The sequence below is a fragment of the Nocardia anaemiae NBRC 100462 genome, assembly GCF_001612725.1.
Taxonomy (GTDB): Bacteria; Actinomycetota; Actinomycetes; order Mycobacteriales; family Mycobacteriaceae; genus Nocardia; species Nocardia anaemiae.
Window position 1 is genome coordinate 1 of sequence record NZ_BDAZ01000070.1, and the last position, 57,671, is coordinate 57,671.

The 57,671-nt window shown below is 64.4% G+C and carries 41 protein-coding genes, 1 tRNA gene and 1 pseudogene (1 of these 43 running past the window's edge); 13 read left to right on the forward strand and 30 right to left on the reverse strand.

The window, feature by feature from the left end; all coding sequences use genetic code 11:
• Together NA5_RS41925 and NA5_RS32600 are read right to left on the reverse strand one after the other, a co-directional pair.
• Nucleotides 1-189 (reverse strand): hypothetical protein (locus tag NA5_RS41925; protein WP_218020207.1); only part of this gene is annotated, 189 nt, incomplete at its 3' end.
• Entirely contained in the window at nt 165-599 is a 435-nt protein-coding gene (locus NA5_RS32600) for a hypothetical protein (RefSeq protein ID WP_062992872.1), read from the reverse strand. The genes NA5_RS41925 and NA5_RS32600, both read right to left, overlap by 25 nt.
• Nucleotides 600-759: 160 nt before the next feature.
• Between NA5_RS32600 and NA5_RS32605 the strand changes: the two genes are divergently transcribed.
• From NA5_RS32605 to NA5_RS32615, 3 genes are all read left to right on the forward strand, one after another.
• Nucleotides 760-1,653: a helix-turn-helix domain-containing protein gene (locus tag NA5_RS32605; protein ID WP_062992873.1), complete on the forward strand. Its 894-nt coding sequence runs from the start codon at nt 760-762 to the stop codon at nt 1,651-1,653.
• On the forward strand, nt 1,650-1,853 hold the full coding sequence (locus NA5_RS32610; RefSeq protein WP_062992874.1) for a DUF397 domain-containing protein: 204 nt from the start codon (nt 1,650-1,652) through the stop codon (nt 1,851-1,853). The genes NA5_RS32605 and NA5_RS32610 overlap by 4 nt, the downstream gene beginning before the upstream one ends.
• 65 nt (nt 1,854-1,918) lie before the next feature.
• On the forward strand, nt 1,919-2,566 hold the full coding sequence (locus NA5_RS32615; protein WP_062992875.1) for a Uma2 family endonuclease: 648 nt from the start codon (nt 1,919-1,921) through the stop codon (nt 2,564-2,566).
• A 517-nt stretch (nt 2,567-3,083) separates the two neighbouring features.
• Here the strand turns inward: NA5_RS32615 and NA5_RS32620 are convergent.
• The 5 genes from NA5_RS32620 to NA5_RS32640 all read right to left on the reverse strand — a co-directional run bounded on the left by NA5_RS32620 (nt 3,084) and on the right by NA5_RS32640 (nt 28,389).
• Nucleotides 3,084-4,199 (reverse strand): hypothetical protein, encoded by a 1,116-nt coding sequence (locus NA5_RS32620; RefSeq protein WP_157110764.1) that lies wholly within the window; start codon nt 4,197-4,199, stop codon nt 3,084-3,086.
• A 360-nt stretch (nt 4,200-4,559) separates the two neighbouring features.
• Entirely contained in the window at nt 4,560-18,878 is a 14,319-nt protein-coding gene (locus tag NA5_RS32625; RefSeq protein ID WP_062992877.1) for a non-ribosomal peptide synthetase, read from the reverse strand.
• 128 nt (nt 18,879-19,006) lie between these two features.
• A complete protein-coding gene (locus NA5_RS32630) occupies nt 19,007-26,257 on the reverse strand; it encodes a non-ribosomal peptide synthetase (RefSeq protein WP_062992878.1) in 7,251 nt (2,416 codons plus the stop codon).
• Between the two features lie 247 nt (nt 26,258-26,504).
• Complete coding sequence (locus tag NA5_RS32635; RefSeq protein WP_062992879.1) at nt 26,505-27,488, reverse strand: helix-turn-helix domain-containing protein; 984 nt, start codon at nt 27,486-27,488, stop codon at nt 26,505-26,507.
• A gap of 73 nt (nt 27,489-27,561) precedes the next feature.
• Nucleotides 27,562-28,389: a M23 family metallopeptidase gene (locus NA5_RS32640; protein ID WP_062992880.1), complete on the reverse strand. Its 828-nt coding sequence runs from the start codon at nt 28,387-28,389 to the stop codon at nt 27,562-27,564.
• A 214-nt stretch (nt 28,390-28,603) separates the two neighbouring features.
• On the opposite strand from NA5_RS32640, the gene NA5_RS32645 reads away from it, so the two are divergent.
• The 3 genes from NA5_RS32645 (at nt 28,604) to NA5_RS32655 (ending at nt 30,814) form a co-directional block, all read left to right on the forward strand.
• Nucleotides 28,604-29,683 (forward strand): NAD(P)H-dependent flavin oxidoreductase, encoded by a 1,080-nt coding sequence (locus NA5_RS32645; RefSeq protein ID WP_174555300.1) that lies wholly within the window; start codon nt 28,604-28,606, stop codon nt 29,681-29,683.
• A gap of 60 nt (nt 29,684-29,743) precedes the next feature.
• A complete protein-coding gene (locus tag NA5_RS32650; protein WP_062992881.1) occupies nt 29,744-30,136 on the forward strand; it encodes an SCO5389 family protein in 393 nt (130 codons plus the stop codon).
• Between the two features lie 129 nt (nt 30,137-30,265).
• Nucleotides 30,266-30,814 carry a hypothetical protein gene (locus NA5_RS32655; protein WP_062992882.1) on the forward strand — a complete coding sequence of 183 codons (549 nt, stop codon included), beginning with the start codon at nt 30,266-30,268 and terminating at the stop codon, nt 30,812-30,814.
• Between the two features lie 16 nt (nt 30,815-30,830).
• Here NA5_RS32655 and NA5_RS32660 read toward each other — a convergent pair whose 3' ends face one another.
• Nucleotides 30,831-32,468, reverse strand: a complete 1,638-nt coding sequence (locus NA5_RS32660; protein ID WP_062992883.1) for a long-chain fatty acid--CoA ligase — start codon at nt 32,466-32,468, stop codon at nt 30,831-30,833.
• Nucleotides 32,469-32,666: 198 nt separating this feature from the next.
• Nucleotides 32,667-33,674, reverse strand: coding sequence for a cation diffusion facilitator family transporter (locus NA5_RS32665; protein ID WP_062992884.1), 1,008 nt, complete (start codon nt 33,672-33,674; stop codon nt 32,667-32,669).
• Here NA5_RS32665 and NA5_RS32670 point away from each other — a divergent pair.
• Complete coding sequence (locus NA5_RS32670; protein WP_169811399.1) at nt 33,564-34,337, forward strand: hypothetical protein; 774 nt, start codon at nt 33,564-33,566, stop codon at nt 34,335-34,337. The two genes, NA5_RS32665 and NA5_RS32670, sit on opposite strands and share 111 nt — an antisense overlap.
• On the opposite strand, the gene NA5_RS32675 is transcribed toward NA5_RS32670, so the two are convergent.
• From NA5_RS32675 to NA5_RS32690, 4 genes are all read right to left on the reverse strand, one after another.
• On the reverse strand, nt 34,319-34,714 hold the full coding sequence (locus tag NA5_RS32675) for an ArsR/SmtB family transcription factor (RefSeq protein WP_062992886.1): 396 nt from the start codon (nt 34,712-34,714) through the stop codon (nt 34,319-34,321). The two genes, NA5_RS32670 and NA5_RS32675, sit on opposite strands and share 19 nt — an antisense overlap.
• Before the next feature lie 118 nt (nt 34,715-34,832).
• The gene (locus NA5_RS39775) at nt 34,833-36,299 is read right to left on the reverse strand and encodes a C40 family peptidase (protein WP_245672504.1); all 1,467 of its coding nucleotides are present in this window, start codon (nt 36,297-36,299) and stop codon (nt 34,833-34,835) included.
• Between the two features lie 271 nt (nt 36,300-36,570).
• Entirely contained in the window at nt 36,571-37,419 is an 849-nt protein-coding gene (locus tag NA5_RS32685) for a hypothetical protein (RefSeq protein ID WP_062992887.1), read from the reverse strand.
• A complete protein-coding gene (locus NA5_RS32690; RefSeq protein ID WP_157110766.1) occupies nt 37,419-38,144 on the reverse strand; it encodes a ParA family protein in 726 nt (241 codons plus the stop codon). The genes NA5_RS32685 and NA5_RS32690 overlap by 1 nt, the downstream gene beginning before the upstream one ends.
• A 199-nt stretch (nt 38,145-38,343) precedes the next feature.
• Here NA5_RS32690 and NA5_RS32695 point away from each other — a divergent pair, with 199 nt between their 5' ends.
• The 3 genes from NA5_RS32695 (at nt 38,344) to NA5_RS32705 (ending at nt 40,931) form a co-directional block, all read left to right on the forward strand.
• Nucleotides 38,344-39,486: an acyl-CoA dehydrogenase family protein gene (locus tag NA5_RS32695; RefSeq protein ID WP_062992889.1), complete on the forward strand. Its 1,143-nt coding sequence runs from the start codon at nt 38,344-38,346 to the stop codon at nt 39,484-39,486.
• Nucleotides 39,487-39,584: 98 nt separating this feature from the next.
• A complete protein-coding gene (locus NA5_RS32700; RefSeq protein WP_371856474.1) occupies nt 39,585-40,397 on the forward strand; it encodes a glycosyltransferase family protein in 813 nt (270 codons plus the stop codon).
• Between the two features lie 458 nt (nt 40,398-40,855).
• Nucleotides 40,856-40,931: transfer RNA gene (locus tag NA5_RS32705), tRNA-Arg, on the forward strand.
• A 646-nt stretch (nt 40,932-41,577) separates the two neighbouring features.
• On the opposite strand, the pseudogene NA5_RS43345 reads toward NA5_RS32705, so the two are convergent.
• The 13 genes and pseudogenes from NA5_RS43345 to NA5_RS32755 all read right to left on the reverse strand — a co-directional run.
• Nucleotides 41,578-42,660, reverse strand: a pseudogene (locus NA5_RS43345) (recombinase family protein); the annotation flags it as partial.
• Complete coding sequence (locus NA5_RS39785; RefSeq protein ID WP_169811400.1) at nt 42,657-43,115, reverse strand: recombinase family protein; 459 nt, start codon at nt 43,113-43,115, stop codon at nt 42,657-42,659. The gene NA5_RS39785 and the pseudogene NA5_RS43345, both read right to left, overlap by 4 nt.
• Nucleotides 43,112-43,780, reverse strand: a complete 669-nt coding sequence (locus tag NA5_RS39790; protein WP_084484606.1) for an ImmA/IrrE family metallo-endopeptidase — start codon at nt 43,778-43,780, stop codon at nt 43,112-43,114. Before NA5_RS39790 ends, NA5_RS39785 begins: the two co-directional genes overlap by 4 nt.
• Nucleotides 43,781-43,925: 145 nt before the next feature.
• Nucleotides 43,926-44,339, reverse strand: coding sequence for a helix-turn-helix domain-containing protein (locus tag NA5_RS39795; protein ID WP_084484607.1), 414 nt, complete (start codon nt 44,337-44,339; stop codon nt 43,926-43,928).
• Nucleotides 44,340-44,546: 207 nt separating this feature from the next.
• On the reverse strand, nt 44,547-44,939 hold the full coding sequence (locus NA5_RS32720) for a hypothetical protein (RefSeq protein ID WP_062992892.1): 393 nt from the start codon (nt 44,937-44,939) through the stop codon (nt 44,547-44,549).
• Between the two features lie 82 nt (nt 44,940-45,021).
• Nucleotides 45,022-45,645 carry an MT-A70 family methyltransferase gene (locus NA5_RS32725; protein WP_062992893.1) on the reverse strand — a complete coding sequence of 208 codons (624 nt, stop codon included), beginning with the start codon at nt 45,643-45,645 and terminating at the stop codon, nt 45,022-45,024.
• Nucleotides 45,642-46,397 carry a replication-relaxation family protein gene (locus NA5_RS32730; protein WP_062992923.1) on the reverse strand — a complete coding sequence of 252 codons (756 nt, stop codon included), beginning with the start codon at nt 46,395-46,397 and terminating at the stop codon, nt 45,642-45,644. The genes NA5_RS32725 and NA5_RS32730 overlap by 4 nt, the downstream gene beginning before the upstream one ends.
• Nucleotides 46,398-46,651: 254 nt before the next feature.
• Complete coding sequence (locus NA5_RS32735) at nt 46,652-48,838, reverse strand: type IV secretory system conjugative DNA transfer family protein (RefSeq protein WP_062992894.1); 2,187 nt, start codon at nt 48,836-48,838, stop codon at nt 46,652-46,654.
• Nucleotides 48,825-49,064: a hypothetical protein gene (locus NA5_RS39800; RefSeq protein ID WP_084484608.1), complete on the reverse strand. Its 240-nt coding sequence runs from the start codon at nt 49,062-49,064 to the stop codon at nt 48,825-48,827. Before NA5_RS39800 ends, NA5_RS32735 begins: the two co-directional genes overlap by 14 nt.
• A 207-nt stretch (nt 49,065-49,271) precedes the next feature.
• Nucleotides 49,272-49,478, reverse strand: a complete 207-nt coding sequence (locus NA5_RS32740) for a hypothetical protein (RefSeq protein WP_062992895.1) — start codon at nt 49,476-49,478, stop codon at nt 49,272-49,274.
• 2 nt (nt 49,479-49,480) lie between these two features.
• Nucleotides 49,481-50,875, reverse strand: a complete 1,395-nt coding sequence (locus NA5_RS32745) for a hypothetical protein (protein WP_157110767.1) — start codon at nt 50,873-50,875, stop codon at nt 49,481-49,483.
• Nucleotides 50,876-50,924: 49 nt separating this feature from the next.
• Nucleotides 50,925-52,145, reverse strand: a complete 1,221-nt coding sequence (locus NA5_RS32750) for an OmpA family protein (RefSeq protein WP_062992897.1) — start codon at nt 52,143-52,145, stop codon at nt 50,925-50,927.
• Between the two features lie 101 nt (nt 52,146-52,246).
• Nucleotides 52,247-52,807 carry a hypothetical protein gene (locus tag NA5_RS32755; RefSeq protein ID WP_062992898.1) on the reverse strand — a complete coding sequence of 187 codons (561 nt, stop codon included), beginning with the start codon at nt 52,805-52,807 and terminating at the stop codon, nt 52,247-52,249.
• A 159-nt stretch (nt 52,808-52,966) separates the two neighbouring features.
• Between NA5_RS32755 and NA5_RS40885 the strand changes: the two genes are divergently transcribed.
• A complete protein-coding gene (locus NA5_RS40885) occupies nt 52,967-54,310 on the forward strand; it encodes a hypothetical protein (RefSeq protein WP_157110768.1) in 1,344 nt (447 codons plus the stop codon).
• 136 nt (nt 54,311-54,446) lie between these two features.
• Here NA5_RS40885 and NA5_RS32765 read toward each other — a convergent pair whose 3' ends face one another.
• The 3 genes from NA5_RS32765 to NA5_RS32780 form a co-directional block, all read right to left on the reverse strand.
• The gene (locus tag NA5_RS32765) at nt 54,447-55,031 is read right to left on the reverse strand and encodes a hypothetical protein (RefSeq protein WP_062992900.1); all 585 of its coding nucleotides are present in this window, start codon (nt 55,029-55,031) and stop codon (nt 54,447-54,449) included.
• Nucleotides 55,032-55,471: 440 nt separating this feature from the next.
• Entirely contained in the window at nt 55,472-55,624 is a 153-nt protein-coding gene (locus NA5_RS32775; RefSeq protein WP_245672506.1) for a hypothetical protein, read from the reverse strand.
• Between the two features lie 57 nt (nt 55,625-55,681).
• Nucleotides 55,682-55,870, reverse strand: a complete 189-nt coding sequence (locus NA5_RS32780) for a hypothetical protein (RefSeq protein ID WP_062992903.1) — start codon at nt 55,868-55,870, stop codon at nt 55,682-55,684.
• 217 nt (nt 55,871-56,087) lie between these two features.
• Here NA5_RS32780 and NA5_RS32785 point away from each other — a divergent pair, with 217 nt between their 5' ends.
• A complete protein-coding gene (locus NA5_RS32785; protein WP_062992904.1) occupies nt 56,088-56,555 on the forward strand; it encodes an NUDIX hydrolase in 468 nt (155 codons plus the stop codon).
• Nucleotides 56,556-56,598: 43 nt separating this feature from the next.
• Nucleotides 56,599-57,489 (forward strand): carbohydrate kinase family protein, encoded by an 891-nt coding sequence (locus NA5_RS32790; protein ID WP_218020208.1) that lies wholly within the window; start codon nt 56,599-56,601, stop codon nt 57,487-57,489.
• On the opposite strand, the gene NA5_RS32795 is transcribed toward NA5_RS32790, so the two are convergent.
• A protein-coding gene (locus NA5_RS32795) for a hypothetical protein (RefSeq protein ID WP_062992906.1) crosses the window boundary here: on the reverse strand, nt 57,486-57,671 show its final stretch. Its footprint extends 468 nt past the window's final position; the window shows 186 of its 654 coding nt (coding positions 469-654); its start codon lies off the right edge, out of view; the stop codon is at nt 57,486-57,488. The two genes, NA5_RS32790 and NA5_RS32795, sit on opposite strands and share 4 nt — an antisense overlap.

Below are 57,671 nucleotides of genomic sequence, written 5' to 3' on the forward strand. Positions count from 1 at the left end.
AATCGCATCCCACAACGCAGACAGCTCCGGAAACCGCTCTCGCATCTGCGCCAGATCCGGGGCCGAAGCCGCAGAGCACGAAAGCAAAGGTTGCTCGGACCCGTTGCGTACCAGCATCATTCGAATGTCGTGGTGGTCTATCCGCCACTCGGCCAGCCACCCGTCTACCTCGGTGCGACGCTCGCCCATGCCTCCCCCTGCCCGTACGGATCGCATGCCAGCGACTCGAGCCTGTCCAGCACCTCACGCAATGTCCCCACCGAGTGGCCGAAAGGCGGTAGCGCGTCGCTTTCGGGCGCTCTCGGGAAATCGATCCCTCTGGCGGCCGCGCGCTCACGCGGACTCATCGACTGCGGAATCAGCCGCCCGGCGAGTACCAGCGTCTGATACGCCGCCGATTTCCACACGCACCGATTGATTCGGCATGCGCGATGCCGCTGCCACAGCTCGTGCGCCAGCGCCACGTCCACGGCATCACACAGCGGTGGCACGGTGACGAGTACCGGGCGCGATTGCTTCGCACTCTCGATTTCCCGAGCTCGAATACCTTCGTAGCCAGGGCGTTTCGTGTTGTTGATGCTTCCGTGTCGCTCGACCATGTGGTTATGTTGCTCCCCTACACGGCACCGCCGAGTCTTGAACGGACAGTCCGATTGAAATCGTCCGTACCCGCAGTATCCGGACCGATTACATCTGGAGTTACGTCCGAACCGGACCGGAACCTGGGCCGTTTCGGACTAAGCAGGGGAAGGGGAACCAATGCCGAGGGATGATCAGCCGGACTCGACGCTGCCGCGTCGACAACTGGGGCGAGCACTTCGTGATGCGCGCGAGGGTGCCGGGTTCACGCTCGAGCAGGCCGCGCGCGAGATGGAGATGGGCAAGACCTCGGTAATCCGAATCGAGAAGGGACACAACGACAAAGTCAAGCAGCGTGACGTAGACGGATTCGGCCGCCTGTACGGCCTCAGCGATCAACGGATCGACGAATTGAAAACCCTTGCGCAGCAGATGGCGACGAAATCGTGGTGGCAAGCAGACCGCCATCTGATTCGGCCGGGGTATGGAACATATCTTGGACTCGAATCCGGTGCGTCACAACTGTTCTCGTATCAGCCGTTAATCGTGCCGGGACTGTTGCAGATCGCCGACTACGCGAGAGCTATCGAGCAACCATATCGCCCGACCGATACATCGGAAGATCTCGAACGTCGTGTCAGTGTGCGATTGAAACGGTCGGCTATTTTGACTCGGCAGCGCAACCCAATCCCGGCCGAGTTCATCATTCATGAGAGCGTCTTGCACACGCTTGTCGGATCGCGCACCGTCATGGCCAACGAATGCCGACACATGGCGGATATGAGCACTCGGAACAACGTCACATTGCGAATACTGCCGTCCACGGCCGGTTTTCCGGCTGCGGGGGTTCCTGTGCAGCCATATACCATCCTGGACTTCCCGGCATCCGGCCGAGGTTTTGACACGGAGCCACCCGTCGTCTATTGCGAAAACACCACCGGCTCAATGTGCTTCGAGGACGATGCCGACGTGCGGCAATTCCGGGACATTCACGAAGTGCTCAAGCGTGCCACACTGGACGAGCAAGCATCGAGGGACCTGCTCAGACAGGTAGCAAGGAGATACGACCCGTGACCATCAACCTGACCGGCGCCCAGTGGTTCAAGTCGTCGCGCAGCGGTTCGGCCGACAACTGCGTCGAAGTCGCCTGGCTCGAAGCCGGTCACGTCGGAATCCGCGACTCCAAAAACCCCACCGGCCCCGCACTCATCTTCACCCCAGCCGAGTGGGACGCCTTCACGACCGGAGTGCACTACGGCAAGTTCAACACATAACAGCTTCCGTCGAACGAAAGCCCTCGCTGAACGCGGGAACTACCGGCGACGGAAGGCTGACGACCATGGCGACACCAGACAGAAGCTGGCACTGGCTGCATGAGGCCGCCCGCATGCTGCCGGTGACGCTGGAGAGCTACCTCGATATCCCGGAGGAGTTGTCGAGGCGGATCGAGGTCATCGACGGCATGGTCGTGACCTGCGCATCGCCGACAGAGAATCATCAGGGTCTTGCACAAGCTTTTATCGCCGCCCTGCAGGAAGCCGCGAAGAAACATGACACTCGGCGCGGCAGCTGCCATCGCGTGCGAGGTCAACTCGACATGCTTCTCACCGAGGTTCCGTTCAGCTACCGCAGACCCGATGCCCTGGTTTACCGCTGGCTACCGGAAGATCGGCGCGGCAAGTGGCGCAACAAACCGTACGCGATGGACGTGGTGATCGCCGTGGAGATCGTCTCGCCCAACACTCGCACCGTCGATCGATCGACCAAACGGATCGAATATGCCGAGGCGGGCATCCCCCACTACTGGATCGTGGAGATGGCCCAGAACGACGGCCCCGCCTTCGCGGTCGAACGCCTGCGCCTGCAAGCCGAACGCCGTTACGGCAGTGAAGGAACCACGTACCGCGGCAAGGACCTCCTGGCCGTAGACGTAGCCGACCCCTTCGACATCAAGATCTCCTGGGACCAACTCGACGCCTGGATGTAGTTATCCCGCAACGCGCCATGACCCGTGCGCCTGGACAACTGATCACGTGGAAACCATGGCGGCAAACCGCGAGAAGCCCCGCCACCATGTCCACCTGATCTCGAGCCCAGCCGAGTGGGAGACCTCAACCACCGGCATAAGGCTGGCGAATTCAGGCCACCCGCATAGCCTCCTGGACAACCGATTGCCATGCATCCCTGCAAGCAAACGTCGAGAAGCCCTCTCCACCAATACATTCTCGAGAACGCAACCACAGCCAGTCGACCACGCTGGAAGCCGGAGGCCTGCCCACCTGACTGCGAAAGGTAAGCCGGGTACGGCACCCAACGCCCCCAGCACTACACCGGCCAAACCACCGACCGCCAAACCATCTGGGCACAGCGAACCCTGAAAGTCGATGCAGTACAACAGGACCCACCGCAGACCAACCAACCCGAACGCAACCCACACACCCCCGCGCAATCCGAAAGCGACGCATACGTGAAACTGATCGCCGCAGAGTTCCAGTACGCGGCGCTCAGGCTGTTGGTCGTCGCCGACGGGCGCCGACGGCGCGCGTTCGCGGCGGACCGTCCATCGCGCGCAGCGCTGCTTCGGCCCGGACCCGGTCGCGTTCACGCGGGTCTTCGATGCTGTTGATCATCTCCAACTGGATGGCGAGGCTCAGCGCGTCTTTGGTGCGGTTGGACACGATCAACGACACGCCGCCCAGGGCGCCGCCGGTGAGCGCGGTGTAGATGGTGCCGACTTCCGGCACCAGACCGAAGGCGCCCAGCACCACCGAGACCACGAACGTCGTCACCGAGAGCAAGGCCAGCAATTGCCCCGCCCACAGGGTGCGGCGCAGGTTGGTGTTGGCGATCTCGACGAGTTCGGAACGCGACACCGTCGACATCGCCGCGCCGATGGCGGGTACCGCAGCGGCAGCGACAGCGGCAATTTGCACGCCGGGTTCGTTGCCTCCTGCACTGGCCGTGGCCAGCAGGATCATGCTCACACTCATACCAATTCCCATCAGGACAACTCGTGCGTCAACGGAGGGTTCGGGATGCGGCAGCCGCATCGGCCGCGAATCGCGTTCGGGGCTTGTCGGATTCGTATGCGACGCGGCGATCGGCGTAGCAACGGAGTCGTCCGCGAGGTGCCGGGCCGTTATCCGTGCGATCGCGGCGTCCCGAGCCGACGCCTGTATCTGCGCGATCGTTGCGTCGTAGTCGGAGAATGCAGCCTCGATCGCTGCTCCCAAGGCAGTCCCCGGTGCCCGCGTTTCGGCGTTCCGCAGCCGTGATTCCAGCACGGCGAAGATGGTGATTCGCCGCCCCGACAGCCGGACGGTGTGCTCGGCCGTACTCCTGGCCACCTCGAGGGTCTGCAACGTCTGCTCGAGGCTCTCGATCTCGACGCGAATCGGTAGCGACTGGCGCATGAAACCCTCATGCGCTTGGCGGTATTGGCCCGCCTCGTCCTTGTCGCCTCGCGTGACCGCCGCTTCGGCCTGTTCGTTCGCGATGCGGATACATGCGGCGAGCTTGTCCGCCTCGTCCCGCTTCAGGTCGAGCCAGCCCTCGATGTGACATTGATCTTCGATGAGCATCGAGGTCTGTTGGCTTAACACCTCGGCCTGACGTCGCAACTCCGCGATCGCCTCCTGGATCCCGACGATCGGGTCGTCGGAATGGTCTGCCGACCGGCGGCCGAAGCGCAGAGCACTCGCCAGGCGAGCGTGGACTCCACTCGGCGAACCCCCGCCGTCATTGCGTGCCGATCGCTGTCGAATATTCGCGCCCCCTCGTCGACATCATTGTTCCCGAGATGTGTTGCCGTCTCCCATATATGGTAACGAAGCGAAATTCATCGGTAGCTGCGTTGTCGAGCCACACATCGTCAAAATCTGCTCGAAAATCGCGCCAGGATTCATCAGGAAAGCCAGCGTCCGGCGTGACCCGGACCTCGCAGATCCACGCCGCGGACTGAGCAGTCTCAATGAAATCTTTCAGTCATCAGTCTCCGGTGGAGTTTCGTGCCACACCTCCGTCAACACCTTGCCGATTTCGGCGAGTCCGGGGGCGGCGGTCATCTGCCAGTGGGTGGTCGGTACGGCACGGTTGTCGACCGTGCCGTCGACCACCGAGGCCCAGATCGACGCACCGATCGACCCGGTGGGGTCGTCCGAAGCCGCGGTGAAGTAGATGACGTCGCCGTGGAATCGAACCGGCTGATAGGAATTGCGCAGCACCACCGAATGCACGGCCGTATCGAGCACCCGGGTGAACCGGTCGGAGCCGAAGGAGGCGAACGGCTCCGGCAGCTCGACCAGTCGCTCAGCGAGTTGGGCCAAGTCCAGATCCTCGGCGAAGCCCAGGTCACCGGCCTGTTCACCGAGCAGGCCACCAATCAGCTCGGCGACCGGCACGGGTGAGCCACCGCCCTGCGCGCGTTCGTCGGGCGGATCGGCCATATAACTGTCCATCACCGCGAGTGTGGCCACCCGCTGTCCGGCCCGCTGCAACTGCACCGCGATCTCATGCGCGAAGACACCGCCCATCGACCAGCCGATCAGGTGATACGGCCCCTTCGGCTGGACCGAGCGGATCGCGTCGACATAGATCGCGGCCCACTCCTCGATCGTGTCCGGCAGCACCGCCGGTGCGGCCAGGGTCGGCGCTTGGATGCCGTAGATCGGCCGGTCGGAATCGAGGTAGGCCGCCAGACCCGCGAACGACCATGCGATCCCGGACACCGGATGGATGCAGAACAGCGGATCGGCGGTACCCGTCGCACGCAGCGGCAGCACCACATCGAAGGCCGCCTCGCCCTCGACCTGCCCACCCGCCCGGCGGGCCAGCTCGGCCAAGAAGTCCGCCGGGGTCGGCGCGGTGAAGATCCGCATCACCGGAATCTTCTCGCCGAGAAGCGAACTCAGCCGCGCGGTCAGCTTCGTGGCGATCAGCGAATTGCCGCCGCGCTCGAAGAAGTTGTCATCCATACCGAATCGGTCGAGATCGAGCACCTCCGCGAAGGCGGCGGCTACGGTCTCCTCGATCGGCGTCGCCGGTGCCCGGTACTGCCGTGCCTCGTATGCGGGTTCGGGCAGTGCGCGCCGGTCCAGCTTGCCGTTCGGCGTCAGCGGCATGACATCGAGCACCACGATGGCGGCGGGAACCATATAGCCGGTGAGGAATTCGGCCACCTGGACGCGCAATTCATCCGGATCGATGCTGGCACCGGCCGCGGGCACCACATAACCCACGAGCTGATCACCGAGACGTTCGCTCGAGCGGACCAGCACCACCGCCTGACTCACGCCGGGACAGCGCAGTAGCGCCGATTCGATCTCACCGAGTTCGATTCGGAAGCCGCGCAACTGAACTTGCTGATCACTGCGCCCGGCGTAGGCGAGTCCGGAATGGCCCCAACGTCCGAGGTCACCGGTGCGGTACATGCGAGATCCGGGCGCGCCGAAGGGGTTCGCGACGAAACGCGCCGCCGCCAGTCCAGGCCTGCCGAGGTAACCCCTGGACAGCTGAGCTCCGGCCACATAGATCTCACCTGGTGTCCCGACCGGCACCGGATGCAAGCGCTCGTCGAGCACATAGCCGTCCAGGCCGGGCAGCGCACGCCCGATCAGGCTGTCCGGACTGTCCGCGATCTGCTTGTCCAGCGCCAGGAACGACACGTGCACCGTAGTTTCGGTGATCCCGTACATATTCACCAGCCGCGGCGCATCCACGTCATGACGCTCGTACCAGCGCCGCAACTGCCGCAGGTCCAATGCCTCGCCACCGAATACGACATGCCGCAGCGCGAATTCGCGGTCCCCATTCGCCGCCCGATCGGCCTCGATGAGCTGATAGAACGCCGACGGAGTCTGGTTCAGCACCGTCACCTGTTCGCGAATCAGCAGCTCGCGGAACAATTCCGGTGCCCGTGAGGTCGCATAGTCGACAACGACCACCGCACCACCGGTCGCCAACGCACACCACAGCTCCCAAACCGAGAAGTCGAAGGCGAAGGAGTGGAACAGCGTCCACACATCGGTCTCGTCGAAACCGAACAGCGGCTGGGTATTCGCGCACAACTCGACCACATTGCGATGCGCCACACCAACGCCCTTCGGCACACCCGTCGACCCCGAGGTGTAGATGACGTAGGCGAGATGGTCGGGCAAAAGCGGTGCGATGCGATCGGCATCGCTGACCGGGCGATCGTCGAATTCCGTTGTCGCTTCGAGCAATATCACCGGCAACTCACCGACCGGCACGTCAGCTCGCTGTTCCGCCGTGGTGAGCACACAGACCGGCACGGCATCCGACAGCACGAAGGCCAGCCGCTGCGCCGGATAGGTGATATCGATCGGCAGATACGCCGCCCCCGCGGTGAGCACACCCAGCAACGCGACCGGCAGCTCTTCGGTACGCGGAACCGCAACGGCCACCAGCGACTCCGGACCGGCGCCTGCGGCGATCAGCGCCCTGGCCACCCGATTCGCCCGCCGCCGCAGCTCCGCGAAGCTCAGTGCGGTATCGCCGAAGCGGACCGCCACCGCATCCGGCCTGCGCCGAGCCTGATCGGCGATCAGTTCGGGCAGTGTCGCGGCGGGCACCCACGCACCGCGCGAATTCCACTCGCGCAGCACCCTGGTGCGTTCGTTCGATCCGAGCAATTCGATATCGCCGACGATCACCGCGGCATCGGCGACGACCGCGCTGAGAATGCGGGCGAACCGATCGGCGAAGCCCTGTACCGTCACCGCGTCGAACAGGTCTGTCGCATAGGTGAATTCGGCCTGCACGCCCTGGGTCTCACCGCGCGGACCGATCCGCTCGTTCAGCGAAAGCCGCAGGTCAATCGTGAACGGATCTGTTGTGTGGTGACCCATGGCGACCTGGAACAGCGGATGCCTGCCGGTCATCTGAACCGGATCGAGTAGCTCGACGAGTTGTGCGAACGGCACATCGGCGTGCGCGAATGCGGCGGCATCGGCCGCTACGACCGAGGCGAGCAGGTCATCGAAGGTCACACCCGGGCTGTATTCGGTGCGCAGAACCACGGTGTTGTCGAATGTTGTCCCGGAGATCCCGGCCGCGTCGGTCGGACCGACCGCGGCGACCAGTTCACCGAAGGTCGCCCCCGAGGCCGGTGCGCCGATGGCTATATCGGTCGTGCCGGACAACCGCGCCAACAGCACCGCGAATGCCGCATGCGCCACCACGAATATCGAAGTATTCCTGGTCTCGGCAAGCCGACGCAGTTCGTGGTGCAGGTGCACACCGATCTTCAGCTCGACCTGCCCGCGCTCATAAGAGGGCACGGTCGAGCGCGGACGATCCATGGGCAGCGTCAACTCATCCGGCAGTCCCGCCAGCGTGGTGCGCCAGTATCGAACCTGGGTGAGTACGTCGGACTCCGCACTATCACGCACGGCCGCAACCGAATCCCCGTTGACGAAGGCACCGAGGACAGTGCGCAACCGCTGAGTCAGCGCCCGCGCCGCCGAATCCGCGACGGCATCGCCGCGATACAGCAACTCCACCCGCAGCTCGGCCCCGAGTTCGGCCCGGACGGTCACCGGATAGTGGGTGTAGTCGACCGAATTCACGCCGCCGACCACCAGCCCGTCGACGGCGCTGCCCGCCTGCCGCAGGCCATCGGCATCGATCGGATACGACTCGTAGGCGACCAGCGTGTCGAACAACTCGCTTCCGCCCGCGATCGCTTGGACATCGGCCAGCCCGAGATAGTGATGCTCCAGCAATGCGGCCTGTTCGGCCTGCAACTCGGTGAGCAACTGCGGAACCGTTGTCCGCGAATCGAATCGGACGCGCACCGGGATGGTGTTCACGAACAGGCCGACCATCGCGTCGACGCCGTCGAGCTGCGGTGGACGTCCCGAAACGGTGACGCCGAAGACGACATCGTCGCGCTCGGTGATACCGGCGACCACCACGCCCCACGCCGCCTGCAACACCGTATTGACGGTGACCTCGGTGGCCGCCGCGAACGACGTCAGCGCGGCCGTCTCGGTCGCCGACAGTTCGAATACCGATCTGCCGAATCCATTGTCCGCCACCGTGGGTCGCACCAGCGCGGGCGCGAGCAGGGTCGGCGCGACCTCGGCCAACGCGGTTTGCCACGCGCGCAGAGTGGCTTCGCGGTCCTGGCGCGACAGCCACGCCAGATAGTCGCGATACGGCCGCGCGGCGGGCAGCAGCGCGGTATCGCTCCTGGTCGCGTACAGGATCAGCAGATCCTTCATCAGCAGCGGCATGGACCAGCCGTCGAGCAGGATGTGATGCGCGGTCAGCACCAGGTGCGTGCCACCGGATACGGTGCGGTACACCGTGAATCGCAGCAGCGGCGCGAGCGCGGCGTCGAATCCGGTGCGCTGGTCGGCGGTGAGCAGTTCGGGCAGGTCGGCATCGGGCACCTCGCTGACAACACGCCACGGCACATGAACACCGTCGGCGATGAGCTGCACCGGTTTGCCGTTCGCGCCGAAAGTGAAGGCGCTGCGCAGATTCGCATGCCGGTCCAGCACCGCCTGTGCGGCGCGGCGCAGGCGGTCGAGTTCGAATTCCCCGGAGAGTTCGACAGCGACCTGAATGACGTAGGGATCGACCGACTCCGCCAGCATTTCCATCAGGAACAGCAGGCCGGTTTGCAGCGGCGACAGCGGCAGTACGTCGACCAGGCCCGGGTAGTTCGCGCGCCAGGTGTCGAGTTCGTGCTGGGTGGTCGACACGAGCGGCACGTCCGACGGGGTGAGGCCACCGGCGTTCGGGTCGGCCACGTGCCGTGCCACCGCTGTCAGCGCGGTGAGCCAGTCGTCGGCCAGTTCCCGCACCGACGCCGCGTCCAGGATTTCACCGGCGTACTTGAACACCACGTCCATGCGCGGTCCGGTATCGGTATCGACGACGATCGCATTGATATCGACCACGGCCGATGCGGGCAGTGCCGGATCCTGGCCGTCCTCGAGGTCACCAAGATCGCCGGACGGGAGCCAGGCCGGATCGGTCAGCTCCGCTGCACCGCCAGTAGACACCCGGCCCAGATAGTTGAAGCCGATCTGTCCGATATCACCGGTCAGATCCGAATTCCGTTGGCGCAGTAGCCCGAAGCCGATCCCCCGATCCGGAACCGCGAGCAATTGCTCCTTCACCGACCGCAGCACCGCCGCGGTCTCATCGGCAACGCCGGTCAGATCGAGCGCCACGGGGTACACGCTGGTGAACCAGCCGACAGTGCGGGTCAGATCGGCGCCGGGCACGGTCGCTTCCTCGCGACCGTGGCCCTCGAGTCGAATCCTGGTGACCGGCAGGTCGATACCGCGCCGCGTCCGCCAGGTGCGCACCGCCATGGCCAGCGCCGCGAGCAGACCGTCGTTGACGCCGCCCCGGTACAGCGCGGGCACCGTGGTCAGTACCGCATCGGCGACATCGACCGGTACCTCGACCGTCAACTGTCGCACCGTCGCGTGGGTATCGACGGCCGGATCGAGCGCACGCGAACCGAGCAAGGGATCGGGTGTGGCCAGCACAGTGCGCCAGTAGTCGAGTTCGGCCATCCGCGACGGCGAACCAGCCGCCTCGACAAGACCGTGCGCCCAACGCCGGAACGACGTTCCGACCGGCGGCAAGGCAATGGCCATCCCGGCGCAACGCTGCGCCCATGCGGTGATGAGGTCCGGGATCAGAATCCGCCACGACACCCCGTCGATCACATAGTGATGCGCCGCGACAATGAGCAGATCGCGTGCGTTCGACCTGCGCAGCCAACTGAACGCGACCATCCGGCCGGTAGCCGGATCCAATGTCGCAAGCGCGGAAGCCACAGCGGCATTGCCGATCCGGTTGAGCTCGGCCTCGTCGGGCACATCGACCTCGGACAACAACACGTCCAGGGTGCCGGGCGCGGCCACCTGCTGCCACCACCGGCCGTCGACCTGCCATACCCGCGCCCGCAACATGTCGTGGTGGTCGAGTATCGCGGTCAGCGTCGCGGCCAATCCGCTGCGATCGATATCCTCCGGCAGCGCGAGCACCAGGGTCTGCGCGAATCGGCCGAACGACCCGTTCTCGAGGAAACCAGCCAGCACCGGCGTGAGCGGGACATCGCCGACCCCGCCACCGGGCAACTCGGCCAGCACGACCGGCGCGGGATCCGTACCGAGCACCGCGACCCGCGCCAATCCCGCGACGGTCTTCTGCTCGAAGACATCGCGCGGGGTGAAGCCGATTCCGGCCGCCTTGGCCCGCGAAACCAACTGGATCGAGACGATGCTGTCGCCGCCGATGGCGAAGAAGGAGTCATCGGCTCCGACCTGCCGTACGCCGAGCACCTGCGCGAACAGCTCCGCGATCCGGGATTCCAGCGGGCTGGACGGTGCCCGCGAGACCGTGGCGGTGAACTGCGGTTCGGGCAGCGCCTTGCGGTCGAGCTTGCCGTTGCTGGTCAGCGGCACCGCATCGAGGATGACGACGGCCGAGGGCACCATATGCGAAGGCAGTACCCGCGCCGCGAATTCGGTGAGTCGGTCCGGGTCGACGATGCGGTCGGCCACCGGAAGCACATACGACACCAGTACCGTTGCGCCAGCGGCGGTTTCGCGACCGAGCGTGACCGCGAATGCGACATCCTCGTGGCCGCCCAGCACCGTGTCGATCTCCCCGAGTTCGACACGGAAGCCACGCACCTTCACCTGGAAGTCGCTGCGCCCCAGATAATCCAGCTCCCACTGCCCCGCCGGAGTCGCGTACCAGCGGACCAGGTCACCGGTGCGGTACATCCGGGCACCCGGCGCACCCCACGGGTTGGCGACGAAACGTTCCGCGGACAGTCCGGCTCGATTGCGATAGCCGCGGGCGAGTGCGCCGCCCGCCAGATAGAGCTCACCCATCACCCCTGGCGGTACCGGGTTCAGCCTGGTGTCCAGCACCAAGGCGGACATGCCACGTACCGGACTGCCGATCGTAATGCGCTGTCCCGCAGTCAATTCCGCATAGGACGAGATAATGGTGGTCTCGGTCGGGCCGTAGCCGTTGTAATACCTGCGGCCGGGCTGCCACTTGGCCAGCAGTTCCGGTGTGGTGACATCGCCACCGACGGAGAGCATTTCGAGGTGTTCGAGTCCGGTCGGATCGACCGTGCCCAGGACCGCCGGTGTGATGATCGCGTGCGTCACCTGCTCGTTGCGCAGCAGGTCACCCAGTTCGTGCCCGCCCGCAACCGTTGACGGCACGATCACCAGCGTCGCGCCGACCGAGAAGGCGCACAGCCATTCCAGCACCGACGGGTCGAAGCTCGGCGCGCAGATATGCAGGAAGCGGCGGTTGGGCGCCAAACGGTAGAGCTCGATCGCGTGTTCCAGTAGGCCGCCGAGTCCGGCGTGGGTCACCGTGACACCCTTGGGCATACCGGTCGAACCCGAGGTGTAGATGACGTAGGCCGGATTGTGCAGGCGCAGTGGGGTGATCCGGTCCACGTCGGTGATCGGTGCGGCGGATCGGTTGGCGCACAATGCCTCCGTCGCGCGATCGCCGAGCGCGAGCCACGGCACGTCATCGGGGAGGGCACCGAGGTGTTCGACCGAGGTCAGTCCGATGACCGCGGCCGAGTCGGTCAGCAGGTACCGGATCCGTTCCAGCGGATGGGTTGGATCGATCGGCACATGTGCGCCACCGGCCTTCGCGACGGCCAGCACGGCGGCAACCATCTCGTAGGAGCGCGGAAATGCCAGCGCGACAAGCGTTTCCGGGCCGACGCCGCGCTCGATCAGCACCCTGGCCAACCGCGACGAGTACCGATCGAGTTCGCGGTAGCTGATCGAGCGGCCCGCGTACCGGATCGCGACCCGGTCCGCCCCCAGGCGCAACCCGCGCAACAGCAGATCGGGCAGCAGCCCACCCGCCATCACATGATCCGGCTGCACCCTGGTCAGGAATTCGACCTCGGATTCGGCCATCAGCGGCAGATCACCCACCGGTGTCTGCGCGTTCGCGACGATCGCGGTGAGCAGCCGCACGAACCGATCCGCGAATACCCGCACCGTTTCGCCGTCGAAGAGGTCCCGCGCATAGGTGAACGCGGCGAACATGCCCGAACTCGACTCGCGAACCGCCAGCGACAGATCGAATTTCTCTATAACGAGATCGAAATCCACTGGGGCGACCCGCAACCCGGGCAGCTCGAAGGAATTGTCCGGCAGATTCTCGAACGTAAGCGCCACCTGGAACAGCGGATGCCGTGCCGTGGACCGTTCCGGTTCGAGTAGATCCACCAAGCGCTCGAACGGAATATCCGCGTGCGCGAAGGCCTGTAGATCCACATCCTTGGCATGAGCAAGCAGGTCGGCGAAGGTGCTGGCGCCGGATACCTCGGTGCGCAGCACGAGCGTATTCACGAACATGCCGATGACATCGTCGAGTTCGGCCTCACCACGCCCGGCGACCGGCGTGCCGATGGCGATATCGTCGGTGCCCGACAGGCGCGCCAGCAGTACCGCGAGCGCGGCGTGCAGCACCATGAACAGGGTGGCATTGTGCTCGCGGGCCAATCGCACCAGCGCCGCGTGCAACTGCGCATCGATCGGAATATCGCACCGGCCGCCGACGAACGAGGGGACCGCGGGCCGAATCCGATCCGAGGGCAGGTTCAGCTCATCCGGCAGCTCGGCCAGGGCCTGCCGCCAATACGATACCTGTTGTCCAGCAAGCGAATCCGGATCCGATTCCGAGCCGAGAACGGCCCGCTGCCACAGCGCGAAGTCGGCGTACTGCACTGGCAATGGCGTCCACGTGGGAGTGGATCCGCCGGTGCGCGCGATATAGGCCTGCATCAGATCGCGGGTCAGCGGACCCATGGACCAGCCGTCGGCGCTGATGTGATGGGCCACCAGCACCAGCACGTATTCGCCTTCGCAGCGCAGCAATTCCGCGCGTACCGGCACTTCGGCGGTGACATCGAAACCCGCACCGACCAGCTCCACGATTCGATCCCGCAGCTCATCGGCAGCGACATCCACCGCGATCAGATCCGGAACCGCCTGTCCCACAGGCAGAATCACCTGGTACGCGATACCGCCGCGAGACGGATACACGGTGCGCAGCACCTCATGCCTGGCCACCACATCGGCGACCGCCGACCGCAGCGCATCGATATCCAGCGCACCGGTCAGTCGCACCGCGACCGGCACGTTGTAAGCGGCCGATTCGGTATCGAACTGGTTCAGGAACCACATTCGCTGCTGTGCCAGCGACAACGGCACCCGGTCCGGCCGCATCCCCGCGGTCAATCGCAGCCGTCGACCGGAGCCGACCCGCTGCTCCACTCGAACCGCCAGTGCCGCGACGGTGGTCGCCTCGAACAACACCCGCACCGGCACCTGCGTATCGAGCGCGGCCCCCAGCCGCGCCGCCACCTGGGTGGCGATCAGCGAATTGCCGCCGAGTGCGAAGAAGTCGTCATCGATCCCGACCCGATCCACCCCGAGCACATCGGCGAACACCCCGGCGACGATCTCCTCGATCGGCGTCGAGGGCGCACGGAAGACCTGGGTCTCGAACTCCGGTGCGGGCAGAGCCTTTCGATCCAGCTTGCCGTTGGCATTGCGCGGCAGCGCGGGCAGCACCACGTAGGCGTCGGGCACCATATAGGAGGGCAGCACGTGGGCCAGCGCCGACTTCACCTGTGCCGCATCGATATCGACGCCCACCAGATACGCGACGATCCGATCACCGGTGCGCTGATCGACATCGGCGATTACCGCGGCCTGCGCGACCTCCGGCAGCGCGACCAAGGCCGCCTCGATCTCCCCCAGCTCGATCCGGAACCCACGGATCTTCACCTGGAAGTCGGTGCGACCGCGATACTCCAACTCACCCGCGGCATTCCAGGCCACCAGATCACCCGTGCGGTACATCCGAGCACCCGACTCGAACGGATTCGCGACGAACCGCTCCGCCGTCAGATCGACCCGCCCGAAGTAGCCGCGCGCCAATTGCGCACCGGCCAAATACAATTCACCGGAAACACCCACCGGCACCGGACGCAACCGCGAATCCAGCACATAGACGCGGCTGTTCCACTCCGGAGCGCCGATCGATACCGAGGCCGTATCCGCGTCGGTCACCCGATGGTTGGTGACCGAGACCGCCGCCTCGGTCGGCCCGTAGAGATTGAACAGTTCCTTCTGCGGATAGATCTCCCGGAAGCGCTGTGCCAGTCCCGCGGGCAGCGCCTCACCGATCACCAGCACCCGCCGCAAGGTGAACGGCAGCCGACCGGTCAACAGCGCGTCCAGCATCGACGGCACCACATGCAGCGTCGTCACCGACTCGCGTGCCATCAGATCGTTCAGGTAGGCCGGATCGCGATGCCCGTCCGGGTGGGCCAGTATCAATCGCCCGCCGAATACGGCCGCCGACCAGAACTCCCACACCGAAAGATCGAAGGTCGCGGCGGTCTTCAACAACACCGCATCGCCTGGTCCGAGCGCGAATTCGATTGTCTTCCACAGTAATTGGTTGACAATCGCGGCATGCGATACCGCGACGCCCTTGGGTCGACCCGTCGAACCCGACGTGAAGATCACATACGCGGTATTCGCCGCACGCAGCGGCCGCACCCGCTCATCATCGCGGATCGGCCCCTCTGGAAGCCGCCCGAGATCGAGCCGGTCCAGTCGTACCACCGGTGCCAGCTCGGTTTCGAAACCCGCTGCCGCATTGGTCAATACGCAGACCGGTGCCGCGGTACCCAGAATGTAGTCGGTCCGCGCCGCGGCCTGGTCCGGATCCACCGGCACATACGCGGCACCGGCCTTGGCCACCGCGTACATCGCGACAACCAGATCCACCGACCTCCGGAAGGCGAGCACCACCCGCGCCTCCGGCCCCACACCCCGCGAAATCAGGTGCCGTGCCAGCCGGTTCACCCGGGCATCGAGCTCGGCATAGGTCACCGGTTCGCCGTCCGCGCCCATCAGCGCCACCCCGCCCGGTGTCGCGGCCACGGTCGCATCCAAAAGCGATACCAGCGTTGCCGTCGCATCCACCGCATGGTCGGTCGCATTGCGGCCGGATACCAGCTCGGCCCGTTCGGCGGCGTCGAGCAATCGCAGGTCACCGACGATGGTGCCCGGTGCGGCGGCGATCTCGCCGAGCAGGCGCGCGAACCGAGCTACGAAGCCCCGCACTGTCGAATCGTCGAACAGGTCGTGCGCATAGGTGACGGCACCGTGGATACCCGCGGGCCGACCCGTCTGGTCGTACTGATCGCCGATGATCCAGTGCAGATCGAACTGCGAGACCGCGGCATCGAAGTCGACAGCCGATACGGTCAGTCCGGGCAGCTCCAGAGTCGTCGCGGCCAGATTCTGGAACGACAATCCCACCTGGAACAACGGGTGCCGTGCGGTCGAGCGAACCGGATTCAGCACCTCGACGAGTCGTTCGAACGGCACATCGGCGTTGGCGAAGGCCCCGAGATCCGTCTCGCGCTGCCGCGCGAGCAATTCGGTGAACGGCGCGGATTCATCGACCCGGGTCCGGAACACCAGGGTATTGACGAACATGCCGATCAGTTCGTCCAGCGCCGCCTCACCACGACCGGCCATGGGTGTGCCGACGGCTAGGTCATCGGTGCCCGCCAACCGGGCCAGCAGTACGGCCAAGGCCGCGTGCACGACCATGAACAGCGTCGCACCCTCGGCACGCGCCAATTCCACCAGCGCCCGATGGGTTTCGGCATCGATATGCACCGCAACCTTGCCACCGGCGAAGGACTGCACCGGCGGCCGCGGCCGATCCGTCGGCAGCTCCAGCTGGTCGGGCAGTTCGGCGAGTGCGTCGCGCCAGTAGGCGATCTGTCCGGCCGCCAACGACTGCGGATCGTCCTCACTGCCCAGCAGCTCACGCTGCCAGATGCTGTAGTCCGCGTACTGCACCGGCAGCGGTGCCCAGCCCGGCGCGGAACCGGCCGACCGAGCGGCGTAGGCGGTCATCAGATCACGTGTCAACGGACCCATCGAGGTGCCGTCACCGGCGATATGGTGTACCACCAACGCCAATACGAATTCGGCAGGCTCGTCCTCGACCTCGAACAAGCCGACTCGCAGCGGCACCTCGGCGGTGACATCGAATGTGGTCGAAAGCAGTTCGCGCACAGCGGATTCGAGCTGATCGGCCGCGACCGTCTCGACCGTCAGCTCGGGCGCCGATTCATCCGCGGGCAATATCAGCTGCACCGGACCGGCGTCGGTGTCGGGATACACCGTGCGCAGAACCTCGTGTCGCGCAACCAGATCCGCGACCGCCGCCCGCAGCGCGGCCACATCCAGCGCACCGCTCAACCGCACCGCGGCCGGAATGTTGTAGGCCGCCGATGCGGGATCGAACCGGTTCAGGAACCACATCCGCTGCTGGGCAAGCGACAGCGGAATCGCCTCCGGGCGCGGACCGGCAACCAATGCCTTGCGGTCACCCGCCCCCGCATGTTGCGCCACCGCGGCGGCCAGTCCGGCGACGGTCGGCGTCTCGAAGAGCAGACGCACCGGAATTCTGGCATCGAGCACCGCACCGAGGCGCGCCATCAGCTGGGTGCCGATAAGCGAATTGCCACCGAGTGCGAAGAAGTCGTCATCGGCGCCGACCGGCACCTCGAGGGCGAGGACCTCGGCGAAGAGTTCGGCGACTACCGGCTCGATGGCACCCGATGGGGGGCGGAAAGTCTTGGTGCGCAACTGCGGCGCGGGCAGTGCCCGCCGATCCAACTTGCCGACCGGGGTCAGCGGGATCTCGTCGAGCACCATAATCGCGCTGGGCACCATATGGGCTGGCAGTTTGCTCGCGGCCAACTCGGTCAGTTCCGCCGTATCGATGGTGACACCATCGACTGCACGCACATACGACACCAGAATCGTTGCGCCACTGACCTGTTCGTGACCGATGGTGACCACGAAATCGACGCCGTCATGTGCGGCGAGCACCGCATCGATCTCGCCGAGTTCGATGCGGAAACCACGGATCTTCACCTGGAAATCATTGCGCCCCAGGTATTCCAGCTCTCGCTCGGCCGTCCAGCGCACCAGATCGCCGGTGCGGTAGAGCCGCGAACCGGGCTCGCCGAACGGATCGGCCACGAACCGAGCGGCGGTCAGTCCCGGCCGGTCGTGATAGCCGCGCGCCACCTGCGCGCCGGAAATATAGAGTTCGCCGACGACCCGGCCCGGCACCGGCGCGAGCTCCTCATCCAGCACATATTCGGTGATCCCGCGGATCGGCCCACCGATGGTCACCGGTTCGCCCGGTACCAGCGGTGCGCTGATATTCGTCATGATCGTGGTCTCGGTCGGGCCGTAGCCATTGAAGAATTCCCGGGTCCGGCCATCAGCGATCGGCGATACCCAGCGCCGCACCAACTCCGGCGGGCAGGCCTCACCGCCCGCGACCACGACGCGCAGCTCGTCCAGCCCGTCGGTGGGCAGCGAGGCGAGCGCGGCCGGGGTGATGAATGCGTGCGTCACCCGCTCCCGGCGCAGCAGTGCGGCCAGTTCCGCGCCGCCGTACACCGTCGGCGCGGCGACGACCATGGTCGCGCCCCGACTCAGCGCGAGCAGCAATTCCAATACCGACGCGTCGAACGAGGGCGAGGCGAAATGCAATGTGCGCGAATCGGAGCTGAGTGTGTAGCGTTCGCGCTGCTCATCACAGAAATTCGAGAGCCCGGCCTGGGTGACGACCACACCCTTGGGCGCTCCGGTCGATCCGGAGGTGTAGATGACATAGGCCGGATGCTCGGCACGCAATTGCCGGGTCCGATCCGCGTAGGTGATCGGTTCCGCCGAATATGCCGCGATATCCGGGTTATCGATGGCGAGCCAGTCCGGACCGTCGGGCAGATCCACCGCCGCGACGCCAAGGCCCAGCTCCGCAACGGTAAGACCCAATGCCGCACCGGAATCCGACAGCATGTGGGCGATGCGACCGGCGGGATAGTTCGGATCGACGGGCACGAATCCGGCACCGGCCTTGGCGATCGCCCACACCGCGACAACCGATTCCACCGATCGCGGAATACCGACCGCGACCAAATCCTCCGGGCCGATACCGCGTTCGATCAGCAAGCGCGCCAAGCGGTTCGACCGATCATCGAGCTCGGCATAACTCAGCTGCGCCAATGTCATCGTCGCATCCGCCAACACGACCGCGGATCCGGCCGGATTGGCCTCCACGGCCGTGGTGAGCAATTGCGGCAGGGTCTTGATCCGCGGGCCTCGAGTCCGGTTGGGCCGCTCGCGATTCGGGCGCGTCATGCGCCGAGCCCCTGTCGCGCACCGCGCGCGAACGCCAACACACCTTCGAACAAGCCGAGCATTTCCGGGACTACTTCCTAGCGTTTGTCGTTACATCTCAACCACCCCCCCCATGCACCGTCATCTACTCAGCTCGACACCACCGGCAGCAGTTCATCCAAGGGCACGATTTCGGCCGATTCCGGCACCGCGACCTCGGCGGAGCCGACCTGCTCGAGCACCACCGCGCGCAGATCCGCCAGCTGGGCGGTATCGATGGCGGCCAATGCGGCCCGATCGACGATCAGATGCGTCACCCATTCCTCGGCGAGCGAGGCACTCAGGTCTTCAATGTTCGGCACCACGATCATTCCGGCCCCGGTCGCACCGGCGCTCACCAACTCCAGCAATCTCGCCGCCGAATCGGACCGGCCGTGCTCGAAGGTGCGCGATTCGAAGGTCAGGCCGGTGCGAACGCGCAGCCGATCGGCCGCGACGGCCAACTCGTCGTAGCTCATCCGCACCCCGGCCGCGGCGATGACGAGCGCCGGATCGGACCCGCTGAGCACCCCGGTCCGATTCGCGTGGTTGACCGGTCGCAGTGATTGCGCGGAGATTTCGGCGCTGGTCGCCGCATCGTCGAGGCGCAGCCATTCGACGCCGTCACCGATCGGATTCGCACCGGTGGTCAACCCGACCCGCACCGATGGCTCATCCGGTATCGAGGACTCGTCCGCGGGTAGCAATACCAGCGCAGCACCCGTCTTGAGCACCGCCCATGCGGCCACCGCCCAATCGACGCCGCGGTCCAGCCGGACCGCCACCCCCGTCCCCGGACCGCAACCACGCCCGATCAGCACCCTGGCCAGCTGAGACGACTTGGCATCGAGTTTCCGGTAGGGCATTTCCTCATCGCCCCACACCAGCGCGGGCGCGTCCGGATCGTCCTCCACCGCGGCGGTCAGCAGGTGGGTCAGCTCGGTGCCGTCGGTGGCCGTCGTGGCATCGGTCGCGGTGCGAACTGGCTCCTGCTCGTCGACAATATCGATGCCGCCGATGCGTACGCCCGGATCGGCGACGACCGCGGTCAGAATGCGTTCCAGCATGCGGCCGAGCCCACGCACCGTCGAATCCTCGAAAAGGTCTGTGGCGTAAGTGAATACCATGGCAAGCTCATCTGGCGTTCCATCCGCCCGCAGGCGTGGCTCGACGACCACCTGCAAATCGAACTTCGCGACGACATCGCCCGCATCCAATGCCGCGACGGTCAGGCCAGGCAGTTCCAGACTCGGCTGTTCGAGATTCTGGAAGACGAGCATCACCTGGAACAACGGCCGCCCCGGGGAGACCACTTCGACAACCCGCTCGAACGGCAGATCCGCATGGGCGAATGCCGCCAGATCAGTCGCCCGCGTCTGCTCGACCAATTCCTCGAATGTCATGCCGCGCTCGACCGATGTGCGCAGCGTCAGCGTATTGACGAACATGCCGACCAACTCGTCAAGCGCCCGCTGACCACGCCCGGCAATCGGCGTACCGATGGCGATATCCGAACCACCCGACAGTCGGGCGAGCAAGACGGCCAGCGCCGCGTGCACAACCATGAACACCGAGGACCGATGCTCGCGCGCGATCCGGATCAGCCCGTCGTGCACCTGCGCTGGCACGGTCCAGCCGACCGACGCGCCACGGCCCGACGCCACCACCGGACGTTGACGATCCAGCGGCAACACCGGCGCACTCGACAGACCGGCGAGCTGCCGCCGCCAGTACGCCAATTGTGCTGCGGCCACCGAGTTTTCCTCGTCGTCGGAGCCGATCACCTTGCGCTGCCAGAGTGCGAAATCCGCGTACTGCACCGGCAGCGGTGACCAGGCGGGAGCCGCACCGCCGACGCGGGCGAGATACGCGGTCACCAGATCCCGGGCCAGTGGCGCGAGCGAAGCACCGTCTGCCGAAATGTGGTGCACCACGACAACGAGCACATAGTCGTCCCCGTCGGCCAATAGTCGCGCCCGCACCGGAACCTCTTCGGTCACATCGAATCCGGCCGACACCAGCTCGACGACCCGCCCGAGCACATCGGTGCCGGTCTCGACCTCGAGCCCGTCGGGAAGTACCTCGGCGGCGGGCAGAATCTCCTGATACGCCTGCCCGCCGGTACCCGCCGTGGGGAACCGGGTGCGTAGCGCTTCGTGTCGCACCAACACGTCCTCGACGGCCTGGCGCAATGCCGCGACATCGAGCGCGCCGGTCAATCTGATCGCGAACGGCAGATTGTATGCCGGGGATTCTGGATCGATCCGGTTGAGCACCCACATCCGTTGCTGGGCAAGGGAAAGCGGCACCAGCTCGGGGCGCTCGGTTCGGGTGAGCGGTATGCGCGCGGCAGCGGAACGGCCCGCACCGGGGATGATTCCGGCGGCGAGTCCAGCGACGGTCGAGGTCTCGAACAGATCGCGCACGGCGACATTCGTATCCAGCGCTTCGTTGATACGCGCGACGACCCGAGTGGCCAGCAGTGAATTACCGCCGAGTTCGAAATAGTCGTCATCGAGGCCGACCCGCTCGATGCCGAGCACTTCGGCGAAGACGGCGGCGACGACCTCCTGCGTCGGGGTGATCGGGGCGCGGAACTCGCGTGCGCTGAAGGTCGGTGCTGGCAGTGCCTTGCGATCCAGCTTGCCGCTGGTGTTGAGCGGAAATGCGTCCAGCACCACGATGGCGGCCGGAATCATATATGCCGGAAGCACTTCAGCGACCGCGGTCCGCAATTGCTGCGGCTCCACCTGCTGTCCCGGTCGCGCCACCACGTACCCGACCAGCTGATCACCGGTCGCCGACCGTGCGACCGATGCCGCCGCCTGGCTGACCGCGGGCTGGGCGAGCAGCGCGGTCTCGATCTCGCCGAGTTCGATGCGCTGACCGCGGAACTTCACCTGAAAGTCGCTGCGGCCCAGGTACTCCAACCGACGCGGGGCTTCGCGCCACACAGCGAGATCACCGGTGCGGTACATTCGCGCCCCGGCGGTGAACGGGTCGGCGACGAAGCGATCCGCCGTCAGATCCGGCCGGGCGACGTACCCGCGCGCCAGCTGCGCCCCCGCCAGATACAGCTCACCGACCACACCGGCAGGCACCGGCCGCAATCGCGAATCCAGCACGTAGACCCGCGAATTCCACTGCGGCAGGCCGATCGGCACGGTGTTCTGCTCGATCGCGGACGCGCGCCATGCGGTAATCGAGACAGCCGCCTCGGTCGGCCCGTACAGGTTGTGCACCGCCGCATCCGATACCGCACGCAGCGCGGTCACCGTCTCCGGCGGTAATGCCTCGCCGATCACGAAGATGTCGCGCAGTGTCGGGCAGGACCCCGGAGTGAGATGCGCGGCGAACACCGTCAGCATGGACGGCACGAAGTCGGTAACGGTGACCCGTTGCGCGGCAATCGTTTCCGCGAGGTACGCCGGATCGCGGTGACCGTCGGGTGTGGCGACGACCAGCTTCGCGCCCGCACGCAGCGGCATGAAGTATCCCCACAGGGATACATCGAATGTGGTGGCGGTCTTCTGCAGATACACGTCATCGGGACCGAGCGGGTAGTGCGCGAGCATCCACTCGATCTGGTTATTGATGGCCGCGTGGGTGACCGCGACACCTTTCGGACGGCCGGTGGAACCAGAGGTGAAGATGACGTAGGCGGGATTGTCCCCGGAAAGCGGCCGCGGCAGTTCCGACGACAGCACCGGTGCGCCCGAGAACGCCGTCAGGTCAACGGTATCCAGGTAGATGAGCGGCGTATCCGATACCTCGATGACATCCGCCGTCGTGGTCAGCACACAGACGGGCGCGGCGGTATCAAGGATGTGCGCGATCCGCTCCCCCGGATGATCCGGATCCAGCGGCACATACGCACCACCGGCCGCGACGATCGCATACATGCCGACGACCAGGTCGATCGAACGCCGCACCGCCAGTCCCACCAGGGTTTCCGCACCGACGCCGCGCTGGATCAACAACCGCGCGAGCCGATTGACGCGCTCATCGAATTGCCGATACGTGAGCGTGGTGCCCTCGTAGACCACCGCGATCGCATCCGGATGTGCCGCAACGGCACGGCGATATCCGTCCAGCAGCAGTTCCGGGGCTACCGGGTGCGCGGTGTCGTTCCAATCCCGCAGTATCCGCTGCCGTTCCGCGGGCGTGAGCAATTCGAGCTCCCCGACCACCCGGTGCGGATCCGCGGCCACCGCGGCGAGCACCCGAGTCAGGCGCTGCGCGTAACCGGCCACCGTAGCCTCGTCGAAAAGGTCGGTGGCATAGGTGAACGATGCCGCGAGACCGTTGGCCGCACCATCGTGCTCGCGGGGCACGACGGTCAGCTCCAGATCGAACTTCGCCTGCACGACACCCAGATCGATACCGGAAACGGTGAGGCCGGGCAGCTCGAGTTCGGGGCGGTCCATGTTCTGGAAGGTCAGCATCACCTGGAACAGCGGGTGCCGCGCCATCGAACGCGCCGGATCGAGCAGCTCGACCAGTCGCTCGAACGGCACATCCGCATGTCCGAAGGCGGCCACATCGGCTCGCCGGAAGTTGCGCAGCAAGTCGTCGAACGATAGTTCGGGATCGACCTCGCCGCGCAGCACCAGCGTATTGACGAACATTCCGATCACATTGTCGAGTGCGGCATCCCCACGACCGGCAACAGGGGTGCCGACCGCGATATCTGTGGTTCCGGCCAGCCGGGACAGCAGCACCGCGAGCGCGGCGTGCACCACCATGAACAGCGTCGAATGATGTTCGCGAGCAATCCGCTCCAGTGCCGTATGCACCCCGGCATCGATCTCGAAGGCGAAGACGGCGCCGCGACTGGACAGCACCGCCGGACGCGGCCGATCGGTGGGCAGCGCCAATTGCTCGGGCAGTCCGGCCAATTCGGTGCGCCAGAAGGCGATCTGCTGAGCAAGCAGCGATTGCGCGTCGTCCTCCGCGCCGAGCATCGCCCGCTGCCAGATCGCGTAATCGGCGTACTGCACGTCGAGCGGCTGCCACTGCGGCAGCGCACCGCCCACCCGCATCGCATAGGCGGCCATCAGATCCCGCGCCAGTGGCCCCATGGAGAAGCCGTCGGCCGCGATGTGGTGCACCACGCACACCAGCACCTGCTCGGTCGCGCCGAGCCGTACCAAGCGCAGCCGGATCGGCGGCGCGACGGCGACATCGAAACCGGCGACGGCAGCGGCGATGACCAGGTCGGGCAACTCCTCCGCGCTCGCCGACACGATCTCGAGCTCCGGCACCGCACGAGCGTCATCGATCGGCAAGACGACCTGGATGCCCTCGCCATCGATCTCCGGATACACCGTCCGCAGCACCTCGTGCCGCGCCACCAGATCGCGGGCCGCCGCGCGCAATGCCTCGATGTCGAGCACCCCGGACAACCGCACCGCCAGCGGGATGTTGTTGACACCGCTGGTCGGATCGAAACGGTTGAGGAACCACATGCGCTGCTGCGCGTACGAGAGCGGAATCCGATCCGGGCGCGGTTGCGCGTGCAAAGCGTGTCCGGCCGCCGCAAGCACTGTCACCCGTTGCGCGAGTTCGGCAACTGCCGGTGCTTCGAATACCAACTGCACCGGCACCCGGGTGCCCAGCGCGGTACCGATGCGCGCGGCGGCCTGCGCGGCCAGCAGTGAGTTGCCGCCGAGTTCGAAGAAATCGTCGTCGACGCCGACTTCCACACCGTCGGCACGCAGTAGCGCCGCGTACACCTCGGCGACGATCCGCTCTTCCCGCGTTGTCGGCGCACGAAACTCCCGCGCCTCGAAGACCGGATCGGGCAGCGCGGCACGATCCAACTTGCCGACCGGCGTCAACGGCAGCTCGTCGAGCACCACAATGGCCGTTGGCACCATGTACCTGGGCAGTGATCGCTCCAGCGTGGCCACGAGTTCGGCGGTATCCACGACGGCATCGGCGCGTGGCAGCACATAGGAGACGAGCGCGGTGGTGCCCGAAGGCAATGTCTTGCCGAGCGTGGCCGCGAAATCCACATCCGGATGCGCGGTGAGCGCGTTATCGATCTCGCCGAGTTCGATGCGCAGTCCGCGGATCTTCACCTGGAAATCGGACCGGCCCAGATACTCGAGTACGCCGGTTTCGTTGCGCCGCACCAGATCTCCGGTCCGGTACAACCGCGCTCCCGGCGCACCGGCTTCCGCACCGAACGGACTGGCGACAAACCTTTCCGCGGTCAGCCCGCGGCGTCCGAGATAGCCCAGTGCCAGCGTGGGTCCGCCCAGATACAACTCGCCGACGACCCCCGATGGCACCGGCCGCAAACGCGAATCGAGCACAAAGGCCCCGACCCCGGCGACGGTGCCGCCGAGCGTGACCGGTGCGCCGGGTTCCATCTGACCGGTCGCGACCATGACCGTCACCTCGGTCGGGCCATAGGCATTGAAAACGGCCCGCCCGTCCCGCGCCCAGCGCTCGACGAGTTCGGCACCGAGCTTGTCGCCACCGGCCACCACGACCCGCAGTTCGTCCAGCCCGGCCGGATCGACCGATTCCAGCGCACCCGGAGTGATCAGCAGATGGGTAACCCGTTCCCGGCGCAGCAGATCCGCGAGCTCGGCACCGCCGAATACCGTCGGCGGCGCGATCACCAGCGTCGCACCCGCCGAGAACGTGAAAAGCAGCTCCATCAGCGAGAAGTCGAAGCTCGGCGAACTCAGATGCGTCACCCGCGAAGCATCGGTCAGCGCATACCGCTGACCGATCGCGGCCAACCCGGCCAGCCCGGCATGCGTCACCACCACGCCCTTCGGCCGCCCGGTGGAGCCGGAGGTGTAGATGACATAGGCCGGATGCCGCTCGTCCAGCCGTCGCACCCGATCGGCATAGGAGACCGGCCGCTCCGGCCGCGCGGCGATCTGTTGGGCAACCACCGGATCATCGAGCTCGACCCAATCGACCGATGTGCCCAACACCGCGCGATGCGTCGCGGTGGTCAGGCCGAGCACAGCGCCGGAGTCCGCGACCATATGCGCGATCCGCTCCGCGGGATAGGCCGGATCCACCGGGACATAGGCCGCGCCCGTCTTCGCGATCGCCCACACCGCGAGGACGGACTCGACCGAGCGGGCCAGCGCGGTAGCGACAATGTCTCCGGGTCCGATGCCCCGCGCGATCAATTCCCAGGCCAGCCGCGAGGAGGCCGCGTCGAATTCGCGATAAGTCAACTCGCGCTGGTCAGCCGGATCACCGGTCGGATTGAAGCGAACCGCCACCGCGTCGGCAGCGGATTCGACGGCGGCGGTGAGCAGTTGGCCGAACAGTGGGGCGCTGGCACGGCGCCGACGGTTGGTCCGAACAGATCGACTCGCTCTATCCATTCTCAACCACTCGCCTTTCACATCGAACATATAGCAGGGGCGAACCGCCACGCACGGAATTCCGCCGCCGCATTCGCTCCTGCGCAATGCAATCGGGTAATCGTCTCCAGGAGAGCTAACTATCCGCGAACACGGAGTGCACGGTGCTAGCTCCGAATCCGTTGTGACACAAGCCCTCAAACTTCCCGGGACACTGATCGTTCAGCATTCGTCCCATGTTGTCCACTCGAGCGTGCACTTGCCCGAGCTACAGCCATCCGCGCCTGGTCGCCTGCACACCCGCCTGGAACCGAGTGCTCGCGCCGAGCCGCTCCAGCAGCCGCGCGGTGCGCCGGACCACCGTTCGACGGGACATGCCGAGTCGGCGAGCGATGGTGTCATCGGTCGCACCCAGGCCCATCAGGGTCAGAATCGCCTTATCCCGCTCGTCGAGTTCGTCGGCGGCCGGATTCACCGAAATCGGCGCCGCCAGCGACCACAACACATCGAAAGTCTTCACCAGCAACCGCAATCCGGGCGATCCGGTAATGCGCAAACCCATCGGATCCGGGCGGCGCTCGTCCGCGTGCAGCACCAGGCTCGCGCGCTCGTCGTCGCTGATGATCAGCTTGAACGGCGGCTCGGGCAAGGTGCGCGCCTGTGCCCCACTGGCATTGGTGGACAGCGCGTGCCGCAACCTTTCAGCATCCTGGTAAATAGTGTCCTGATACAGCGTTTGGTAGCGGATGCCGTCACCGATCCGAGAGCGCTTGAGCAGGAACAGCTGTCGCTCGCGTTCCGGATCGCTGAGGTAGGGGCCGCGTTCGATCACCTTGACCGTGCTGCGGGCCGAGGTCTGCACCTCCTCGAAATCCGCGAGCATCTCCAGGCGTTCGAAAACCGGCACGATCGCGCCATTTGCGCGCGGTGAGCGGCGCACCGATCGGAATGTCTCGCTCAGTCGCGCGGCCGCGGCGTGCATCTGGTTGATCTCGTGCTGCCTGCGCCGCGCCTCGGCCTCGGATAGCGATTCGGGGGCGTGCGCGTCCCAGATGGCCTCGCCGTCGACGGACAGCTGACTGACCGCGGCCTGCAGTTCGGTCAATACCTGGAGCGATGCGGCTGCGGTCTCCTTCGAGACGCCGAGATATTCGGCGACCTCGCCCAGGCTCGATCGCGGATGATGCACCAGCACGGCGTAGGTGCGCCCATGCGGTGATCCAGGCTCGAAGATATCGCCCAGCGCAGTCACGAAACGAGCCTAACGACCGTACGGTCCCCACGGGGGCCTTGTGATCGTCGGAATATCAAGCCGGGCAAGAAAATCAGTGCGCCGACGGGCCCCACTGCAGCGGCACACCCTTCGCCGCGAGATACGGCATCGGGTCGACCTTGTTGCCGCCCTGATCCCAGATCTCCAGGTGCAGATGCGGTCCGGTCGAATTGCCGCGGTTGCCGACGGTGGCGATGACATCGCCCGCGTTCACATGCTGCCCGGCGTGCACGAACATCTCGTTGACGTGGCCGTAGACCGCGATGGTGCCGTCGTCCTGCTGGACCCGCACCCACAGGCCGAAGCCGGAGGCCGGGCCCGCCTCGATGACGGTGCCGCTGCTCACCGAGTGGATCGGCGCGCCGAGCTGATCGGCGAAGTCGAGGCCGTAGTGGAATTCACCCCAGCGAGAACCGAATCCGGAGCTGATCTCACCGGCGACCGGACGCACCGCCGGGGCAGGGGCGAACTGCTGCTGCGCGCCCTTGAGGATCTGTTCGACCTGGGCCAGCGGGGCCGCGATCTCCGGCGGCAGATTGCTGATGCCGAACGGATTGGCGACCGCGTCCGCGATCGGCGCGGCCACCGGAGTGGCCGCATCCGCCTGCGCGGCTTCGGCGACCGGGGCCGCGGCCTTGATCTCTTCGACAGGTAACTCCGCCGTGCCCCGGAACGTGATGGGCGCGGCTGCTTCCTCGTCCCCGTCGTGCGCACCCGGCAGGAGCGGGGCGGCAATGGCGGGCGCGACCTGGGCCGCGGTGCCGATGAGTGCACCGGTGGCGACGGCGACACCGGCCGCGATCTTCACCCGTTCGGTGGTCGACGGCTCGGCGCGATGCCGCGTCGGCCGACCCGTAACGCCGTCGCCGATGAGGCTCATGACGGTTATGGAACTGGGGCCTACCCGATGCTGCGACAAAGCTGGTCCTTGCGCTCGACCTACAGTGGCTGAACGGCCTCCGACGTTTGTAACGTTTCGGCATCCGTTGTGACGGGAACTCTACCGCGTCGTGACCATTCCGCAACCTTCTCGGCAAAAATCGCTGTTTAGGGCCTGGTCAGACGCGTGGGCCGGTATCACGGAGCCGTGACCGATGCGCCACACTGGACCGGTGATCCTCAATGAGTTGAGTGTTCCGATCGTGCTCGCGCCGATGGCGGGCGGGCCGTCCACGCCCGAATTGACGGCGGCGGTCTCCGCGGCGGGCGGGCTCGGCCTGCTGGCCGCCGGATATCTGACCGCGACCGATACCGCGGCGCGACTCGCGGCCACCCGCGAACTGACCACCGCGCCATTCGGCGTGAACCTCTTCACCCCGGGTCCCGCTACCGCACCCGAGGATTTCGCCGACTACCTCGCCCAGCTGGGAAACACCCACAAGGTCGGCACGCCGAAGTACGACACCGATGATTGGGACGCCAAGCTGGAGCTGCTCGTCAAGGCGCCGGTGCCGGTGGTCACCTTCACCTTCGGCTGCCCGAGCGCCGCCGAGATCGCGCGGTTGCACGAGGTCGGTTCCGAAGTGTGGGTGACGGTCACCTCGGCCGCCGAGGCTCGCATCGTGATCGAGGCCGGTGCCGATGTGCTGATCGCGCAGGGCGCGGAGGCCGGTGGACACCGGGCCACCTTCATCGATCGCGTCGCCGATGACGCCACCGATCCGCTCACCCTGCTCGCGCTGCTACAGATTCTGCGCGCGACCGTCGACCGGCCGATCGTGGCCACCGGCGGCATCACCACCGGCGCGGGGATCGCGGCGGCACTCGCGGCCGGTGCGACGGCCGTACAACTCGGCACCGTCTTCCTGCGCTCACCGGAGGCGGGCACCAATCCGGTGCATCGCGCCGCGCTGCAGCACGCCGCACAGGGCGCCGACACACCGACCATGCTGACCCGCGCCTTCACCGGCCGCCGGGCGCGCGGCCTGCGCAATCGGTTCATGGACGAACATTCCGCGACGGCACCGGCCGCCTATCCGGAAATCCATTACGCCACAGCGCCGTTGCGGGCCGCCGCACGAGCGGCGGGCAATCCGGACGATGTGAACATGTGGGCTGGCCAGACCCACACGCTGGCACCGGAGCTACCGGCCGGTGAACTGGTCCGCACCTTGGCCGCAGATGCGAAAAGGGCGCTGGCCACAGCACTTTCGGGACGAATCCAGTCTTGTTGACAACAGTTTCCGTTTAGAATTGAGAGGCATCGCAACAGCCATCCAGGTCAGGAGAGCGCTATGTCCCTCGATGTTCCCACCGCCCTACTCGAACGCGCCGAACGCGGCGAGGTCGACGACGCCGACTTCGTCGAGGTAGTGCGGGTTTCCCTCCCGTACGCCTGGGAGGTCGTCAGCCGGGTGGCCGGTGAGCTGCATTCCGGCACAGCCGAATTCGCCGACAATGTCGTTCCGCCGCCCGATGAGGTGGCCCGTGGACAACTGCTGCGCGCCATGGCCTCCGATGCCATCCGCGGCGGCCTGGAACGCCACTTCAAGGTGAAGCTCGCCTTCCAGAACTGCCACCGCGTCGCGGCCTTCCCGATCGCGGCCGTCGGCGGCGAAACCTACACCACCTTCATCGGGACTCGCGCCCAACTGCTGAACCAGAGCCCCGAACTGCGCAACTGCTGATCGGTGCACAGGTCGGCGCGGCCCAGATTTCGGTCGCGCCGACCTGTGCCTGCAGCGCGGGAGATCGACTTCTCGATCATCCAAGCGGAAAAGCGTCGCGGCTGACTATCGCGCGTAGTGTGAGCGGGCATGAGCGGCAACGATCTTCGCGACGAGATCGATCGGCGGCTGAAACCCTGGCTGCCGCAACTCGGCTCGGATCGCGGTGCGTATACCAACCATGTGCTGCGCGTGCTGGAGCTATGCGATCTGCTCGACAGTGGCTCGGGCACCTTGCCGAGCACCCGCGAGGAGTTCCGCACCGCCGCGGCCTTCCATGATCTAGGGATCTGGACCGCGGGCACCCTCGACTATCTCGCGCCATCCGCCGACCTGGCACTGCAATGGCTCGACCAGATCGACCGCGCCGACCTAGCGGACCTGGTCGTCGCAATGATCGACGAGCACCACAGAATTCGGCCAGCGGGCACACCAACCGACCCGATCGAGATCTTCCGTCGGGCCGATGCGATCGACGTCGAATACGGCCTGCTCGGTCGCTTCGGGATACCTCGCTCCACCTACCGCGAACTGGCGAAGCGCTACCCCGACAAGGGCTTCCACCGCCGGTTGGTCCAGCTGGCCGCGAGACGAATCCGGACGCACCCCACGTCACCACTGCCGATGCTGAAGTGGTGACGCGGGGCTTGTCGCTCTAGGAGAGCGTGGTGACAGTGAGGTCGCCGTCGGCGTACTGGGCGCGCAGGCGCTTCTTGTCGAATTTGCCCACGCTGGTCTTGGGGACCTCCGCGATGAAGGTCCACCGTTCCGGCAGTTGCCATTTGGCGAACTTGTCGGCGAGGAAGTCGCGCAATTCCTCCGGTTTGGTCTCGGCACCCTCGGCGAGCACGATCGCGACGAGCGGGCGCTCATCCCACTTCTCATCCGGCACACCGATAACCGCGGCCTCCGCGACGGCCGGATGGCCCATGACCGCGTTCTCCAGATCGACCGAGGAGATCCATTCCCCACCGGACTTGATGACATCCTTGGAGCGGTCGACCAGCGTGAGATAGCCGTCCGGGCTGATCTTGCCGACATCACCGGTGCGCAGCCAGCCATCGTCGAACTTATCGGGATCGATGACCGCGCCGTCCGGCGAGTAGTACGAGCCGGTGATCCACGGCCCCCGAACTTCCAATTCGCCCAGCGATTCTCCGTCATTGGGGACCACGCTGCCGTCATCGCCGACGAGGCGGGCCTGCACACTCGCCGGAAAACGGCCCTGGGTGAAGCGGTACTCCCATTCGTCCTCGCCCTCCACCCCGGCGGGCGGATGCGCGACGCTGCCGAGCGGGGAGGTCTCGGTCATACCCCAGGCGTGCAGGATGCGCACCCCGTGCTTTTCCTGGAACGCACGCATCATCGACGGCGGCACCGCCGAACCGCCGACGACCACCGAACGCAGATGCGAGATGTCCTGCGGCTTGGCGGCCAGTCCGGCGAGCACACCGCCCCAGATGGTCGGGACGGCAGCGGCGAAGGTCGGCTTCTCGGCCGCCATCATCTCCAGCAGCGGACCGGGCTGCAGAAAACGGTCGGGCATCAGAACATTCGCGCCCGACATCAGCGCCGCGTACGGCAGGCCCCAGGCATTGGCATGAAACAGCGGGACGATGGCCAGCACATAATCGCGGTTGGAAAAGCCCATACTGGTCGGCTGGCACACCTGCATGGCATGCAACCAGTTGGAGCGGTGCGAATACACCACACCCTTGGGGTCACCGGTGGTGCCGGAGGTGTAACACATTGCGGCGGCGGATCGTTCGTCGATCACCGGGTAGTCGAAGGTATCCGGCTGCGCGGCCAGCAATTCGGTGTAGGAATGCACCTGGACACCCTCGGGCGCCTGCAGTGCGGCGGCATCGCCATTGGCCACGATGACGTGGCGCACGGTCTTCAGATTGGGCAGGTACTGGGCGAACATCGGCACCAGCGTGCCGTCGACGATCACCACCTGATCCTCGGCGTGATTGGCCACGAAGACGAGTTGTTCCGGGAACAGCCGGATATTGAGCGCGTGCAGCACCGCGCCCATCGCGGGTACCGCGATATAGGCGACCATATGCTCGTTGTTGTTCCACATGAAGGTGCCGACCCGATCGCCATCACCAATACCCAAGCCGCGCAACGCATTTGCCAGGCGCGCCGATTCGGCGCCGAGCTCACGGTAGGTCATGGTGCGTACGCCGGTGCCGGTCCAGGTCGATACGGTGGAATCGCCCATGAACGTCGATGCGTAGCGCAGCAACGTCGCCAGCGACAACGGCTCGTCCTGCATGGTGCTCAACATCGGTACTCCTTTTCTTCGGTGGCTACGGCGGCCTGCCGACCATGAGCCACATCACACCGGGATGCTACCCAAGAGTAGGGCGCGCAACTGCGCTGACGGCGAATACCATTAGCAGGCAGCCGCCCTCAGTTCCCTGATCTCGTGAGCGAGTCGAACGTTGACCCCTAAGCGCCCCATCCGACTGCGCTCGACGGCCGGTCAGACGGCGGAGTGGGCGGGGTAGGCGTGGACGAGGGCGCTGTCGAGTTTGGGCACCGCGTGGGTGAGGGTGTGCTCGGCGCCGTGGGCCAGGCTGTGGGCGTCGGCCAGGGTAATCGTCGGGGCGACATCCAGTTCGACATCCGCGTGCAGACGGTGACCGATCCAGCGCATTCGCAGGCTGCGCACGCCGAGCACCCCCGGTTCGGCGACCAACGCCTGCTCGGCGGTGCTCACCAGGGCAGGCTCGACGCCATCCATCAAGCGGCGGAACACATCTCGCGCGGCCGTGCGCAGTACCGCCAGGATCGCGATGGTAATCAGCAGTCCGACGATGGGATCGGCAAGCGGAAAACCGAGCGCGACACCGCCCGCACCGATCAGCACCGCCAATGAGGTGAATCCGTCTGTCCGCGCGTGCAACCCGTCGGCCACCAGTGCCGCCGAGCCGATCCGCCGCCCGACCCTGATCCGATACAGCGCGACGGTCTCGTTGCCGACGAACCCGATGAGCCCCGCGGCCGCAACCCAACTCAAATGCTGGATCGGCACCGGATCGATCAACCTGCGCACCGCCTCGTACCCGGCGACGATCGCGGACAGCGTGATCATCCCGAGCACGAACAACCCGGCAAGATCCTCGGCCCGCCCGAACCCATAGGTATAGCGCCGCGTCGCCGCCCGCCGACCGAGCGCTAATGCGATCCACAGCGGAACAGCGGTCAGCGCATCGGAAAAGTTGTGAATGGTATCCGCCGCCAACGCAACCGAACCCGAAACCACCACGACCAAAACCTGAAGCCCCGCCGTCAGCCCCAACACCACGAGACTGATCTTGACCGCCCGGATCCCAACAGCACTGGACTCCAACGCATCATCGACACTATCGGCGGCATCATGACTGTGCGGCACAAAAATCTCACGCAGCACCCCACGCAATCCACCCGGATGATCGTGGTGATGGTGCGCACCGCGGGAGTGCCCGTGGCCATGTCCCGCACCGTGCACGTGTCCGCGGTCATGGCCCGCACCGTGGTCATGATCATTGCCCGCACCCTGCGCGTGCCCGCGGTCATCGCCCCCACCGTGCCCGTGACTATGGTCCGCACCGTGGTCAGGGTCCGCGCGCCGCGCGAGCCAATGGTCATCGCCCACCTCGTGCGCGTGATCATGGCCCGCACCCTGCACGTATCTGTGGTCATGACCCGCACCTCGCACGCGCCCGGGATCATCGCCCGCACCGTGGTCGTGGTCATCGCCCGCGGGCCGCGCGAGTCCATGGTCGTCGCCCGTGCCATGCGCGTGATCATTGCGCGCACTCTGCGCGTGCCCGTGGTGATGGCCCACGCCGCCCGCACCTCGCGCGAGTCCACGATCATCGCTCCCACCCCGCGCGAGTCCGTGATCATCGCCCGCACCTCGCACGTGCCCATGATCATCGCCCCCACCGTGGTCGTGGTCATGGTCCGCGCGCCGCGCGAGTCCATGGTCATCGCCCGTGCGGTACGCGTGATCATTGCCCGCACTGTGCGCGTGCCCACGGTCATCGCCCACGCCGTGCGCGTGACCGTTGGCGTCACCCGATCCGGGGGTATGGCCGTGGTGCCGGTCATGCGAAATGCTCTGCCAGCGTTCGGGGTTGCGTTCGTGACTCATTCCGCCACCGCCTGATCGCGGGCAGGCAGTTGGCGTAGGGAACCCTCGCCGCGGTGATGTGCGGGTACGCCGGGGCCCGCGTGTTCTGCGTTGTACACCGCATCCACGACCAGCTGGCGGACGTGTTCGTTCTCCAGGCTGTAGAAGATGGAGGTTCCGGAACGGCGGGTCCGGACCAGCCGAGCCATGCGCAGTTTGGCCAGGTGTTGCGATACGGACGGGCCGGGTTTGCCGATGTGATCGGCCAAATCGTTGACCGAGAGCTCCCGGTCGACCAGCGCCCACAGGATCTGCACGCGGGTCGAGTCGGCCAGCATGCGGAAGACCTCGACGACCAGGCCGACCTGATCCTCCGCGATCGGCGGCTGCAGCGGCTCACTATCTGCATTCATACGCAGATAATAGAACTATGCTGCCTTCGATGGAATCGGCCCTTTCGGAACCGGCCCGACGGCGACACCACTGCACGGTCGCCGACAGACCGGTCCGCCCCAGCTCATTGGTTCAGCGTCAGTACCGACGCGCGCCCGCGTAGGGCATCGAGGACATCGGCGACATGATCACACCGGTCCCATAGGTGGATGCGTGGATGACCTTCCCCTCACCGGCATAGAGAGCCGAGTGGCCGCCGCCGTAGAAGGACACCACGTCACCGGGCTCGAGCTCGTCCCAGGAAACCGGGGTACCCGAGGACAGCTGCTCATAGCTGGTGCGCGGCACCTTCACCCCGGCCTGCCGGTACGACCACTGCACCAGCCCGGAGCAGTCGAAGGCATCCGGCCCCGTCGCGCCCATGCTGTATGCGGTGCCGACCTTGCCGCGCGCCGCGTCGACGGCGATCGCGCCGTGCGTGCGTTCCGGCGACACCGCGGGCCCGGGTGTCGCGGCAGGCGGCTTGATGCCGAGAACTCCGGCGAGGTAGGCGAGTTCGCCGCGGAACTCAGCGGGCACCGTGATCCCGGTTCCCGGAATCGTCGCCGGAAGCTCGGCGGGCGCCGGAGGCGAGGAACGTTCGCCCCATGGAATCACAAAGGGCAGTGCGCGTTCAGCTCCTGGAACCGCCTGCGGCGAGGCCCGTTCCGGACCGGGTATCGCGAGCGGAGCCGACCGCTGCAACCCGAGCACGCCGAGGGGTATCGAGATCTCCGTACCCGGAATCGCCAGCGGAATCGAAAGCTCCGTCCCGCGGACCTCGACCGGCGCGATCTCCGAGACAGTGACCGGATGCTCAACCGCCGGAATCGGCGGAAGCGTCGAGCGCTCGATACCCCAAGCCCGCAGCGGCACCGCGAGTTCGGGAACCGTCAGCGGCACCGAGAGTTCCTTACCCTGCAACACAACCGGCGCAACATCCGAAGCAACAACCGAATTTTCGACCGCAGGAATCAACGGAAGCGTCGAACGCTCGATACCCAGAGCACGCAGCGGCACCGCGAACGCAGGCCCCCGAACCGTCAGCGGCTCCGAAAGTTCCTTACCTCGCACCGGAACCGGTGCGTCACTCGAAGGAGCAATCCCGATAGCGGAAACCAATGGAAGTGCCGAACGCTCGATATTCAAGAATGCAAGGGGCGTCGAGAACTTCGCGCCCGGAATCATTGGTGGAATAGAAAGTTCATTACCCGGAACTCCGAGAGGCGTATCGAGTTCCGCATCGGGAATGGCGGGTGGTGCCGAAAGTTCCTTCCCCGGAACTTCAGCCTGCGCGAATTCCGAAGGAACGACGGAATCCGCTACCGCGGGAATCGATGCGGGCAACGCTCGCCCATCCGTCGGGACCTCTGTGCCGGGAATCGAAAACTGGTTCGGGACTTCGAGTGTCCCGACACCCGGAATGGTCAGCGGTTGCGCTGACGCCTGACCTCCTGCGAGCAGTGTCGCGGCGATCGCCGCGCCTGCGATGACTCCCGCGCCGACGGCCCATGGGAGCACGCGCCGCAGGAAACGAGAATATCGACCCTCCGTAGTTGATGCCATGATCCGGTCCTCCGATGCTCGTATCGAAGTTCCTGGCTGGCCGTGCGACGCCGAACTGCATTGGCGTGTAGGACTTCACCAAGACCTCGAATGAATTCGAAAACCATCACGGTGATCTGTAGTCCAGCGGATCCGATCGCCATATTTCGCGCAATAATCACCAATAACGCGACACGACACGCGCATTAACGATAACAAAAGCGTAACTATAACGAAATGCCCCGCAGCGGAATCGCTTCCGCGACGGGGCATTCCGGACCACCGAATCGGCTCAGGCGATGATCTGCTCCTCGATCTGTTCGGCGAGAGTGCGCAGTTTCGCGGCGAATTCGCGCGCCGCCGCCGGATCATTGTTCGAGCCCTTGACAACTCGTCGCGTCAGCGCGGCGAACCGTGATTCCACCGCGGCGAACAGGTCGACGGCCCGCTCATTCGATCGGTGGCGCAACTCCCCACGCAACCATGCCTGCAGCAATTCGACGACTTCGGCCTTGTCGAATCGCTCGGGCAACAGCGCGACGGCCTCGCGAAGCTTGCCCGCGGTGACCTTCACATCGTCGACACCGGCAATCGTGGTGTACACGGTGACCGCCGCGTCTTCGCCGTGCTGGGCGGCCACCGGCAGCAACTCGCGGACCTGTCCCTCATTGATGGCGGGCGCTACCGGATGCAATTTGGCGGCGAGCGGCCAAGCCCGAATCAGCTTGTGCGCGTATGACCGCTGCATATCCCAGCGCCGCTCCACATATTCGTCGAAGCTCGCGTACTGATCCCGATAGAGCCGACCGTCGCGCACTATTTGCAGTGCGCGTCCGGCCGACCAGAAGGCGACCCGCAGGCCGTCTATCGAGGATTCACACGCTGTCAACTGGGCCTGCTCGCGCTCGTCGAGCGGGCCATCCGGCTCGGTTTCAGTCGGCGCGGGCAGCGGCATCGTCAATACATTCGCCTCGGCAGGCGGCGCGATCACCTCCAGTGACGCCGCGCTCAGCGGGACCGCTCGCCACTCGGCATCCCGCAGCGGGGATACCGGGGGCGTGTGCTCGGCGCTATCGGCGAGCGGATTCGCGCCGCCGATCGAACCCTTACCGATGGAACCCTTCCTACGCTGCGGAGGCATCAGGCGGGCACCTCCACCGCGACCCGGTACGGACTCACCAACTCCTCGCCGACCTGCCGATATTCGCCGAGATCCACGATCGGATTCTCGGCGCCGTCACCGACCTCCCCGTCGGCCGCCTCCCGATACCACTTCCACGCGCTCAAATAGGAGGCGAAGACGTCGTAGCCCGCATCCTCCAGATTTCCGCGCTGCGTGCGGTATTCGGTCGAGACATTCACACCGTTCTTCATCGTCACCGGCACCTTGGTCATCAATACCCGCACCCGGATTTCACGGCCGCTATCGGCCGCAGCTTCCTCGGCGGCCTTATAGGTACTCGGCACCCGCTTGACCTCCGACGGGCTGACGCTGGTCAACAGAATCAGCTCATCGCTCTGCGGTATGGCGGCCTTGAATATCTCGGCCGACTCACCACCGGCATCGATGATGATCACGTCGAATTTCCCGGCATTGTCGGTAATGCAGTCGTCGACATGTCGCGACGGGAAGGCGATCAGCTTGAACGGCACCTCTATCCCGCCCTTGAGCAGGCGCCGGTACCAGGAATATCCGGTCTGACTGAGCGGGTCCGCGTCGATGACGAGCACGCGCAATTCGTGGATCTTCGCGAAATATGCGGCCAAGAAAAACGCTGATGTCGTCTTGCCGACACCGCCTTTGAGATTTCCGAGCGTTATGACCAACGGCTCGGGTAGCTCCACTTGCGCAACAGAATTCTTCATGGACAATCCTCCGAGGGTGAGGAGTGCAGAACTGTGGCGGGGCCAAGTTTCGCACAGCGAAGATGAATTTCCGCTGATTGCCGACGCGCCATTTACGCGCGCGCGTGCGTTGTGCGCGATGTGGGCGGCGAAGCTGTGTCCAATTGGACACACCCGACCACCCTGTCACGACCCGACACCGACCGGGTAGACAGGTGACATGCCTGTTGACCGGATGCTGCCGACGCCCGAGGCCCGCGACCTGATCGAACTCACTCGCGATATCGCCGACAAGGTGCTCGAGCCACGCGTGGTCGAATCCGAGAAGACCGGAACGTTTCCCGACGGCGTCTTCCCGGCACTCGGCGCGGCAGGGCTGCTGAGCCTGCCGTATCCGGAGGAATTCGGCGGCGGCGATCAGCCCTACGAGGTGTATCTGCAGGTGCTCGAGGAGTTGGCGAGCCGGTGGGCCGCGGTCGCCGTCGCGGTCAGCGTGCACAGCCTGTCCTGCCATCCACTGTTCGCCTTCGGCACCGACGAGCAGAAGCAGCGCTGGCTGGCGACCATGCTGTCGGGCGAAACCATCGGCGCCTACAGCCTTTCCGAACCACATGCCGGATCCGATGCTGCCGCGCTGCGCTGTCGGGCCGCCGCGGTCGAGGGCGGGTACCGGATCAACGGTTCGAAGGCGTGGATCACCAATGGCGGCCGCGCCGACTTCTACACCCTCTTCGCCAGGACCGGCGAGGGGTCGCGCGGCATCTCGTGTTTTCTGGTGCCCGGCGACACCGAAGGCCTGAGTTTCGGCAAGCCCGAGGAGAAGATGGGCCTGCGCGGGATTCCTACCACCACGGCCGCCTACGACGACGCCTTTTTACCCGCCGAAAGGCTGATAGGCGTTGAGGGACAAGGACTTTCGATCGCATTCAGTGCTCTGGACTCGGGTCGCCTCGGCATCGCGGCGGTCGCGACGGGCCTGGCTCAGCGCGCCCTCGACGACGCCGTCGCCTATGCCAAGGAACGAGAAGCGTTCGGCCGCCACATCATCGACCACCAGGGCCTCGGTTTCGTGCTCGCCGATATGGCCGCCGCCGTGGATTCGGCGCGCGCGACCTACCTCGACGCCGCCCGCCGCCGCGATGCCGGACTCCCCTACTCGCGCCAGGCCAGTGTCGCCAAACTGATCGCCACCGATGCCGCGATGAAGGTCACCACCGACGCGGTACAGGTCTTCGGCGGCTACGGGTATACCCAGGATTTCCCGGTGGAGCGCTATATGCGCGAGGCCAAGGTCATGCAGATCTTCGAGGGCACCAATCAGATCCAACGTCTGGTCATCGCCCGCCAGCTCGCCGGACAATAGACACGGCGGGACACCACCCGCCGCGAAGCTCAGCCGAGTCTCAGCAAGCCCCCAGTAAACTCGGGGTGACCTGGGTCGATGACGAAAGGGCGCGAGCGATGCTGTGGGTACTGATCGGCGTTGTGATCCTGCTGGCGGCGGCCTACGTCATCTACCAGGCACAGCAGACCAAACAACGCGCCGCGCGCGAGTTCGAGGATGCGGCCGCCGATGCCAGGCAGATGATCGAGCGACTCGCGGGTCAGGTCTACAACCTCAGCGGTAGCAACGAGGCGGCGAAGCAGGCTCTCGCCGACGCCTCGGAGCGGCACATCGCGGCGGGCTCGCAGATCGAGCAGGCACGCACACCCGCCCAGGCGCGGCTGGCGAAGCAGACCGCGGTCGAGGGGATGTACTACATCCGGGCAGCGCGCACCGCGATGTTGATGGATCCGGGTCCGGTGATTCCGGCGCTGGACGGTCAGGACACCGCCGGGCGGGTCACCGAGAAGCGGGTCGTCGAATACGAGGGCCGCGAGGTCGCCGCATCGCCGAATCCCTCCACAGAAACGCCGAATTACTACCCAGGCGGGCGCGTCGCGGGGCGACCGGTGCCCGCGGGCTGGTACTCCGAACCGTGGTGGCGGCCCGCATTGATCGGCGGCGCTTGGGGTTTGGGGTCGGCACTGCTGTTCTCGTCGCTGTTCTCCGGGATGTCCGGGGTGGGGTATGACGTGCAGGGCTTCGAAAGTGGTTACGGCGAGGGGTATCAGGACGCGCTCGATGCGGCGGGGACGGATCAGGGGTACGACCCTGGGGATCAGGGTGGGTACTCGGACGATCAAGGTGGGTACGACTCGGGCGGCGGTTTCGACGGGGGCGGTTTCGACGGGGGCGGTTTCGACGGGGGCGGGTTCGATGGCGGGTTCTGATTGCGGGTTCGACGGCGAGTCCTGACCGCCCCGCCCATTCCAGCGCCCTCCCAATTGGCGCAACCGTCTGAGACAATTAGCTCATCGAGTAAGACGGTGGACCCATCAAGTGGTCCTGACGCATCCAGTCGGATTCCGAAAGCCCCCGAACCAGATGGCAGAAGCCGACCTCACGCCAGGGGCCGACGCCTGACGGAGGCCGACTCCGCACCAGAGGCGACCGCAGGGTCGACATCTCCGGAGCCGAAGGCACGGCGCATTTCCGAGCACGCGTTCACGCACGCCCGCCCACTCCACAGACAGACCGAGCCCATCACAGTCTCAGACAGCAACCCAACCCACGTCAACCCCGCCCCACCTCGACGCGTTCACGCCCCGACCAAATCGATGCGGCCCACCCGCCCCCGACCCGGTAGACTCCCCGACGTCCCAACCGGTGCCCCCGGCACCACAGTTCAGCCCTCGTAGCTCAGGGGATAGAGCACCGCTCTCCTAAAGCGGGTGTCGCAGGTTCGAATCCTGCCGAGGGCACCAAAGTTGTTTCATTCAAACCTACGGCAACCGCCGTAGGTTTTTTGTTGCCTGCGCCCCGGTACTGTGCGGGCGTTTCTGCCGCCGTCTGGCGGATGACGTGCATCAGCTTCGCGCCCTCAGGCGTCACCTTGCGGTCCTCCTCGCTCGCGGCGCTCAGTGCTTGATCCTCGACGGTTACCATCAGCGACTCGTCAAGCAGGGCGTCGAACGGTTCTGCAAGGTCAACACGCACATAGTCCTGTTCGACGTAGATCTTCGTGAAGAATGCCTGGTTGAGTAAACGTCGCATGTGAGGGGTGGCGTTGCGGTACATGGCATAGCAGTTGGTTGCGTAGTCGAGCGCGGCTTGTAAGTTGCGCTCGACCGTCTGGAGGGCGGCGTTGGTGGACTCCAGACGTGTCTCCACCTCGGCCAATTGGCGCGCGATGCGATCCTGCTCCTCCTTGAGCAGGTCAAGCGGCAGCGCGCCAGCATAGTGGGCTTGGAGTAGTCGACCACGCTGATCGAGCAGTCGCTTCTTTTGAGTCATGAAGTCTCGCTGTTGGACTTCGGCAAGCTTGCGTGTCGATTCGAGTTCTTTTCTCAGTCCGTCCTCGATCGGCTTGCGCAGCTCGGTCGAAAGCTGGATGTTGCTGTACTCAGCTTCGACCAGTGTTTCAACGCGTGAGATCAAAACTGCTTGCCGCTGGCAATCGTTGTACTTCTGGTGACGACCCAGGCAGATGAAGTAAGGGTACACGGTGCCGTACCGATTCTTGGCATTCGTAATAATCAAACGCATGCCGCATCCACCACAGAACACTGAGGATTTGAGATAGTGCGGATGCTCACGCTGCTTCTCTCCGACAGCGTGGGAGTTCAGTACATCTTGTACCTGTTGCCATGTGTTTGTATCAACGAGTGGAGTATGCCGTCCTGGGTACCGTACACCCTTGAAGACTACTTCGCCCATGTAATACGGTGTGCGAAGAATCTTATGAAGAGAGTTCGCACGGATCGGCCGACCGGGAAGTTTGGGGGTCGGTCTGGTAGTAAGCCCTCGTGCTTCAAGCTCTGCGGCAAGGTTATTGAGTGTCCATCGTCCAGTGGCATATTCTGCGAATGCCCATGCGATCAGAATGCCACGCTCAGGATCGACCGTGACGGATCGAACTTCGGCGCCCTCACTGTTGATGATTCGAACGTTCAGGTAGCCAAGTGGCGCTTTACCCGGCGTTCCACCGGTCCTGGCTTTCTGCTGCATGCCCTTGTTAACCTCGGTGGCTAGGTTCCGCGAATAGAACTCAGCGATTGAACTCATAATGCCATGCAGCAACATGCCAGATGGACTCTCATCAATATTCTCTGTGGCCGAAACAAGTTCGGCACCGGCCTCGCGGATAGCGAAATGTATCTGAGCGTCGTCAAGGCGATTGCGTGCCAGTCGATCAACCTTATGGACAATCACGTAGTCGACGTGATGTTCCTTGATGTAAGCTAGCATCTCTTGTAGGGCTGGCCGCGACTCAGCATGCTTTCCGGATAGCTTTTCCGGGAACTCCTTGACCACAATCGCGCCGAGCGATGTCGCCTTGCGCCTGTTGGCTTCACGTTGCGCTGGCAGTGAATAACCATCTGGATCACCGTCCCGCTCAGCCTGTTCCTTGGTCGATACGCGCGGATAGGAAACCGCGATTTTCGGCTGGAACTGCCCTGATCCCTTAATGGTCTCCAAGGTACTATCTGTCATGCCAATCCCTCCATCTGTTTATTCATAGCTGCAATTACCCCAACGCTGTGCGGGATGCTTTGCTTGGCACGAGATCGCCAGGTAGATATGTCACCGGATGCCAATATCACGTCGATTCCAAGCTTATGTAAGCGGTTGTAGAGATGTTGCCCGGACTCGAAATTTCGCGAAAAACGGTGCAACCCTGGGAAGATTGCAGTGCGCACATCTGGATGCCGTTCGAGATACGCAAGCATCCGGCGCAACACAGGTCGTTGGCGCAGGCTTGTGGCGGGGGTTCCGACTTCTACGAACTCTTTGACAACGCCGACCTGCCGTTCATCCGCTATGCGCAGCCCTGTATTGCGTTGACGTTGGATCGAGATGGGTTCGCCTCCAGCGGCTTGATCTGCTTTGGAACGTGCAGCGACGGATAGGAATAGTACGGCTGGCGTGAATAGTTCGGAATCGTTCACGCCGCCGCCCTCCAAAGGAAGCCGGTATGCTCAGTCGTCGTTGGTGTGCACTTCGTCAACAGTCGCCTTACTTGGCGACCGCCGAGAGGGCTACGATCTAGACGCTCGGCCATCACTTCTTCGGGAACACCAAAGAAGTCGGCGAGCACGTCCACGTTAGTGTGGCCGGCATGTTGGGCACGCCGGAGTAGACGGTCAGGGATAAGAAAGTGTTTCGCAAAGTGGTCGGCGGCTTCCTCGCTCCGGCATGCTGCGCAGATTGACGACTCACCGGGGTAGAGAGACGCCTCTCGGCCGTGGTCAATTATGTGCTTGAATTCGTGAGCAATATTGAATCGGTGATGCTTCCACGTATCCGTCATCCGCAGTTGTATGACCCACTGGCGCGTGATGACATCCCAGAAGCTAGCACGCGGGATTTGTTGGTCGCGTGAGTATTCTACCCGGACCCGACGCAGTCCACTGATGAGTTCGATCGGTATCAACTTCAGAGACTGCTGAGCGCGGGTAACTGCGTTTGCTTGCTGAATAGCTACGCGCAGACTTTGCTCGAAAGTCAGGCTACGCCTTGGGGCGAGCGATCGAAGCTGGACAATGATCGGTCCATTTTTCAGTACACGTGGGCGACCGACTGTTAAATGAATCTGTGCTGTGGGCGTTGACATATTGGAACTCCTTTCATTGATTGTGCGCTAGTCGATAGAACTTCTCGTTTTACACAGGTTTGGTTGTCTTGGATGCCCGCCCTTAAAATTCTCCTTTCATGGTCGACCTTATTTACGCGCAGTTGGCTGAGAACAGAATGAGTACTCAGGCTTGGGAGATCTTGCCGTCGTAATCAACAACTGTTTGATGATAGGTGTCAAAGATGCCGCCGTGTCGTTTTGCCGTCTCCTCGATAGCATTGCAGAGGTCTCTCGCGGCATCAGGCGAGAGATGGTAGTAAGCGACGGCGACATATGGCCGTTTCGTTACTTTATCGTTTTTCGGCATCCATCCAGCCGCATTCAGCAATATACGTACCGGTAAATCAAGGCCATCTGCAATGGCTTTCAGCGAACGAGGACTTGGATGCGCGAAAGTACATTCTTCGATACGCATGATCGTGGTGTGAGAAAGACCAGCCCGGCGCGCGAGGCCACTCCGCGTAAGGCTCAATTCCTTGCGTCTTTCCTGTATTATCGCGGCGATCCGCTGGGCTTCACTGGTTCGCGGTGAAGACATCTTCTAATTCTCCCAATTAATTAACAGAACCAAGCATAACTCCATTTGTGCGTGTGCGCAAATTAATTTGCAATTTCCACAACAATTTCCGGGCTATTTCCATTCGTGCATCCATTCGAAACTCATGGTTTTTAGGTCGGTCGGATAGTAGTGAGGTGGTGATTTCTCGACCTACTATCCGACCGACGTCTTTCACCTGAGCAGGGCTCAGCTATCCGTTTGTTCGTCGTCCGCCTGTTGTCCGCCGCGACGGCCCCGAACGCGGCGACCACCTTGAGCCGATCCCTCCACGTTCGCGGTGGGATCGGTCCCGGATTCCTCGTCCTGAGTAGGTGGTGCTGTCGGGATGGCGGTGAACAGGTTGTCGATTGCTGCCTGCCTGGCCCGTGCCTCTTCTTCGATGGCAGCGCGGGCAGCATTGGCCCGTGCCATCAGGTCGGGGTCCTGTTTGGCAGCCTCGATATAGGCATCGACAGCCTTGAAGCATTCCTGCTTCAAGTTGCTGCCACGCAGTTCGGCAATCCAGGTGAGCTGGGCGTGCCGCGCGGTGTCGATACGGATAGCCAGGGTGATTTCCTTGCCGCCGTCAGATGTGGACATCGCTCCTCCTCGGTGCGAGCGGCCGGTAAGCGCTTGTTGTGCTTACGGGTACGGCCGCAGGACACCGACGAGGCGGGCGCTGTCAAGCTGCGGGGCCGTCCACAACGTCAGGCGGTGTCGCTTTGGGGTGGCGAGGGTGCTTGTTGTCGGATGGCACCGGGTAACCGGGCAATACGATGTCCGAGTCGATCTCGTTGCCCCATGCGTCCCAACCCGATTGACGGCGGCGAGCGAACAGCTCCAGGTATGGGCCGTCACTGACTCTTTCGATGATCGCGAACTGTTCTTCAGGCTTGTGGCTGTGCTCCTGGATCGGGGCGATGAACCAGGTCGGCTGCGCCCGAAAGTTCACCGGGGCATGCCCGCGGGTGCCGAACAGGACGTGCTCTGTCATGTTGCGCAGGTATTGACCGAGCTGTAGGCGTGGCTTTACCCAGGTGAGCGGCGAGCGGTAGGTGAAGCCCCAGGCTTCCATGACGTCGTAGCCCGCCCGCCATGATCCGTTAGTGACCCAGAGCCACAGGTGCGCGTCGTCCTCGGCCAGATTGGCGACCGGCATGCCCTTGATCTGCTCGACCGTCATCAGATCGTAGTGTTCAGAGGCTCCGCGGTGGCCGCGCTGGAGGATGTCCCACGGCGGGTCAGCCATGATGGTGCGGTAGCGCTTGGTCGGGTGGAATGAATGAATTCTGTTGTCTTCGTTCATACTTCGGCTCCTTTCTGCATGGTGGCAATCAGCTGTTCTGGTGGGATGATGCGAAATAGTGCGGCGGACAGCGTTCGGTCACGGTCGATCGCTTCGCGGAGGGCAGTGCGTCGCCGCTCGGCCTTGGCCTCGGTGTCGGCGCTCATGCTCCAGATGACGAACGGGAACGCCCCGTCGTTGCTTTCTTGCTCGATGCCCTGGCGGCGATACACCTCATACTCGCGGCACTTCTTGATCAGGGTTGGGATGCTCTCGGTGCCCTTGTCGATCTCGATAAACGCTGTATCGACGTACTCGCTGTCGGGTGGTGTGGCGGCCTCGGCATACAGGTCGGGCTTGAGGGTCAACCGCGCACCGCCGATACCCATATAGGTGCGCCAAGCGGTCGGCTCGATATCGCAGCGCAGCAATTCCAGCTGTCTCGCGCGGTCGGCCCGTATCAGGGCAACGTGTGCGTCGGCGATGGCGAGTTGGTGATCGAGAAACCGATTCGTCGGCTCGTGAAAGCGACGGCGGGCGCTTGCGCCGGTGTCAGCACGCAGCAGTCGCTCGCCCACGTCATCGAGGTAGTACACAACGCCACTGCTTCCGGCCTGGTGCCCGCCGATACGGCGAGTTAGCTGCTGGACGAGCCGTTCATGACGCAGCCGGGCCAGAACGCGCTGAGCCGTCCGCAACCCGCTTACTTTGGGTAGATCGCCAAAGTGCAATGTCTGGATCTGCGGCACAGTCAGGAACCTGTGCGCGGACACCGACCGCAAGATCGACCAATCACGTTCGCTGAGTCGCTCGCCGAGGGCGTAGAGGTCACGGACCGGACGGCGGGTGCGACCGGGTGTGGTGCCCGTATGGGCACCATCATTCGCGTCCAGCAGGGCTGCGAATTTGCCAGCGACCGGCCCGTATGGGGAATTGCTGGTCGATGCGGTACGAACACCGGCACGAATATCGTCAACAGATGTAGTTTCTACGTCGCTTCCGCTCCTGCCGCGCGAATTTTCCGTCGTCATGCCTGCCTCCGTCGCCGCCGGGGCGCACCGTCCGTATCGCCGTTCACCTGATCGAGCAGCTCGGCGAATCCTGCTTCGATCTCGTCCAGTGGTTGGCCGTAGCGCTCACGGGACAAGCGCCGGATTTCGTTCGGATCGCTGGTTTCCGGGGGCGGGGGCAGGGTCACGCCCGAGGCCCACGGCTGGACGGTGTTGTCGCGCATCAGGTTCACGTAGACGTGGTGGGCGGGGAGCGCGCCGAAGTCCTCTGGTGCGAGTACGGATTGACCGGTGGCCATGTCCTTGGCATCACCTGCCTGGAGCTGGAACGTGATCCGGCTCCTTGCGTTGTTCCGGAAAGCGTCGAGCATCGCGGGCGGCAGCTGCTTCTGATACTGATGTGCCAGGTGGAAACCAGCGCGGAGGGAGCGCGCCGTTGCTAGCGCATCACCGAGGTCAGTCGGCAGGCGCAAGTAGTCCTGCACCTCGTCGATATAGACCATGACCGGCGTGCGGCCGTCCTCCGGCGTACCGGCCCGCTCGCGAATTGCCTGCCACAGCTCGGCGAGGATAATCGCCCCGAGCAGCTGCGCCGCTTCCGGCCCGATGACCCCTTTCTGCAAGGGCACCAAGAGCACCTTGTTCTCCTGCAGCACCTGCCGGATGTTGAACTTCGGGTTGCGCTGCGCCAGAACAGCTCTCAGCTGCTTGGTCAGCAAGGGGCGCAGCTTGTTGCTGAGCGGCGCGATCTTCGTGTCCACCGCCTCTGGCGACAGCGAATCGAACCACGCCCAGAACGGCCCGGCCGCGAACGGATCGTCGCGGATGACCCGCTGGGTCAGCGATCGCCGGAAGCCCGGATTGGTCAGCAGCAGCGGCAGCATGGTGAGCGAGGCATCGTCGCGCTTCGCCAGCACCTCCAACGAGTTTCGGAGGATGTCGGCCGATCGCGGGCCGAGGTCACCGTGGATGGCGTGAATCGTGCCGAACAACGAATCGGCGATCACCTCGGGGGTCCGGCCCTCGCTGTGCGCCAATGGATTTATCCCCACAGGCGCCTCATCGAGGGCATCGAGGAGCACGACGTCGCCGGCCCGCTCTGCCGGGATACGCGCCAAGATGTCGGAGACGAGATCCTTGGGCTCGATGACCACCACTGGCCGCCCGGCACGGAGGTCTTGGACGATCAGGTTCAAGAGCAATGTCGATTTGCCGGTGCCGTTCGGACCGATGACCCAGGTGTGGCGCATGCTGTCGAGTACGTCGTAGCCGACCGTGCCGGAGACGCCGGGCGCGTTGGCCTCGGCGATTACCCGCTCACCGGACAGAAGCGTCGGGGTTGGTCGGACTGGCTTTGGATGCAGAGGTGGCTGTCCGGGGAAGCGTTCGTCATGGTCGCTGACTGGCCACGCCAGCAGATGGCTGAGCTCTGGCACGCTGAGCGGTTGGGCGGGTGCGAGGATGGACCATGTTGCTCTGGGTTCGTTGACGTTTCCGGCCTTGTCGCTTGCCAGCTTGAAGTGCACGCCCGCCGACTCGACCGTCCCGATCGCCGCCGCCAGACCGAGCAGCAAGGATTTCCGTCGCTCCGCGGTGCCGGCCTCGACGCCGATGCGAATGATGGCCGAGAACCCGTGCTGGCCGAGCTTGCGGGCGATGGCCTGCTTAGCGTTCGGGCGCCGGTCGGGCAGCAGCCCGTTCCAGACCTTGGAGGCCATCGATTGATGCCCGCCGTCCGCTCCGGCGACCGGCGGCAGCATCGGTTGACGGCGTGGCCCGAGAACGACTTGAATCACCAGGCGCTCAGTGCCTTTCACGGCGGTCAACGCGCTCAGGATGGAGCGGGCCGACGCGATTCGATCGACCGGCTCCAACGGCCAATCCGTCGCGGTCAGCTTCAGTCGTCGGGCGGTGACGATGGAGTCACGCTCCTGGGTGTCGAACGGTGTCACCACCGCACCGGATACCAGTTGCTCGACCGCCCGGCGCACATTTTGGACGTGCCGAAGTTGGCTGCCGACGAGGTATTCGACTCCATCAGCGGTAGAGCGGGCTTCGAGGATCAACTGGGGCGCGTGTTTCTGTGCGGCCCAATGGCGAAGCAGGCTCATTGCGGCATTCTCGCGAAACGGGCTGGGCCAGAATAGGAGTTGCCAGACCAGAGAGTCGGCGGAAAGGTCCGGTACTGGATTACTCATTGTCATGGCCAGCCTCCTTATTGCCATTCGTTTCATCTGAAGCAGACTTGCGATCTTTCATCTCGCTCTTGTTAGTCTCAGCCAATGCAAGTGCGATCAGCGCTTTGCTGAGAAGCTCGATATCCGGCGGATCACGCCGAACGGTTCGCAGGTAGATCCGGCGCTCACCTCTGTTGCGGCGCTTGACTTCTCGATCGCCTCGACGGTAATTGGGGCGTCCTGTTTTCGACATAGCTGTCCTCCTTTTCGAATTACGTTGCTTAGCGAACTGCGCAGACTTGCGCATATACATGAGCCTTATGTGCGCTTACGCACAAAGGTCTTGATTCCAATATGTGGCGCGCTTACATGAAACTCAACGAAGATTGCAGAATCTACGACACCGATGCGAATAGCCCTGCCAGAGATAGAAATGGGTCAAAGGTTGACCAAATTTCAGTCACCACCCGGCACGCATTTTGCGGTAGACGATGATGCCGCCGATGATCAACGCGATCATCCCGACAACGCCCAGGACGATGGTCAGCGTCGGCCACATCGACTCGATCAGAGCGACCGCGAAATAGATCGCCACGACACCAAGCAGGATGCTCCCGCAGGCTCGCTTGAACGTCTCGGCCATGCCCGAGGGTGAATCGCCGCTCATCCTCACCACTCCCCGTCGAGGTCGTCGCTAGCGTCGTCCGCCTCGGTGGGCGCCACTGGCACCAGCACTGCATTCTTGGGCGCGGCCGTGGGTGTCTTGCCCTCGGTGGCCGTGCCGTCCCCGGCCACCAGCTCATCGAGTCGGTCCATCAGTTCAACCAGAATCGAGCGGTCGACGTCGACGTGTGGAGCGGTCAAGTTGATGCTCGGACGGCCGTGCTGGGAGGTGATCTGTGCTTGCGCTCCGCAACCCTGGTGATAGCTCCTAGCAATCAACCGCAGCTGGTCGGCCCCCTTGATCGGCGTGCCCATCGCGGCAAGTGTGGCAGCGTAGACCCGCTCGGCTTTCAGCCGCAGTAGCGGCAACTGCGCAGTGAGAGCGTCGATTTGGCGATGCAATTCCATTCGCCGCCGTTCAATCGGTTTGAGCTGTGCGGTCAGATGCCTGATCTCGTCGGTCTGTGGCGAGCCATCTCGGAAGTACGCCGCGAACACCACCATGTTTACTGTGGCGACGATGATCGCGAAGAAAACGCCGAGGACGGTCGCGCTGACGATACTGCCGCCTGCGGCCAGGCTGTCTGTCACGATCCGATAGGCCATCACGATTCCAGCGCTGATTGCCATTGCCGCCGCCAAGCCGATGAACAGTAGGGGAAGAGTGCGCGCCTTGCCCTCGGGCAGTTGGATATGTCCGGTGTCGTTCTTGTAACCCTTGAGGTCTTGGCCGAAAAACTTCAGGCCGACTGCGACGGCCGCGGTGCCGAGCAGCGCGAAGACGACACTGGTGAGCAGTGGCACCAGGCTTTCACCCCACGCTGAACCGGCCCCGGAGGCCAGCCCGGCAAGATCGACGTTGAATACCTGTGTCACGAAGTACAACAGCACCGGAAAATCCACCACGGCTATCCAGGTCGAATACCGAGACAGCCAAGCAGGCACCCGTCGATGGTTTACATTGCCTGCATCGCGCTCTTCAGTGACTGTCGTGCTCACGGCTTTCATCCGCTTGTTCGCCTCCGACGCTGGGATGACGTCGCCGTTCATGCCCGCGACCGGCTGCTCATCCAAACGGTCGAGTTCGGCTCGCACGATGGTGATTTCGCCCTTGATACTGGCGGCTTCGTCCACCAGCTGGCCGAGCTGCTCTGCACCGCATTCGCGGATCTCCTCGGCGGCCAGCATGCCTTTGCTCATCGCGACCGCCTCCATCTGGCTGAGGGTGTCCGGCTCGCGGGTGCCGCCGATGCGCTCCTGTTCATCGACGAGCGCAAGCACATCAGGGAGCCACTCACGTGGGATGGGGCGGCCGGTTGCTAGCGACAGCTTGATATCGCGTCGGGGTACGGATGGCGATCGGGTGCCGATCGTCGGCACTGCGGTGGGCTGGATGGTCATGATGACTCCAATCTGATTGAGGGGTGCGATTTCTTGGGGTGAGGGCATGTCATTGATCGCCGCGGTGAAAGGTCAGCTCGACGCGACGGTTCTGCTGCGCCTTGGCCTCGTCGAATTGGCTATTGGTGAAATTCGGGATGATCGGCTCGCGGGCGTCGCGGCCAGAGACGATGCCCAGCAGTTCGGACGGCAGTCCCAGCGCTACGAGGCGATCCGCCACGGCACGGGCCCGCCGCTCGGACAGGTTGTTTCGGGTGTCCCCGGTGCCGGTGTCCGCGATGTGCCCGGTGACGTCGATGGACTGGACGTCGCATCGGGATATAGCGTCCACGATCGGTCGTAGTTGGTCGTCAGCGTTCGCCGGCAGGAGCGCGCTCTCCGGTGCGAAATGGAGCGTCTGGTCGTTCAGGCTGGTCCAGACCGGGCAGCCGCTACCGCTATCCGTGATGGCGTCCGGTACTGGCACTACCGGCACCGGCATCGGGGCCAGCGGCGCCGTCGCGGCTGAGGTGTCGTGCGAGACAACACAACTGGTTGCCCCGGAACGTTGGCAGATGCCGGTCCATAGCTGTTCCACTAGCGCGCGGGCGAACGGCGGCAAGGCGGGCTGCGAACCGGCGGCAATGCCCAGGCCATGGAACGTCACGTGACGACCCGACAGACTCGGTAAGCGGCCCTGCCGGGCGATGCTGTCGATGACGCTGTCCGGCTTGGCGTTCCAGCCAACGACGCGCAGGTCGATTGGCGCGGCCGTGTTGATCCCGGAAGACACGACGTGCAGGTCGCCAGGCAGTTGGCTGACCCGATCGAGCAGCCCGAGGAGATCGAGGCCGGGCCGGTCGGCGCGGACGTCGGCGACCGTGTCCGCCAGCTCGCGCACGGAGGAGGCGATCTGGTGATTGGCGTCGGCCGCGGCGTGCTGTACCTGGCCGTTCGGGCGGAGCGGCGTCAGATCCTTGGAGGTGATGCCGCCCGCGGCCGAGGACACCATACGCACGGTGGCGTCGCCGGTGCGCTTGGACTGCTTGGCCATGTCGGTCAGCTCAGCGACGAGTGAATCCGGCAGGACGACGCGGGGTTCGGCGCTGGTGGCGGTGGCGGCGATGGTGATCGCGGAGGGGAGCGTGTCCGCGGGCGCCGCGGTGCAGCCGACGACGCCGGTCAGCGTGGCCAGGGACAGACCGATCGCCGCACCCGCGGCGAGGCCGGCGCGGAGGAGATGAACAATCCGCGCTTGACGTTCAGTGGGGCGTACGGAGGGAGGGGCCATGTGGAACTCCTTTGATTAGGTGTTGGAAGACTTGGGCGAGGCATGAATTCGAACGGTCATGGCCTGCCGCCGGACGGCCATCCGGCGGCAGGCCCCACGGATCATCCCGGCCAGCGGTTGACCGCCCAGAAGATAAGAAGCCGCAGGTAGCCGGTAGAAAGCTCCCAAGCGTGTTCGGTGCTGGTCGGAGCAGCGGCGTACTGCCCATTGGCGAAGATGTCGATCTCCGCACGCAGCTCACGGAAACCCTGAAAGACGAAAGCCGTGATCGCGTAGACGGTTTCCGGGTCGTCGCCATCTGGTACAGCCAGGCCGCTTCCTGTGGACCTGTCTTCGGCCAGTTCCGAGGCGGTGAGGGTGTCCTGGTGGGTGACGTCGAACTCCGGTGAGGCTTCGACGGCGTCGGTGGGCCACTGCCGAGCCCACTCCAGGAGGCCCATGCGGGTCCAGTCGGCGAGGTCTCGGGCGTGAGCGGCGGTGGTCGGAGCGGCTTCTTCGTGGCCGCTGATGAACCGGCGCAACTTGTTCGCGAAGACGGTCTGTTGTGCCAGGGCGAACTCGGCGATGGCCGACGCGGCGTCTGGATCGTCGCCGGGCGGGATGGTCGGGAGCAGGTCGTCGGGCAGGCCGACTCGGATGTACGGAGCGGAGTTGGTGGGCATGTGCACTCTCTCTGATCGGGCGGTACGTCCCCGTCAGAGTGCCGCCGATTTCCGGGCAGAAGTCGGCGCAAATCGGCGGAAGTGGGCACTCGTCACCCGCCCGGATGCTGTTGCCGCTACGGCCCTCCGCACTCGTCGCTCATCGGGCATGATCGAACCGTGACCAGCAAGCCGACGTTGCCCGCGCCTGAGGCGATCGCTCAGGATCTACGAAAGCTGAGAAGATTTGGCATCGGTCGCATCGACGCAAGCAAAGTGCCGACGCTCCGACGTTGTGCCGTCGCCGCAGAACTAGCCGAGTCCGTGGCTATCTCTGCCGACGCCATTGCAACGCTGGTTCGGCGTGGCGCGGGCGAGATGGTCAGCATTGAGGAACAGGAGGCTGTCGCATGCCTGTACGGATTCAATAGGGAACTCAGGCACGCGTCTGTTCAAATCCGACGAGGAAAAGCCGCATCCGCGCTAGGTTATAGAAGAGCATCGAACTTCACCCGCAATCGGGAAAACGAACTCATTGAAGACTTGGCGCAGGCAATCCGCTCATTCTGTCTGCAACAACTTGAAGCGGCCGAGGTGGGCAATGGCGACGATCCGCATCGGGTGAAGAAAGAATACTTTGCGGGACGTTTCCGCGCGTGGTGGCAGATGCTGCGAGAATGGCTCACCAAGGCTCGGGACTGGCTCCTCTACTCAGAGAGCAGGAGGCTTGCCGGGATCGTTGGTGCGGCACTCCTCGGGGGATTCGCCATATTCTCAGCCTGCAAGGGTAATGCACCTGTTGTGGTACAGAACACCACTCCACCGACAGTGGCCGCTCAGCCTTTTGGCGGTGAGCAGATGCCGGATAATGGTCGTGGCATCACCCAACAGGTTTACCTTGAGGGCTCTCGTTTTGCACAGAAAGAATTTGAAGACCCTGGATATGCATATTGTGGTGTGTCGCCATCGTCTTCACGGGCGGACGCCTACATGTGCGCAGTGCCACCTGATCTCTGGCCGCCAGAGGATCAAAAGACGCGAGGCGTTATGGACCCCTGTTTTGCGGTAGATGCTGATTCGGTGGTGTGTCATGGAAGCGGGAAGACGGGCCCGTATCCGCGGTTTCATGTCCAGGGTGGCGTGCTGGTCGAGAAGTCTCCAAGGTGGGAGGGCGACGCCGACTGGCCGTGGCAAGTTGTAGTCCCAGACGGGAATACCTGTCAACGAATGGCAGCATGGATTGAAATGCAGTCACCTCAGACGAGCTTGCGCTCGCGGAAAAAAGTGCCAGCTGACTCGCCCTACTACCAGTGTTCACGAGAAGAGAAGCATCTTGTGGCAATTGATTGGGTCTTGTCCGCGAGCGGCAAGGTGGAGCTGATTTCATGGCTCAGGACCATCGACGATAAACCCGCCGACGCAATGCGCCTCGAAAAAGGAAGCGACGACACCTGGTACATCCGCTACTCGCCCGAGGAAAACACCGCCTATACGAAGACACGCGTCGCGACCATGGTCTTCTAATCCAAAGGCGGCTGTAAGCCCTGAGTAGTGGGCATGAGAAAGCCCGCTCCTGGTGGAGCGGGCGTGCGTGGGCGCGCATGATGGATATGGTTAGGGTGTTGAACGTTCGCCGACTTCGGCGAACGATTAGAGCCGCTTATATTCCCCCGTTGGGAACGTGTTTTCCGTAATGTGGTGCGGGCCAATTTTGGCCGCAGCCGGTCAGAAGTTCGACGACTCCCGCCTGCTCCCATTGTTCACTTGTAGGATCTGGCGGAAGCAGAACAGCTTCCGTTATCCAGGTTCTAGGCAATTTCGTCGTGACGCGCCGTTCGACCCGTGTCACTTTACCCGTTTCCGGGTCTTCATGAAGATAGTCGAGTAGCGATGGATCGCTGTCGTATTTCTCCACAACCAGCAAGTAGATCGTGGGCACGAGGCGCACGAACTGCCCCCAGAGGGCATCTTCCGCCCGTGGATCAAGCCACAGATGATCACGTGACGACACATCGTTCTGAAGACCCAAAAGCCACCAGTCGAAGTACGTCCAAAGTGACTCGAAGCCTTTGGTTTGATTGTGGTCGGCTTTAAGGGCCTCGCCATACGAGTCAGTGGTACCGTCGAATTTCGAAACAAACTCGAAGAACTCATCCCGAGCCTTGAATACCTTTTGAGTAAGTTGTTCAATCAGACGTGGATCTTCGTATCCCTCGTCTTCATAGTTAATGTCCATGATTTGCATCAGGAGGTTTCCCCTCTACTGATGCGCGCCCAACAGTATTGTACCATATTTTGTATTAAATTGCAATATTAACAGCGCGGGGAACGGACGGCCTACTGCTATCGCGGCTGCATTTCCGATGAAGCTCCACTTGCTTATAATTACTATTAGGCGATTTAGACCCAACGATCGCCGTACCGGCCTCTGTCTCGATTCACTCCACCGTCCAACAGGGGAAGTTCTTCTGTGTCGTCGCTCCACTCATGGAGATCGGGCGTTTGGTCGTCGATGTACGCGAATGGCTGCTCGTTTAATGGTCGTTCATCAGTTGCGGCCATTGCACCGAGCGCATGCCGACCGTGCAGCTCGGTTGTCTTCCACCAGTAGCCAACTCGGAACGACAGCACTGCCGTAAAGAGCGTCGAGGCTGCCCACACGATCAGGACGAGGGGCGACATTGCTCAGTCACCGTCTTCGATCAACAGCAGGTACGCCGCTTCCAGATGCACGATGCATTCGTCCGGATGGTGGCGGCGGTGGATGTACAGCAGCTCCCTGGCGCGTTCCACGGTGAGATCGAGTAGCTGCACCTGGCACATGAACTCGGCCAGCATGCCGTCCGCTTGAACAAACGTCCTGTGGTTCAGAGGTTCTGGCGTAGCCATCAGGCATCAATCCCAGAGCGCCGAGCAGGGCAGCGGCGGCAGATCTGCCCGCACGTTGCCATCGACGGTCACCGTGAGCGCCGGACAGCACTGCGCCAGTTCATCGGCCACATTCCGGGCCTGCTCGGCGCTGGCCTGATAGTCCAGCCGCAGCGCGCCGGACTCAATGTGGATGTGCCGCAGGTCTTCCGTCATTTCCCGGTTCCTCCCGTTGGCGACCGGGCCGCTACAGGGCGGCCCAAGGTCGAGCCTGGTCCGGGTGGCCGAACGGTTCTATACCGGCGGTTGCCCTGCGGGTATGCGTCCGGCGCATATTCGGCAAGCTGGCCGCGCATTAGGCTCGGGGCGCTTCACGAGCTTCAGCCGCCGGGTCACGGCATCAAGACAGCAACAAAACGAAAGGAAAGCATTTATGAGTAGTGCAGCAACCGAAACGATTCAGGACGCAAAGCCGCAGCGGTACAAGGTAACTGGCGATGTTCACTTGGTCCTGCGCCGCGGTGACACCGTGCTTTACGGGCAGCGCTCCAACACCGGGTTCGAGGACGGCGCATGGCACCTGCCCGCCGGCCACCTGGAAGCTGGCGAATCTGTCGTCACTGCGCTGATCCGCGAAGCCGCCGAGGAGATCGGCGTGACGATCAGGCCGGAGGATGTGCAGTTCAGCCACTTCATGCACAACTCGTCGTCCGGTGGCCGCATGGCGATCTTCTTCACTGTCACCGATTGGCAGGGCGAGCCCGAGAACTGTGAGCCTGATAAGTGCAGCGCGCTCGACTGGTTCGCGCTCGACACTCCGCCCGAGCGCATGATCGACTACTGCCGGGTCGCGATGAAGCACATCGCCGAGGGCACGCCGTTTTCGGTCTACGGCTGGTAGAGCTATGACGCTCCAGTCCGGCCCGGTGGTGTGCGTCAGCTACTTGGCGCTGGCGGAGCTGTGGAATATGCCCCGATTTCCGTCAGCGAACCACGGGGCAGAAATCCGAAGCGTTGAGTGGTCGGTAGCAGCCGACGGGCCGATGACAGCGGCGGCGCTCGCATCCCTGGGAGCGCCCGCGTTGCTCGTCGCCAATGACATCGGCGACGACGAACAAGGCCAGCACGTTCACCGCTGGCTGGAGGAGCGCGGCGTCGAGCGAACCTTTGCCATCCGTTCGGAGGTCGTCACGCCGCGGATCGTCGTGGCAGCCGACGACGATCACACTCGGACCTGGTTCGCGCATCTGCCGGGTGTGGTCAGCAGTCTGGACCGCGCCGACTTGTCGCCGATCGCCAGTGCATCGTTTCTCTACCTGGACTGCTATCAGCTCATAGAGCGAGCAGCGCTCCGGGTAATCGAGGCCGGCCGCGCGGCCGAGGTGCCGATGCTGCTCAACCTGGGCGGCTCCGAACTCTCGCAGGCAGTGGCTTCCGCCGTCCGTGGGTGTTCGCAGCTGGTAATCCAAACCAACGTTGATGATGCCGCCCACGCCGCGGCGCCGGAGATGGCGAGATCATTGTTGGTTCGGACCGGCGCGGCCTGGGTGGTCGTGACGGTCGGAGTATTCGGCGCGGTCGCTGTCAGCAGATCGGAAACGCTGTCCGCGCCCAGCTTCCCGGTGGAAGTTCGGCACACCCATTGTGCAGGGGCCGCGTTCTCGGCGGGGCTGCTTTACGGCCTGCGGTCAGGATGGCCGATGCATCGTGGCATGCTGCTTGGATCGGCCAGCAGGGCACTCCGGTGCGCACGACACCAGAGTGCCCTGCTGCCGAGCTTGGACGAGTTGCGGGCGGTTATCGCCTCGGCGGGCTCGGAGTCCGTCGCCAGCTAGAACAACTGCCGCTCGTCCAGGCAGCCGATAAGCTCTTGCAACCTGGCGGGCGTCATGCGCTTGCGGAGCGCGTCTTCCGCCGATTCCTGCGTCGCGCCGTACTGCCACCACGCCTCGTCCGTCTTGCGGTCCATTACCAGGAACTTGTCCTTGACCGCCGGGCCGCGGATCACCAGCGACAC

Bases quoted from the DNA above. Each gene is read 5' to 3' on its own strand.
- NA5_RS32600 (WP_062992872.1), bottom strand. From the start codon at position 599: ATGGTCGAGCGACACGGAAGCATCAACAACACGAAACGCCCTGGCTAC.
- NA5_RS32605 (WP_062992873.1), top strand. From the start codon at position 760: ATGCCGAGGGATGATCAGCCGGACTCGACGCTGCCGCGTCGACAACTG.
- NA5_RS32615 (WP_062992875.1), top strand. From the start codon at position 1,919: ATGGCGACACCAGACAGAAGCTGGCACTGGCTGCATGAGGCCGCCCGC.
- NA5_RS32625 (WP_062992877.1), bottom strand. From the start codon at position 18,878: ATGACGCGCCCGAATCGCGAGCGGCCCAACCGGACTCGAGGCCCGCGG.
- NA5_RS32630 (WP_062992878.1), bottom strand. From the start codon at position 26,257: ATGGATAGAGCGAGTCGATCTGTTCGGACCAACCGTCGGCGCCGTGCC.
- NA5_RS32640 (WP_062992880.1), bottom strand. From the start codon at position 28,389: ATGAGCCTCATCGGCGACGGCGTTACGGGTCGGCCGACGCGGCATCGC.
- NA5_RS32645 (WP_174555300.1), top strand. From the start codon at position 28,604: ATGCGCCACACTGGACCGGTGATCCTCAATGAGTTGAGTGTTCCGATC.
- NA5_RS32650 (WP_062992881.1), top strand. From the start codon at position 29,744: ATGTCCCTCGATGTTCCCACCGCCCTACTCGAACGCGCCGAACGCGGC.
- NA5_RS32655 (WP_062992882.1), top strand. From the start codon at position 30,266: ATGAGCGGCAACGATCTTCGCGACGAGATCGATCGGCGGCTGAAACCC.
- NA5_RS32660 (WP_062992883.1), bottom strand. From the start codon at position 32,468: ATGTTGAGCACCATGCAGGACGAGCCGTTGTCGCTGGCGACGTTGCTG.
- NA5_RS32670 (WP_169811399.1), top strand. From the start codon at position 33,564: ATGACTGTGCGGCACAAAAATCTCACGCAGCACCCCACGCAATCCACC.
- NA5_RS32675 (WP_062992886.1), bottom strand. From the start codon at position 34,714: ATGAATGCAGATAGTGAGCCGCTGCAGCCGCCGATCGCGGAGGATCAG.
- NA5_RS39775 (WP_245672504.1), bottom strand. From the start codon at position 36,299: ATGGCATCAACTACGGAGGGTCGATATTCTCGTTTCCTGCGGCGCGTG.
- NA5_RS32685 (WP_062992887.1), bottom strand. From the start codon at position 37,419: ATGCCTCCGCAGCGTAGGAAGGGTTCCATCGGTAAGGGTTCGATCGGC.
- NA5_RS32690 (WP_157110766.1), bottom strand. From the start codon at position 38,144: ATGAAGAATTCTGTTGCGCAAGTGGAGCTACCCGAGCCGTTGGTCATA.
- NA5_RS32695 (WP_062992889.1), top strand. From the start codon at position 38,344: ATGCCTGTTGACCGGATGCTGCCGACGCCCGAGGCCCGCGACCTGATC.
- NA5_RS32700 (WP_371856474.1), top strand. From the start codon at position 39,585: ATGCTGTGGGTACTGATCGGCGTTGTGATCCTGCTGGCGGCGGCCTAC.
- NA5_RS39790 (WP_084484606.1), bottom strand. From the start codon at position 43,780: ATGTCAACGCCCACAGCACAGATTCATTTAACAGTCGGTCGCCCACGT.
- NA5_RS39795 (WP_084484607.1), bottom strand. From the start codon at position 44,339: ATGTCTTCACCGCGAACCAGTGAAGCCCAGCGGATCGCCGCGATAATA.
- NA5_RS32720 (WP_062992892.1), bottom strand. From the start codon at position 44,939: ATGTCCACATCTGACGGCGGCAAGGAAATCACCCTGGCTATCCGTATC.
- NA5_RS32725 (WP_062992893.1), bottom strand. From the start codon at position 45,645: ATGAACGAAGACAACAGAATTCATTCATTCCACCCGACCAAGCGCTAC.
- NA5_RS32735 (WP_062992894.1), bottom strand. From the start codon at position 48,838: ATGACAATGAGTAATCCAGTACCGGACCTTTCCGCCGACTCTCTGGTC.
- NA5_RS39800 (WP_084484608.1), bottom strand. From the start codon at position 49,064: ATGTCGAAAACAGGACGCCCCAATTACCGTCGAGGCGATCGAGAAGTC.
- NA5_RS32740 (WP_062992895.1), bottom strand. From the start codon at position 49,478: ATGAGCGGCGATTCACCCTCGGGCATGGCCGAGACGTTCAAGCGAGCC.
- NA5_RS32745 (WP_157110767.1), bottom strand. From the start codon at position 50,875: ATGACCATCCAGCCCACCGCAGTGCCGACGATCGGCACCCGATCGCCA.
- NA5_RS32750 (WP_062992897.1), bottom strand. From the start codon at position 52,145: ATGGCCCCTCCCTCCGTACGCCCCACTGAACGTCAAGCGCGGATTGTT.
- NA5_RS32755 (WP_062992898.1), bottom strand. From the start codon at position 52,807: ATGCCCACCAACTCCGCTCCGTACATCCGAGTCGGCCTGCCCGACGAC.
- NA5_RS32765 (WP_062992900.1), bottom strand. From the start codon at position 55,031: ATGCAAATCATGGACATTAACTATGAAGACGAGGGATACGAAGATCCA.
- NA5_RS32775 (WP_245672506.1), bottom strand. From the start codon at position 55,624: ATGCTGGCCGAGTTCATGTGCCAGGTGCAGCTACTCGATCTCACCGTG.
- NA5_RS32780 (WP_062992903.1), bottom strand. From the start codon at position 55,870: ATGACGGAAGACCTGCGGCACATCCACATTGAGTCCGGCGCGCTGCGG.
- NA5_RS32785 (WP_062992904.1), top strand. From the start codon at position 56,088: ATGAGTAGTGCAGCAACCGAAACGATTCAGGACGCAAAGCCGCAGCGG.